Below are 57,671 nucleotides of genomic sequence, written 5' to 3'. Positions count from 1 at the left end.
GACTTGCTCGTCGGTCGCTACAGCCGGTGACGCTGCGGTCGTGGGTGTCGTATTCACGTCGACGATGTTGAGCTTCGGGCCATGTTCGACGAACGGTATGAGCTTGTCGCGAATTAAGTCCACCAGTCTGTTCAGGTTCGACGGAGCGGTCAGGTCGAGCGGGCGACTGGTAAATGCCAACGGCACGAAGGCTTTTGCTGCGGCATCGGCGGAGGTGAACAGTGGTGTCAACCATTCCAAGGAGTGTGCGACCGTTCCCAGTGCGCCGAACAGATCAAGGGTCGCGACGAGGGAGTTCATCGAGTTGACCGCCTGTGCTGCCCCCTCGTCGGTGAGTAGTTGGCTCAGCGCAGGTCCGTTGTCCGAAACGACTGCGGCGTCCGCGGTCATTCCGTCCAACAGTGCATCGACTTGGTTCAGGTTTTCCGACACGTCGATGAAGTTTGCGCCGAGGACACTCGAAATTCGCGCGGTATCGTTCGGATCTTGTGGGAGAACGGAATTCATCCGGTTGATGATGTCTTGGGCTTGGTCGAAGGCGCCGCCGCCGACGAAGGTCGCGATCCCTGCCATGGCGTCTTCGATCTGTAGTGCGGGTTGGGATTGCGCAAGACCAATCGTGCCGTCGGGTGGAATGGGCGTGTCGTAGCCGTCCGATGGAGTGACCAGAGCAATGTAGATATCGCCGAGAACCGTGGCTTGCCGAAGCTGTGCGGATGTGTTGGTCGGCAGTTTCACCGACTCGGAGATGTCGACGTCGGCGACGACGTAACCCTCTCGACTTTCGGACGGATCGACGAGTCGCACGGATCGCAGCGACCCGATCTGGATACCGTTCGATGCGACTTTCGCTCGCGCCGGAAGGTTGAGCGCGTTCGCGAACTCGATGTGGATTCGATACGTCTGCCCTGACACGGTGGTGCCTGGCAGCGGAACCGACGACGGATCGAACGCGCACCCGCCGACCGACAGCACTGCCGCGAGCAGCACGGCGGCCACGATGTGTCCTCGACTTCGTCTCATGGCGTACCCGCCGATCCGAGCACGACGGAAAGCAGGTCCACGGTTGCCAGACCGTCGTCGGCCGAGGCGCACCGGCCAGGTGAGATCACATTCACGGCCGCGCAGACTTCGTGCGCATTCGATTGTGGGATAGCAACTTTCGGCGGTGCGTAGGTCAGTGCTGGTGCACCGGTCTGCGGATTTGTCGACTGTGAGAAGGCGGTGACGATCGGTGGGATCATGGTGATGATCTCCTGTAGTGTCCCGACGTTGGCGCCGATGAATTTGACGACCGGCACGGTGGCGTCGAGCACCTGCAGGATCGGTTCGCCGAACATGGTGGTGATGTCGTTGAGAACGGGAATGAGCACTCGCAGCGAATCGATGATGCCTGCGATGGGCAACCACACCTGCTCGTTGACGTAGTCGAGCACGCCCGCGAACGGGACCAGCATTGTCTTGATGTCACCCCACCCGGTGGACACACTTGCCGACAACTCGTTCAGCACGTCTATCAGGTCCCCGATATGCCCGATTGCCGCATCGGGCGAATTCAGTGCGACCCCGAGCTTTTTGATCAGTTCGTTGATGCGCGGGCCGGTACCGGCGATGGCTTTGTCCACGGCGCTGATGCCGTCATTGATGCGGTCGGCGTCCACTGGGTTTTCGCCGCCGTTGAGTTGGTCGGCGAGGTTGCCGAGTGCGTTCAGTGTTTGGGTCATACTCTTCGGCGTGAGTGTTCGTGTGATGCACTCGTCCGGATTCCACTCGGTTGCTTCACCTTCCCCGAGCACGGCGAGATTGCGGTCGGCGACCAGGGTGTCCGAGACCGTGGTGGCAGAGACTGCGCCGCGCAGGGGGTAGTCGGCGTCGACGTCGAAATCGACTCGCACTGAATCCTTTTGCGGTTGGACATCGGTCACCGTGCCGACGGCCACGCCGAGCATCGTCACATGGTTGCCGGTGTAGAGGCCGATGGAGTCGGGCACTATTGCGCAGTAGCTCTGCATCTTCTTCGCGGGATCGAACGCGATGAAGTAGCCGACGAGGACCAGCGCGCCCATGACGAAGACGCCTGTGATCGACATAAATCCGCGCGAAGCGAGTATTCGATTCATCAGCACGCCTTGCCAGGGACGGGGACACATAGTGCCGGTGCGGTGATGGTCGAAGACGATTGGTCGACGACGAGGCCGTCGGGGGTAGCCAACGGTTGCAATCGACCGAGCAAATTTCGGACAGAATCCACTGCGCCGCTGAGCTTCTCGGTGAGGCGCTGCAGCTCGGGGATGGCGGCTGACAGCTTCTGGGCCATCGGTTTCAGCGTGGTTTCCCAGTGAGGCCCGAGCACTGCCAGTCGCGACAGAGCTTCGTCGGTGACGCGTAGAGCTTCCTGAATTTCGGCCCGCTTGTCGATTACGATTGTTTCTAGGATGCTGATCCGCCGGATCAGTTCTCCGAGTAGTGATTTCGAACCGTTGATAGCGCTCATATACTCGTCGGCGATCGCGAGTGTGCGCGAGACGTCGTCGTTCTGTTCGACGAGGATATCGACGAGAGAATCGATTGCGTTGCCCGCCCGGCGCAAACCGTCGGGACTTCCATCGAGGGACGTCTGCAACGCGGCGAAGTTCTGGCGCAGCGTGTTGCCGTCGACGTCGCGGATCGGTTGGGCCGCATCCTGGAATGCTCGCGCCAGGTTGTATGGCAGCCGGGTTCGGTCGGGCGGAATGACAGAGTCGTCGAGCGGTGACTCGCCAGCGGGAAAAAGGGCCACGTAATGGCCCCCCACGATGGTGAGCATCCGAATATCGAGAGTTGTTTCGTCGCCGACGAAGACGTCGTCGTCGACGGTGAACGACATTGTCACGCTGTTGGAGTGGAGGTCGATGGAGGTCACTGTTCCGACCGGGATGCCGGCGACCCGAATATCGTCACCGACCTTGACCGAGCCGGCCTCGGCCAGTTCGGCGGTGTACGTTGCTTTTCCAAGTGGCAGCGCATACAACACGCCGGCGCCGATCAGCGCGAGCACCACAAGTGCAGCACCTACGATCCCCAAGCGGAACTGCGCGCGTGCAGACTGTTTCTCGGTTGGTATCGGCCGATTTGCGGCGAGCTGAAACCAATTGCGCGCCTTTGTCTTCACTTGTTGCATAGCGAAATCCTCTGACCGGCGATGAGTACCTGCAGCGGTCCGGGAGCGGTCGCGTTCCCGTTCGAACAGGCGAGGTTCACCCCGGGGCCTGTGTCGGGGACCAGCGCATTCAGCGACTGCAGCAGCGAAGGTATCCGACCGAGAACTTCGACGGCGTGATCCGGATCTGGGAAGAGCAACCCGACTATGTTGTCGAGGTCGGGATTTGTGTCCGGGGTGAGTCCGACAGTGGCAAGCAGGCTGTTCAGCGGTGTGAGAACGGGTGGCGCAGTCATCGCAAAATCGACCACGCCGTCGAAATTCTCCTGCAGGGTGATGAAGACCTGGGTGATCCCGTTGATCAAAGTGATCAGCTGAGGCGAACGCCCGCCGATCTGCTCGGAGATCTGCTTCAGATTGGCAACGAAGGCCGAAATCACGCTTTGCCGATCGCTTACGTATTTGCTCAGTGTTTCGATCGCGTCCAACGCCGGACCGATGCCGCTACCGTTTCCGTCGATCACCGCCAGCAGGCTCTCGGCAAACTGGTTCAGTGCGCCAGGTGAGAATTCGGCGAGCACCGGCTCGAGGCCGTTGAACAGTGCGGTGATGTCGAAGGACGCGATGGTCGCGTCGGTGCCGATCGTCGTTCCTGCGCCGATCTCGGTGCCAGGTTGCTGCGGTTGTTGGATGTCGACATAGCGCTGGCCGGTCAGATTTTGATAGCGAATGGCGAGCGTACTCGTGTCGTAGACCGACCGATCGTCTTGCACGGTGAGTCCAACGCTGGCCTGGTTGTCGTCGAGACGGATCGTTTGGACCTTGCCGACCTGAACCCCGTACATCCGCACGTCGTCACCGGTCTTGAGTCCGTTCGCGTCGGTGAAAACTGCTGTATAGCTGTGGGTGTCGCCGGCCACGGGCCGCTTGATCGCGGCGATGATGAACGTGAGAAGTACAGCGATCACGGCGACGAATAACGTCAGTTTCCAGGTCACGGCGAACAGCGATTTCATCGTTCCCCTCCCAGTAGCGGGTTGGCCCCTAGCAAGGGGACCGACAGTGCCGGAACGCCTCTCAGGTCGAGCGCGAGGTCGAGCATCGGACCGTCGGGGGTATCGGTGAAAGAAGCGTCAAGCCGGTCGAGCAGTTCGCGCAGTTGCGTACTCGACAGCTGCGGGGTCGGCACCATCCGTGCGGCAGCGTCCAGGGCGGGCGGCAGCATGTCGGCGTATCCGGCGAAATAGTTCTCGGCAGTGAAGAGCAAGTCGGAAATACCGGGGAACAGCTGTTGAATGGTTATCTGCAGAACTTGGTCGAACTTCGCACGGTCGGTTTTCAGAATCTCGAGGTTGGTGAGCGTGTCGAGTAGTTGGATGGTGCCGCCGACCATCGGTGCAGCCCCGGTGAGGGCGGACCCGAACTGCCCCAACAGGAACGAGGCAGCGTAGCGCTGGGTGTCGGCGACGTTGCGTCCGGTGGTGACGATTGCCTCCAGTAGCGGAGTGAACGCTTCCAGATCACTGGCAAGTGATGTCAAGGTGTCGGTGAGTTCTGGGGTCAACACATCGGTGGCGGTGCGGGTGACCGCGCGGAGCAGGTTGCCCATGGTGACGTCCTGGACCCGTTCTGCGTTGGCTCCGGTCAGGTCGATCAGGTCAGCGTTTTGTAGGGGCGTGCCGCCGGATCCGCGTCGAAGTTCGATTTCGCTGATACCGAACAGGTTCGACGGCGCGTAGTCGACATCGAGGGTGTCGGTGACCCCGAACAGTTGAGCCTGGTTGAGCCGCAATGTGATCAGCTGCTGACCGTCGGCCGCATTTTCGATAGTCTCGATCTCGCCGACGGCTACTCCGTCGAGACGGACTTGGGTACCGTCGACGATGCCGTCACCGATTTGTTCGGTCCGTAAGACAACTTGCAATCGATCGTCGCCGCGGAGTCGGTCGACGACGAACAACGCGACCACCAGGAGCGCTACGAGGCAGGCTGCGGCGAGACCGATACGAGTGGAACGACGTTTGTCGACCGAGAGTCCAGGCAAGCCGTACTTGGGCATCGCGCTTATCCCGTGAAACTGATCGACGAGTTGAAGCCCCACAGTGCGATGCTGAGCAACATGTCGAGGGCGATGATGGCAACAAAGCTGGCTCGGACGGCGCGGCCGGACGCAATTCCCACACCTTCGGGACCACCTGTGGCTACAAACCCCTGGTAGCAGTGGATCAAGATGACTGCGATACCGAAGATCAGGATCTTGATCACCGCCGCGGTCACATCCCAACCGCTCACGAACTGGAAGAAATAGTGGTCGTAGACGCCGCCGGCTTGTCCATGAAACACAACGATCACCGCGCTGCAAGACGCATAGCTCAAGATCAAGGCGATCAGGAACGTCGGTACTATCGCGACCGCGCCGGCAATCACTTTCGTCGTGACGACGAACGGGATGGACCGCAGGCCAAGTGCTTCCAGCGCGTCGATTTCCTCCGAGATCCGCATAGACCCGATCTGGGCCGTCATTCGGCAGCCCGCCTGGGCGGCGAAGCCGATTCCGGCGGCAATCGGGGCGAGTTCGCGGGTGTTGGCGAATGCGGAGACGACACCGGTGACCGGTCCAAGCCCGATCATGTCGAGGGTGGCGAAGGATTCGATACCGACCGAAGCGCCCATCACCATGCCGAGCACGATCAGCATCGGTACAGTTCCGCCACCGACGATGAGCGAACCGCGACCCCACGTCATATCGGTTATCGTGCGCAGCGTTTCAGCGCGATACTTCCTGAGCGTCAACGGAATTGCCGAGATGGCCTGCCAGGCGAAGCTGAGCACGTAGCCGATGGTTTCGAACGGAGCGGTCAGCCGACCGCGCGATGCGGCAAAGCGGTACGCCCAGCCGAGGCCCTTCGGGGCGTAAGTCGATGCGCTCATCATGCCAACCTTGTGGGCAGGAACATTGTCGAGATCTGCGTGATCACAAGATTCACAACGACGATCGACACCACCGATAGGACAACAGCAGCATTCACGCTGTCGGCCACCCCGCGGGGACCGCCTTTGGCCTCTAGCCCACGCTGACAGGCGATGATCACGACCAGGAACCCGAAGATGATCGATTTCATCAGTGACAGCCACACGTCTGTGACCGTGGTGAAGGAACCGAAGGTCTGCCAGTAGCTACCGGCTGTCACGCCTTGGGCACCGATGGCCACGGCATATCCGGCGACGACCCCGACGAAAATGATCAGAACGTTCAACAACGGTGCGACGAATACCATCGCGACCATCCGCGGAATAACCAGCCGGTGTACCGGGCTGATACCCATCGTCTTCATGGCATCGATTTCTTCACGAATCGTCCGCGCACCCAGATCCGCGGCGATGGCTGCAGCGCCCGCGCCACCCAACAGCAATCCGGTCGCCATCGGCGCCCCCTGCTTGATGACCCCGAGGCCTCCTGCCGCGCCGAGCAGCGAATCTGCGCCGAGCTGGTGGATCAAGTTTCCGACCTGCAGCGTCACGATGACTCCAAAGGGGATCGCCATCAGGATCGCAGGGATGGCAGTGACGGTGATGAGGTACCAGCACTGATGCAACATCTCTCGGTATTGGAACCGGAGCCGGACGATGTCGCTGGCAGCGCCGCTCACCGACTCGAAACCGACACCGATGGTGCGACCGAATGTCTTCAGGCTCGAGGCGAAAGTCTCGGAGAAGTTCTTGCGGACGATCTGCACCGGCGACGGTGACTTCTCCTGTGCAATCGGGGGTGCGACGGACACCATGACTTGACCTTCTTCTCTGAAAACCTTCTGGCAGTTCGGATTACGCAGTTGCTGACGGCGGTTGCGCTGTCGCGAGTACGCATGCTTCGCACAACTTGGTTGTCGTGACCCGGGCGGCAAGCGCGAGTAGCGGCTCGATGGTTCGGGCGAATGCCTTGGCTGCAACCCCGCCCGACTCTGCGTAGCGCAGTTCGAAGTCGAGAGCGGTCCGATCGGGCGTCTCCTGGTCGAGTCGCATGGTTGCGATGAACTCGAAGCCGGACAACGAATCGAGCGAAATGCGGCGATCCTGTTCCCAATCACTGATGCGCGCCGTGGAACTGAGCGTCTTGGGGCCCAGGTCGACCGAGCCTTCGAAGATGGCGCCGAGGCCGTAATCGGATTGGCCGACAGGTTCGACAGTTGTGAGGCCGAAGACCCATTCGTGCATCCGCCGGTAGTCGGCGAGGTAGGCGAACACGTCTGCCGCCGGCCGCTGGATGATTCCGGTTGTCCGAATCTCCACCATTTCGTTTTCTCCACTCCGACCCGTGCGAATGTCGGGTTGTTGTCTGTGCCAGTGCGGCGATTGCGAGTGTGCGGCGATGTGAATCGGCCTGAGCTACGTGCGCTTGGACCTTTCGATCAACTTAGGCGCGTTGATCGCGTAAGTCAACAACGAGACGAATTAGTCCAGTTGTCTCTATAGAAATACCGAGTGGTGCTCGGGTGCTTGCATAAGAGACGGACCTGACTTCGGCGCGGTATTGCTGTCACGAGTCTCGAGCTGGATCGAGCAACGCTGTCGGTACGCGCTCACTGCGGGAGGTGCAGCCAAGGCAAGAGTCTTACGCGGTCGCGGGTATTTCCCGAACAACGAGGGGAACGAAGTATCGACGCGCGAACTCGGCCACTCCTGCGTCATCCCGAAACGGCATGAGTCCGCCGGGCATGAGCAACTGGGTAGTCGCCAGTCGAATCATGATCTCTGCCGCCATGGCCAAGTCGGCCTCTGGCAGGAGCCGGTCGCGATCGCGCAGCGACTGCAGGTATTGCACGATGAACATTCGGACGATAGGCAGTGAAGTATCTCCACTGGTCGCGCCATAGTTGTACAACTCTTCCGGCTCGGTCTCCAGCAGCTTGAGAAGGAGCGGGTTGCTGCGTAGTTCGCGGGCGCTGGCGACCGCAAGCTGCACCACGGTGCCGGCGGCATCGGGAGCGACCGATACCGTAGCCGCAACTCGCGCGAGTACCGCCAACATTTCGCGTCCGGCAACCGCCTTCACCAGGGAATCCTTGCCGGGATACCTGCGATAGACCGCGGCACGCGATATACCGGCCCGCCGCGCGACGTCACTCATGCTGCTGCGCCGAATCCCGACGAGCTCGAATTCCTTCTGGGCGGCTGCAAGGATTCGTGCGGTCACTTCTTCGGAGCTGTCTTGGGTCGATGGTGCGTCAGGTTTTTCGACCGGGTACGACGAAGCCACGACTCAAACCCCTCAACTGCCTCGAGCCGACACGGAATAGTCGGATCAGCACCGGGACCCTCCCGATGGTGGGACAATACCGTATCTTTGTCACGCGGGTCCGGATCGCCACCGCGGCGCGTCTCTGCGTCGTACCGAGAATGTCAGAGCGAGACCCGGTCGACCACGGGAAGGGGTCCTGCGCTGTCCGTAGTCACAGGGTCGTACCTCCCTGTCCGTGCAGCCGCTCGTGCCTGTCGCACCAGCGTGCGCACCGGCGCGCTCACTGAAAGAGGAATGGCGTCACGCAACCCGGGCGTGGCTGTCAAGGCCGCGAACAGCGGGCGGTGCGTGATCCTGATCGCGGTCTTGATCGCGGCCGGATACGGGACCATGCCGTAGAGCCGGACCAAGTAATTCGGTGTTATCGCGAGGCCGGTCGCCAGCACTATCCGCATCGGCAACGCCATCAGTGCGGGTACGACACCGGTGGTGGGCTTCGGAGCGAAAACGTTGTAGACATAGAGCCCGACCTCGGTCAACGCCAGGTTTGCCCGTTCCGTCTCCAGGTAGGCGTCGACTTCGGCTTGCGACTGCGGCATCAGCTCGCGCGGAATTCGATTGAGGTCACCGACGATCGTCGATTCCTCTCGCCAGTAGCGGTCGCGTTCTTCGGCGGTGAGTCGCCGCGGTCCATATGCGTCGTATGCGTCCAACGCGGCTTGGCCGTACGGAATCAACAACCACATAAGGTTCCGCGGCTCGGATGCGCAGTGCACCCGATCGCCGGTTGGACCCCAGGTGCCTTTGACATGGTCGTGCATCTGGTTGACGAGGTCGGCGGCGTGTTGCGCGGTGGCACGGTCGCCGAAGTAGATGGCGAACATGTACTCCGCGGTCAACACGATCCGCTTCCACGGGTCGGTAGCGCCTGTCGAGTTGGAAACACCGATGTTCGCGAGCCAGGGATTGAGGAAGAAGTACGCACCAGTGCCCACGACGCCGGGAAAGATCGTCGGGCCGCTGATGCGCCACGAGATGGAATCGGGGCCGAAGAATCCTTCGTCCTCGCAACGGATTGGTTCTCTGATCATTGGCATGTCGTCAACATAAGCCGGAATCGTCGTGGTGTCAACGAGACGAATATGTCGATTAGTCTCGCATGTGACTTCTGTCGTCAGTAGCGTCGTCCCTGTCCGCTAAGGGTTCGAAATGGAGAACGTGTGAGCACACAGCCGCTTGTCAGTACCGCGCCGAGTTTGCAATCGCAGGCAGTGCACGCCACCTTTCGGCTCGTCGTTCGTCCTGTGCTGCAACGTATTCCGGTCAATGGTTGGCCTGTTGTCCTCGCGGCCACGGTGGAGAGTGCGGCGAAAGTGCTGCCGCCGCCGTCTGGTGTGACCGTAGAGAAGGTATGCCTGGCGCGCTTCGATGCCGAGATCGTCCGGCCCTCGACCGGCCCGATGGATCTTCGACGAGGTGCCGTGCTGTATCTCCACGGAGGCGCATTTCTAGTCGGCGGGCTGAATTCGCACCGACCGGTCGTTGCCGCGATCGCTCGTCGAACCGGTTTGGCGGTGATGCACGTCGCCTACCGTCAGCTGCCGGATGCGCCGATCTCGGGCTCGGTAGAAGACTGCGTCATGGCCTACCGCTGGCTCGTGAACCGCGGGGTCGATCCGGCGCGAATTGTCATCGCGGGTGATTCAGCAGGGGGATTCCTCGCGTTCGCCACCGCACTGGCCGCTCCGGCGGCGGGGTTGGGGGGACCTGCAGCTTTGATCGGATTCTCGCCTTGGCTCGACCTCGACTGTGCGACGAAACTCGCGCATCCGAACAACGACTCCGATGCTTACCTTCCTGCGAAATTGCTTGCCGCGGTTGGCGGTAGCGGTGGAACCGGGCCCAATGGGGAGGCGTTGCCGTCTCCCGTGGACGGGGCCCTGTCCGGACTTCCTCCGGTCCTGTTGATCGCCGTCGACTCGGAGGTCTTGTTCGTCGATTCCGAACTGATGGCCGCACGTCTCGATGCCGCAGGAGTGCCATGCACGCTGCGCATCTGGAAAGGCCAGATCCACGCCTTCACGACATTGTTTCCTTGGCTGCCCGAGAGCCGTGCTGCGCTCGACGACGCGGCTAGCTTCATCATCTCTCGAATCGGCGCTGCGCCCGTGCCGAGCATCGAACATCCGGCTAATGGTTCGTAGGCAGTTCGGGCGGATCCGGCTGCAAGCGCTTGCGTAACTGATCGGAAAGTTGGACAACGGCCAAGGGGTCTGTGGCCGGACCTGCGAGCACGGCACCGTCGGTTGCAAACCTGGCTCCGTGCCGTGGGCACGCCCAGGCTCGAGACTCGACATCGAATTCGAGTTTCCAATCCAGGTGCGTGCAGATCGCGGTGACCGCCTGCAGGCGGCCGCCTGCATCGCAATACACACCCACCGGCTTGCCGTCGGACTCAACGACTTTCGCGTGGCCGGGCAGCAGTCCCGGACCTCGCTGCTTGGCAGCGGCTGATCGAGCACCTGGACGTAGGACCGAGCGAATCGCTCCATCGACGAGCCTTGTGATTTTCATTCGAAGGCCTCTTCGGCAATGAGCTGCATGGTGCGAATCTAGGTAACCGAGAGGGGAGTGTCAACGAGACTAATTAGTCGATTTGTATCGACAAGTCTGATATTTCGTTCTACTGTCATCCCGGACAGCGTCAGGACGGAGAGCTTGTGAGTGTGACGAACAGGGCCGATAAACCAGAGCGGCCCGATCACGAAGTGGTGATCATCGGTGCCGGACTCAGTGGCATCGGTGCCGCTATTGCATTGCGGCGGGCCGGGATTCACGATGTTGTGTTATTCGAGCGGGCGTCCGATATCGGCGGGACCTGGCGCGACAACACCTATCCGGGTGTCGGAGTAGATGTCCCGGCTCAGGGGTATCAGTTCTCGTACGCATTGAAGCCGGACTGGTCGCGCGTGTTCGCCAAGGGCGCCGAAGTCAAGTCGTATGTCGACGATTGCGCGGACCGGTACGACATTCGCCGGCTCGTCAGATTGAACAGCGAGGTCACCGCACGCGCCTGGGACGACGACCAGAGTCTCTGGCGGCTGACAGTCGCAGACCGACCAGTGACCGCCCGTTTCGTGATCAGTGCGATCGGACCCTTCATCGAGCCGAAGCCACCCACCATCGAGGGGATCGGCGACTTCGAGGGAACAATTCTGCGCTCGACATCCTGGGATCATCGAGTAGGACTCTTCGGGAAGCGGGTGGCGATCATCGGCACCGGCGCCAGCGCAGTGCAGATCATTCCCGAGATCGCCGACGCAGTCGCACATCTGGACGTATACCAACGCACGCCGATCTGGGTCACTCCCAAGCCGGACATGACAACTCCAGCCCTTGCGTCCGCGCTGTTCCGGACCGTTCCGCCCGTCCAGAGCCTGGTTCGTAACAGTGCGGCTCGCATGATGGAAATCCTCCTCATCGGCGTCGCGGTCAACCACGAAACTCTGGCGACGGTCAACCACGGCGCCACCCGTGTGCTCCGCGAATTCTGGTACCGCACGCAGGTGCGCGACGCGGACACCCGCCGAAAGCTCACCCCCGACTACGACTTCGGATGCAAACGACCGGCCACATCGAACACCTATCTGCGGACCTTCAACCGATCGAACGTGGAACTGGTTGCAGACCCCATCAAGCGCATCACAGCGCATGGTGTCGAAACGGTGTCAGGTATCGAACGCGAAGTCGATGTACTCATTCTCGCAACAGGTTTCAGGACAGCTACCGATCCGGCAGCCTATCGGCGAACCCCGGTGCGCGGCCGCGACGGATTCGACCTGGCCACGTTCTATGCCGAACACCGCGCCCGATCATACGAAAGTGTGTCCATGCCAGGGCTGCCGAATTACTTCACCATATTCGGACCCTACGGCTGGGTCGGTGGGACCTGGCACGACCTGGTGGAGACAGCGTCCAATCACATCGTCCGGGTACTCGAGGAGTTCCGTCGTAGGGGCGCGGACGTCGTCGAGGTACGCGAGGAGGCCGCGGATCGGTGGACGGAGTTCGCGCGGGAACGGATGTCGCACTCGGTATGGGCACTCGGTAGCTGCGCGACAGCCAACAGCTACTACTACGACCACCACGGCGATACCACCTACATCCGGCCGACATCAGCGCGAGAAGCGTGGCATGCGTCGCGCACGTTCGCACTGGACGACTACGAGTTTCGAGTCGTTTCGGCGGCACCCGCACCGGGCGAGGTTGCGAACGACTCCCTCGGCCAAACCGGTTCGTTTCACAGACTTCAGGGAGCATAGATGTCCAAGAGATACGACTACATCGTGGTAGGCGCGGGTTCGGGTGGCTGTGCGGTTGCTGCCCGGTTGAGTGAAGACCGGTCGATGCGGGTGTTGCTGATCGAGGCAGGTGGGTCCAACCGGAAGTTGGAAGTGAAGGCTCCCTTGGCTTTTGCCAAGCAGTTTCACACCAAGCTCGATTGGGACTATTGGACTGAACCCGAGTCCTCTCTCAACGGACGACGGATCTTCTCCCCGCGCGGCAAGATGCTCGGCGGTTGCAGCTCGATGAACGCGATGATCTACATCCGCGGCAATCGCCTCGACTACGACACGTGGGCCGCAAACGGCGCCGAGGGCTGGTCCTACGACGACGTCCTGCCCTATTTCACGCGGGCCGAACGCAACGAGCACATTCACGACGAGTATCACGGCAGCGCCGGACCGTTGAATGTGACGCGCATCCGTGACATCGACCCGGTGAGTTCGGCGCTGGTCGACGCCGCCGCGAACGCCCTGCACGTTCCCGTCAACGATGACTTCAACGGCTCGAGTCAGGACGGCGTCGGACAATTCCAGGTCACCCAGCGACGAGGCATACGGTTCAGCGCGCGGGAGGCGTACCTGCGGTCGCGACGCCGAAACCTGACGATCCGCACCAACACCCTCGTTCGCAAAATCGTCCTCGACGACGGGCGAGCAACGGGTGTCGAAGTCACCGATCGTAAAGGCAACGTCGAGCGAATCTCAGCGGCTCGCGAGGTGATTCTCGCTGCCGGCGCATTCAATACCCCTGCACTGCTGCAACATTCAGGAATCGGCCCGGCCGACCACCTGCGATCTGTTGGAGTCGCGCCGATCGTCGATCTACCGGCTGTCGGCGAGCATCTTATGGAGCACCCGCTCGTCTATCTGACCTACGAACTCCGCGAGGGTCAGATCGGGCTGTTCGACGCCGAAGATGCACGACATCTGAAGAATTGGTTGCTGCGTCGGCGCGGCAAACTTGCGAGCAACGTCGCCGAAGCGGGCGGTCATGTGCGCACGGATTCCTCTCTGGCGGCACCGAATTTTCAAGTCCTCTTCGCGCCCGCGTTCTTCTACAACCACGGCGCCATGGCCTGGGACGTCCCAGCAGCCACGATCGCCATGTCCTACATCGCGCCGCACAGTCGTGGTCGAGTCCGCATCCGCTCCAGCGACCCGACCCGCAAACCCACCGTCACGTACAACATGCTCGCAACGGACTCGGAGATGGAAGAAATGGTCGAAGCGGTCGAACTAGCGCGCCGCGTCGCCGCCGCGTCGCCTGCGCACAAAGTCTTGGGCGCCGAGATCACCCCGGGTGTCGAAGTCCAATCCCGTGCCGACATTGCCGCCTGGATCCGCAGTTCCGTCGAGCACACTTATCATCCGTCGTGCTCGGCCCGAATCGGCAGTCCCGCAGACGGTGTCGTCGATCCGCAGTTGCGAGTCCACGGTGTCGCCAATCTCCGTATTGCCGACGCCTCGGTCATGCCGACGATCATCCGCGGCAACACCAATGCGACCGCCATCATGATCGGTGAACGGTGCGCCGACTTCGTCCGGGCAGACCGCGCCGCACCGCCCACCACAGTTGGGCGCGTATCGGAAGTGGGTGCACGATGACCATTTCCACCGGCACACCCGCCGCAACTGGCCGGACGATCGATATCGACAACCCCGCGACTGGGAAAGTCATCGGCACCGTGGACAACATGACCGCCGAGGAGGTCGCCCAACTCGTCGACCGCGCGCGCGCAGCTCAACCACGTTGGGAGGCAATCGGGTTCGCGGATCGGGCACGACTCGTCCGCGCGCTACGCAAGTGGTTCGTCGCCGAACGTGCACGCATCGTCGACATCGTCGTCGCCGAAAACGGGAAGACCCGCGAGGACGCTCTCCTTGCCGAACTGTTCTATCTCGCCGATTCGATGGGGTTTTGGGCCAAGAATGCACGCAAGTACCTTGCCGACGAATCCCCGCGCACCCATTCTCCGCTGGTGTTCGGCAAGAAGGTAGTCGTACGACACCGTCCTCTCGGGGTTGTCGGTGTTATCGCACCGTGGAACTATCCGCTGACGTTGAGCATCGGCGATGCTTTGCCGGCTCTGATGGCCGGCAACACCGTCGTCATCAAGCCGAGCGAAATCGCCCCGCTTGCAGTCGAGTTCGTTGTGCGGGGTGCGCGCGAGGTCGGGTTCCCCGACGACGTCCTGCTTGTTGCGACAGGGGCGGGGGAAACTGGTGCGGCCCTTGTCGACACCGCGGACATGATCCAGTTCACCGGCTCCACCCGGACCGGCCGTCGGATCGCTGCGACGTGCGGCGAACGGCTGATTCCATGTTCGGTCGAACTCGGCGGCAAAGATCCGATGATCGTGCTTGCCGATGCCAATATCGATCGCGCCGTCAATGTCGCCGTCGAATGGTCGATGCGTAACGCTGGTCAAATTTGTATGGCGATCGAGCGGGTCTATGTCGAAGAACCGGTCTACGACGAGTTCGTCGCCAAAGTCGCCGACAAGGTCGCCGCGCTACGCCAAGGGGAACCAGCCGACTATGGATCGGTGGACGTCGGAGCAATCACTTTCCCGCCGCAGTTGGAGATCATCGAGGCTCACGTCGCCGATGCTCTGACGAAGGGAGCGCGCGCAGTCGTCGGCGGGCATCGTAGGCCGGGCGTGGGCCGCTTTTTCGAACCGACAGTGCTTGTCGATGTCGATCACACGATGGATTGCATGACCCAGGAAACTTTCGGGCCGTTGCTGCCGATCATGAAGGTGCGCAACGACGAAGAGGCAGTGCGTCTTGCGAACGACAGCCCCTACGGGCTCGGGTCGAGCATCTTCACTCGCGACATCGCCAAAGCGAACCGACTCGCTCGTCGTCTCGACGCAGGCAACACCTGGATCAACGACGCGATCATGAGCTACCTGGCACAGGAAGCCCCGTTCGCAGGCGCACGCGAATCCGGCCTCGGGGGACGCCACGGTAAGCAAGGCATCCGAAAGTACTGCGACACCCACACCATCCTGACCACACGGTTCGCTTTGACCCATGAACCGACCATGTTCCCCAATTCGGTGAAGCGGTCTCGCTTCTTCGAACGGCTGATGGTGTTGATGTTCGGACGCTGAATATCAAGACCGTCAGCCAGTCGAATGCGCAGTACAGCAATCGAACACGATTCCGGCACGGACCACAGCGAAGGATTTCCCGCCGATGACAACGACCAACACATCAACCGCCACCCTGCTGACCGACATCGTCAGTCGCTGGGCAACGACCATGCCTTATGCGACAGCACTGAAGTACGAAGATCGCGAATACACGTTCAGCCAACTCGGCGATCGTGCCCGTGCGGCGGCCGCGGCCCTGCAAGGTGCCGGTCTGTCGCGAGGGGACCGGGTTGCGTTCCTCGACAAGAATCATCCAGCGTGCCTCGAGATAATGCTCGGCGCCGCGTCGATCGGCGTTGCGACCGTCGTTTTGAATTGGCGGCTTGCGGCGGATGAACTGACCTACATGATCGACGACACCGCGGCAGCGGTCCTGGTCGTCGGTGCGGAGTTTCTGCCCTTGATCGATAGCATTCGCAACGACCTCCCGACCATACGGCGGACAATCGTGGTCGGCGGCGACCGCGACACCTACGAGCAAACCCTCGCCTCGGCACGCTGGCAAGCCCCCACAGATCAGGCTCAGTCCGAGGACGACTGCTTGATCATGTACAGCTCCGGCACCACCGGACGTCCGAAGGGAGTGACCCTCAGTCAACGGGCGCTCATCGCACATACGCTCGCAGCGTCCACTGTGATCACATTTGCCGACGGCGATTCGAACCTTGTCGCGATGCCGCTTTTCCATGTCGGGGGAGTGAGCTATGCCCTGCTGGGAATCCACGCCGGCGTGCAAACTGTGCTGTTGCGCGAACCAGACCCGCACTCGCTGCTCGGCGCGCTCGCAGGCGGCGCGACACACGCGTTCTTTGTTCCGCCGGTGATTACCGCGCTGCTCGGTGCAGGCGGCACGGCAACCGCCGCGATGGCTTCGATGAAAATCCTCGCCTACGGCGCTGCCCCGATGCCGCTGCCTATCCTGCAACGAGCTCTCGCGGCCTGGCCGACAATCGAGTTCATCCAGGTGTACGGGCAGACCGAAGTATCCGGCCTTGCCGCCGCACTATCTGCCGATGACCACCGCAACAGCGATCATCCGGAATGGCTGACCTCGGCCGGTATTCCTATCCCCGGGGTGGAGTTACGCGTCGTGGATCCCGAGTCGACAGTCGACGTGCCCCTCGGCGCGCAGGGCGAGATCTGGTTCCGCACAGCGCAAACCATGACCGGTTATCTCAATCGAGCCGACGCCACCGCCGAAACACTCACAGCGGAGGGGTGGCTGCGGACTGGCGATATCGGACGAATCGACGAGACCCGTCATCTATACGTCGAAGACCGGATCAAGGACATGATCATCACCGGTGGTGAGAATGTGTACGGCCCTGAAGTCGAACGCGTTCTGCTGGAGCATCCTGCCGTGCTCGATGCTGCCGTTATCGGCGTACCCGACGAGAAGTGGGGCGAGTCGGTCAAAGCGATTCTGGTCCTCGAGAATGCTGCCGATCGCACGCGCGACGAACTCGTGGCCCACATCCTCGCGCACGCTCATGGGCGTCTCGCGTCCTACAAGGTGCCTAAAAGCGTCGAACACATCGACGTCATCCCACGTAACGCCAGTGGAAAGATCCTGAAGAAAGACCTGCGCGCGTTCTACATCTAGGGCATGGCGAGTTGCACAAGTCTCGACAAGAAACTCTGTAAAAATGCAGATGGCCCCCCTCGCGTCGAACTGATGTACTGGCCGTCGGTCGGCTGACCGCAAGCGCACGGCGAGAAGAGGGCACATGTCGGGGGTTCGGAAACGGTTCGGGTTGGTTTCCAAATGGGCACTGTTGCCCATGGCAGTGGCAGTAGCTGTCGTGTTGTCGGGAGTCGGCGTCGCAGCCGCCGAGCCGTACCCACCTTTCCCGCCGGATCAGAATCAACTGCCGCAGCTGCCTACAGAGCCCGATCTCTACGATCTGCTGCCCATCCCGACGCCGTCCGAAGACCCCTGGTACGACACGCCTTCGGATATCGGGTCCTACGTTCCGGGGCAGATCATTCGCACGCGCAATGTGCAGACCCGCGTCCTCGGCATACCTTTCCCGGTCGACACGAAGCAGTTGCTCTACCGCAGCAACGACGTACGCGACAACCCCATTGCCACGGCGACGTCGGTGATCACTCCCGGCATTCCGTGGCAGGGGAGTCCGCGCCCGGTGGTGTCGTTCCAGGAAGCGATCGATGCGACGAATTCGGCGTGCAACCCGTCGTACACGTTGCAGACCGGCACGATGAAGGAAGCAGCGTTGGTCGTCGGGTGGCTGGCGCAGGGCTTCGCGATCAACATCCCCGACTTCGACGGTCAGTTCAACACGTTCAATACTCAGGACGAGGGCAAGATGGTGCTCGACAGCCTTCGCGCCATGAAAAACGATCCGACGCTTGGTCTGACGAACTCCGGAATCGCGCTCTACGGCTACTCGGGCGGTGGTTCGGGCTCGATTCGTGCGGCAGAGCAACGTGCAACCTATGCGCCGGACGTCAACTTGCTCGGCACCGCGTTCGGCGGAACTCCCGCCGATCTGCGAGCGCAAGCGCGGTATGCGGTGCTGCAGCAGCCAGGTTTGACCGGCATCAGCAACTTCACGATGTGGCTGGGTTTTGCGTCGTTGTCACGCGAGTTCCCCGACGTGTTCGATGCCGAGGAACTGCTGACTCCCGAAGGTCGGACGATCCTGCGGGACATGGAAAGTCGCTGCGTCTACACGATTGCCCTTTCCGGCATGTACCGACCGATATCCGACTACTTCCAGCCGGGTAAGACCCTCGAAACCGCACCTGGCGTCGTCGATGTTCTCGAAGCGCAGAGTCTCGGCAAGCACATTCCCGACACCCCGCTGTTCTGGTTCCACGGCATGTGGGACGAGTTGATTCCGCCGGCCGTGGTGTTGCCGACGGTCAACGACTACTGGAACCGCGGCGCCGACCTACGCTTCGTCACCATCCCGCTACCCGAACATGTCGTGAATGCGGTCGCGGGCTGGCCACCGGCGGTGGCATGGATCAGTGCGGTGCTGCGTGGACTCCCGCCCGGCCCGCGGATCAAGGCCGACTTCCAACTACCGGCGAGCTGGAACCTGCCTGGCAGTTAGACCGACCGTCGCAGTGTCGCGGCGAGGTGATGCTGCAGCGGCAGTCCGACGGCGCCGAGCCGCAACGTATAGGTCAACTCGTCTCCCGCGATGTGAAACGAACGACCAAGGGCAGTAACCGATTTGGCTGACGACGTGAGGCCGATCGTGGTTGCCGACAGTTCGATGTCGACAACGTCGTCGGCCACCGCGATCGTGCCTTCCGCAATCTCTGTGACGCCGGTTGGATGGGCGAGGACAAGTTCGATTCGACCGGGCTCGGGGACCCGGACGTAGCCCGTCTCAGCGTGTAGCGGCCGGCCGTCGTCGAGAGCCCGGGTCTTCTGGCTGTAGATCAGAAACGGCTTGCCGATGTGAGCGAAGGTGATCTCTTCGCGATAGCCGAACGAGTCGATCGTCGGATACTCGCCAGCGCCCTCACCGGCCCAGGTGCCGAGCAGGACTGCGACGGGAGCTAGGGACGGGTGTAGTTCGGGCATCGGATCAGGGTACGGGCTCGAACCGGGGTAGCTCAGTTCACCGGACCGTCGCCGGTCAGCTCCTCCGGCTTCAGCTGCGCAGGCTCGGCGCCGGTCTTCTTGTTGAGGTACCAGGTGATCGCCCACAGCACGACGCCGATGGCGAGCAGGATGCCTGCGACCTTGTATTCCTCGTTGGGGCGGTCGGTGAACGGCGTGGTCAAGAACCCGCAGCTCACGGCGCCGAGAATGGGGAGAAACGTCGGAGTCTTGAAGTGGCTGTGCTCGACAGGGTCTTTCCGCAGGACGAGTACGGCGATGTTGACCACCGTGAAAACGCCCAAAAGCAGCAGCGCGGTCGTACCGCCGAGCGCGGGCACCTCGCCGACGAACGTGATCAGGCCGAACGCGAGCAGCGTCGTGAAAACGATGGCGACGTAAGGGGTTCGGCGCGTCGGATGGACCTTGCCAAGTGCCTTCGGGATGACGCCCTGACGTGCCATACCGTACAGCAGGCGGCTTGCCATCAGCATGTTGATCAGGGCGGAGTTGGCGACCGCGAACATCGAGATGTAGGCGAAGATGTCGGTCGGGAAGCTGGGAGCGCCTGCCTCGACGACCTTGATCAGCGGTGTGTCGCCTTCGCCGAGTTGATCCGGCGGGACGAGTGCGACGGCGGTGATCGACACCAGGATGTAGATGATGCCGGTTGTGATCAGGCCGATCAGCAGAACTTTCGGGAAGATCTTCGACGGGTGCTTGCACTCTTCGGCCATGTTGACCGAATCCTCGAAGCCGACCATCGCAAAGAATGCCAGTGTCGTCGCAGCGATGACGCCGCCGAGTGCGGTGCGGTCGCCGGTGTCGAATTCCGTGACGCGGCCGAAGTCGCCGTCGCCGACACCGAGTGCCCACATGCCGATGAAGACGATGATCAGCAGACCGGACAACTCGACGCAGGTGAGCAGCACGTTGAGCTTGACGCTCTCGCCGACACCGCGGAAGTTGATGGCGGCAACCGCACTCATGAACAGCAGTCCGATGACGGTGATCCAGACGCCGGTCTTGAGATCCAGTTCGAATGCGCTGGAGAAGTTGGCAGCGAACGCGCGCGACGCCGTCGATGCCGAGGTGATGCCGGAACTCATGACCGCGAACGCCACCATGAAGGTGATGAACTGAATCCCGAACGCCTTGTGGGTGTAGAGCGCTGCACCGGCCGCCTGGGGGTACTTGGTGACCAGTTCCAGATAGCTGAAGGCCGTGATCAGCGCGACGGTGAAGGCAACTAGAAACGGCAACCACACCACGCCGCCGACTTCGTTGGCGACTTTGCCTGTCAACGAATAGATGCCGGTGCCGAGTATGTCGCCGACGATGAAGAGCAGGAGCAACCCGGGCCCCATCACTCTCTTCAGAGTCGGTTCTTCGGTTTTGGTGTGCTCGCTACCCGTATCCGTCATCGCGCGCCTCCGAGGAAGACTCTGTGGTCCGACCAATCGCCCGGCCATGTGATCTAGATCATATGCACGCTGTGCCAGGTTCGCGCGGTAGAAAATCCGTGCAACTCGCAACAAGAACGACGGATGTCCGGTGCGGAGCAAAGCACGGCAATCCGATGACAACTCGGGCTATTCGGAGCAAAGTTATCTTCCAACCGTGCGACGGTGACGGCATACCCGAGGGTGACCGAAAGAGCACCCTCGGGGTCGGAACCCTTACCGCGGGGTTGGTGTCGAAACAGGCCGGAGACGACGAGATTCGTTGACAACAGTGTCGACTGTCTCCGATCACCGCAACCATCGGCGGAGACCGGCGTGAAGTGTGAATGAGAGAAGAGATGCAGCAGCGATCGAGCCCGAGTCCCTCCGAGGCCGTTCCGGGTGTGCCGCCGGGCGCGTTTCCGTTGTCCGCAGCGCAACGTGGTATCTGGTTCGCGCAGCACCTCGCAGGCTCGGCGCCTATCTCGATCGCCCAGTACGTCGAGATCCGCGGTCACCTCGACGTCGACGCGCTCGGGCGTGCGTGTGTCGCGACGGGCCGAGAATTCGGGTCGGGCTTCCTGCGCCTGATCGAAGTAGACGGCATCCCGTTTCAGCTCATCGACGACTCCCTCGACGCCGCACCGGTTTTCGTCGATCTTCGCGACGAGCAGGACGCCGAGCAGGTCGCGCTCGCGTGGATGCGCACCGAGTTCAACGCCCCACTGCACATCCTGCGTGACCGGCTGGTGAACTCGACCGTCCTGCAGATCGCCGACGACCACTACCTCTGGTACACCCGCATCCACCACATTGCCCTGGACGGTTTCGCGGCGATGACGCTCGTGCAGCGCACCGCGGCTCTGTATTCGGCATTCGTCGCCGATGTCGAACCGCCGCAATCGAAAGCGGAGGATCTTGCTGCGATCGTCTCGTCGGATCTGCAGTATCGCGGGTCGGATCGCTTCACCAACGACCGCGAATACTGGGCGCAGCATCTGTCGGGCGCGCCGCAGGCGGTGAGCCTTGCCGGGCGTACCGCACCACCAAACGCGCACCCGCGGCTGTTCAGCGCACCGTTGCCCGAACGTACCGGGAGACTGCTCGATTCGGTCGCGACCGGTGGCGGCGCGAGTGTTGCGCCGGTCATCGTTGCGGCCTTCGGTGCCTTCCTCGCGCGGATGACCGGAACCGACGACGTGATGTTGAGCCTGCCGGTCTCGGCGCGGACGACGGCCGTCCTGCGGCGGTCGGGCGGCATGGTCGCAAACGTGGTGCCACTGCGCCTGACGATCGGCGCGCAATCGACTGTCGGCGAACTGATCCGAACCGCGCAGTTGGAACTGACCGGTGCCCTGCGACGCCAGCGCTACCGGCAGGAGGACATCTTCCGCGACCTCGGCTACGCGCCGGACGAAGCAGCGTCGTTCGGTCCGTCGGTGAACATCATGATGTTCGACTCGACCATCACCCTCGGCGATCAGGTCGGCCTGCTGCATGTGCTGACCTCGGGTCTGATGGAAGACCTCTTCGTCAATGTGTATCCGGCGGCGGGTGATTCGAGTACGCACATCGACTTCCAGGCGAATCCGAGCCTGTACACCGACGACGACCTGCGCCGCCACCACGGCCGCTTCCTCTCCTACCTGGAGCGGTTCCTCGCGGGTGGTCCCGACTGCCTGCTGTCGACTCTGGAACTTCTCGACGACGCCGAACGCGCCGCGCTTGCACCCGTGCGCGGCCCGGACCCGATAGCGGCTCGAACGCTGCCGGAGATATTCGCCGCTGGTGCGCAGACGAATCCGGATGCGGTCGCTTTGGTGCTCGGCGACCGCTCGCTCACCTACCGGGAGGTGGACGAGCGGTCTACCCAACTTGCTCGCGTGCTGATCGCGGGCGGCGCGGGGCCGGAACGTACTGTCGCGATAGCACTTCCACGCTCTATCGAATCCGTTGTATCGGTGTGGGCCGTTGCGAAGACCGGCGCCGCCTTCGTACCCGTCGATCCGACCTATCCGGCCGACCGCATCGCGCACATGGTGAACGATTCCGGCGTGCGCATCGGGGTCACCGACCAGGCCGCACGTAGCGCAGTCCCGGACGAGGTCGACTGGATCGTTCTGGACGATCCCGATGTCCAACAGCGCTGCGAGGCAGCAGGTGCCGAGCCGATCACCGACGCGGATCGCTCGGCTCCGATTCAGCTGCTCAACCCCGCCTACGTCATCTATACATCGGGTTCCACGGGACTACCCAAAGGTGTGTTCGTCGGTCATTCCGGTATCTCGAACCTGATCGACGACAGAAGCGCGGACCTGCGGGTGACCGCCGCTTCTCGGATCTCCTATGCGTATTCCCCGAGTTTCGATGCCTCCGTCGAGCAGTTGCTCGTCACGTTCGGCGTCGGCGCGACGCTGGTGATCATTCCACCCGGCATCATCGGCGGCGACGAACTGACAGCCGTACTCGATGCGGCCCGCGTGACGCACCTCGACGTCGCCCCGGCCATGTTGTCCTCGTTGGACCCGACGGCGCTGCCGAGCCTGGCAGCGGTTGTGGTCGGCGGCGACGTGTGTCCGCCGGAGTTGGTGGCGCGCTGGGCAACCAGGGTCCGGATGACCAACGGGTACGGTCCGACGGAGACGACGATCACCGCGACATCGGCTGTGCTGCTGCCGGATCGGCCGGTGACCATCGGCGGACCCCTGCGCGGTGCGACCGCAGTCGTTCTCGATCGATGGCTGCAACCCGTTCCGGTCGGCGCCTCGGGCGAGCTGTATCTTGCGGGCACCGGGGTGGCACGTGGATACGCAAACCTGTTCGGTACCACTGCCTCTCGCTTCGTTGCCGACCCCTACGGTGAGCCTGGGGCGAGAATGTATCGGACCGGCGACGTCGTTCGGTGGGTGCAGGCAGGGGAGAAGCTCGAGCTCGAATACCTCGGGCGGTCCGATTTCCAGGTCAAGATCCGCGGCTTCCGAATCGAACTCGGCGAAATCGATGCGGCGTTGACCAATCACGACTCCGTCGACTTCGCCGTCACCGTCGGTGCGTCGACGCCGGCCGGCGCGACGGTCCTCGTGTCCTACGTCAAGGCGGCTCAGGACGCGAAAATCGATGCTGCGGTGTTGAAGTCGTTCGTCGAAGAAATTCTGCCGTCGTACATGGTGCCGTCGGTGATCATGGTGCTCGATGCTGTTCCGTTGAGTGCGTCGGGCAAGGTGGATCGAAAAGCACTGCCGGAACCGGTGTTCGAATCCGCTGCGGGCCTCGGTCGCGCGCCGTCGACCCCGCGGGAACACACACTCGCCACGCTGTTCGCCGAGGTGCTCGGTCTGGAGTCGGTCGGCGTCGACGAGAGCTTCTTCGCACTCGGTGGCGACAGCATCGTCTCGATTCAGCTCGTCTCCCGCGCCAAGACGGCCGGCCTCGGTTTCACGGCGCGAGACGTGTTCGAGCGCAAGACCATTGCGGGCTTGGCTGCTGTTGCGACGGATCTCGGTGCTTCGGCGGGACTGTTGCGCGAACTGCCCGGCAGGGGAGTCGGGCGTATTCAGCTCACCCCCGTCGCGAATGCGCTGTTGGAACAGGACGCCTCGTTCGACGGAAATGCACAGGCCGTTCTTGTGCAACTGCCAGCAGGCATCGACGGTGCCGAACTGACCGCGTCGCTGCAGGCGGTGCTCGATCGGCACGACGTCCTTCGCGCTGTACTGCGGGTGGTTGTGCCGGACCTCGACGGTGGCGATCTCGAAAGTGCCACCGAGACAATGGAATCGGGTTGGGTGCTCGATGTCTCGCCGGCGGGGTCGGTTGTTGCCGACGACATTGTGCACCGAGTCGATGTCGCGGCCGACGAAGATCTCCGGGGCGCAGCGGATCGCGAACTTGCCATCGCTACGGCCCAACTCGATCCGACCGCCGGGCTTGTCGTTCGGGCCGTGTGGCTTGCGCCCGTCGACGACCGAAACGGTCTGCTGTGGCTCGTCGCACACCGTCTGGTCGTCGACGGCGAGTCGTGGCGCATCATCGTTCCCGACCTCGCCGCGGCGTGGCGGGCAGTGCACGCGGGCGAAGTGCCCGAACTCGCGCCGGTCGCTACCTCCCTGCGCGCGTGGTCCCATGCGGTTGGCGCCGCCGACGCTGTCGCACAGCGTTTCTCCGAGGTACCGACCTGGCAAGCCATCCTGGACACACCCGATCCGCTGCTCGGTTCACGTGCCTTGGATCCTGCGGTCGACCTCACCGAAACCGCTGGGCGAGTTCGGTTGCGGGTACCGGCTCGGCTTACGCAGGAGTTGCTGCACACCCTGCCCGAGCGGTTCCACAGCGACGCCGAACACGGTCTGCTCGTCGCGCTCGCGATGGCTGTGAGTCGGTGGCGACGTGAGCGCGGCGTCGTCTGCGACTCGATGCTCGTTTCCGTGGCAGGCAGCGGCCGTACCGCACTTGCCGAAGCCGACTTGCGGCGTACCGTAGGCGCTTTCGCGACGCCGCATCCACTTGCGATGGACGTTGCGGGTATCGATCTCGCCGACGCCTATGCGGGCGGACGTGGTGCCGGTCTTGTGCTCAAGACCGTCAAAGAGCAGTTGCGCGTCGTCGGCAACGATGGGGTCGGCTACGGTCTACTGCGGTATTCCGACGATGCTCGAGTCACCGCGATCGCGGACCGCGCGGAGCCACAGATCCGGTTCAGCTATCTCGCGCGCACGGGTATCGGCTCGACCGGCGAGTGGCGACCCGCCGCATTCGAGCGGACCCGTGATCGGACGCTGCCGCTGGAAGCCGTGTTGGACGTCGATGTCATCGTCGAGGACGGACCCGATGGCGCGGAGCTTGCCGTGTCCTGGACTTTCCCGAGCGGTGTATTCGACTCGATCGACATCGAAGAGCTATCACAACAATGGCTTTCGGCGCTCGAAGGGCTGGCTGCGCATGCGAGAACCCGCCATGCTGGCGGCCACACGCCGTCGGACTTCGAGTTGGTGTCGACCACCCAAGCCGAGATCGAACTGTGGGAGCGTGCCTATCCGTCGCTGACGGACGTCTGGCCGCTCTCGCCGCTGCAGTCCGGCATGTTGTTCCACGCCGTCTTCGCTGCGGAATCGACCGACGAGTACACCGATCAGTCCGTGTTGACCCTCGCCGGAACCGTCGACGACGAGCGTCTTCGCGAGGCAGCGCAGGCCCTCCTCGACCGCCACGAGAACTTGAGAGTCGCGTTCCTGGAAACCAATTCGGGTCCGCGGCAGATCGTGCTCGGCGACGTCGCCGTACTGTGGCGCTCGGTCGACCTCAGCGCCCTCGACGAGGCGGCGTCGACTGCCGAGGTCGACAGGTTGCTCGCTGCGGACCGACTCACCAAGTTCGATACGGCGAGCCCGCCACTGCTGCGGTTCCTGCTGATCCGCATCGCGGAGGACCGCTACAAGTTGGTGATGACCGGCCACCACATCCTGCTCGACGGTTGGTCGACACCGTTGCTGGTCCGCGAACTACTCGGCCTGTACGCGGCCTTCGACGGTCGCGGTCAGTTGGCACCGCCGCGGTCGTACAAGGCGTACCTGGCGTGGCTTGCCCAGCAGGACCGGGCGGCCTCGGTCGCGGCGTGGAAACAGGCACTCGCCGGAATAGATTCGGCCACCCGAGTCATGTCCACCGATCACCTCGTTGCCGAATCCGAAGCGGGCTCCACGAGTCTGACACTCGGACCCGACGCGACCGCAGCGCTGACCGCGACTGCGCGCGAGCACGGCTTCACCTTGAACACGGCCGTGCAGGCGGCATGGGCGATGGTGCTCGGCACGCTGACCGGCCGCACCGATGTCGTGTTCGGCGGCACTGTGTCGGGTCGCCCGCCGCAACTACCCGGCGTCGAGGAAATGCTCGGCTTGTTCATCAACACCCTGCCGGTGCGGGTCGAGCTTGATCCGGCGGAGTCGTTGGTGGCGTTGGTGACTCGGATCCAGGCGGAGCAGAGCGCGTTGCTCGATCATCAGCACGTCGGGCTGTCCGATATCCATTCGGCGGTCGGTCTGCACGAGTTGTTCGACACGCTGACCGTGTTCGAGTCCTACCCCGTCGACAGAAAGGCGCTCGCCGCATCTCTCGACATCGCGGGTATGCGGGTGCTCGATGCCGACGGCTCCGACGCGACGCCATATCCGTTGAGTCTTATGGTCATTCCGATCAAAAATGCGGCGGGCGCACAGTCGTTGCAGGTCACGTTGAAGTACTTGACCGACGCTATCGGTGATGCCGGCGCGAAAGAGCTTGTCGCGCGGTGCGTCCGCTATCTCCACGTGATGGCGTCGGCGCCTACGACCAGGGTCGCCGCTGTCGAGCCCTGCGACGAGAACACCCGATCGACGATGGTTGCGATCACGGGTCCCGATGCCCTCGAGGTTCGTTCGCTACCCGAGATCCTCACCAGCGCCGCAGCACTCGACCCGGACGCGGTCGCAATCCGCTTCGACGGTGAGTCGGTGACCTATCGCGACCTCGACGAGCGGTCGAATCGTCTTGCACGTGTGCTCATCAGGTCGGGTGCGCGTCCGGAAACGTTCGTCGCGGTCGCACTGACCCGGTCGATCGAATCGGTCTCGACGGTCTGGGCCGTCACGAAGACGGGTGCGGCGTTCGTGCCGATCGATCCGAAGCACCCCGAGGACCGAATTGTCCACATGCTCACCGACTCCGGTGCCATCGTCGGTGTGACGACGGCCGAGATTCGGGCCGGACTGCCCGGCGAGCTCGACTGGCTCGAACTCGACGATCCGTGGACGTCGCGGATCGTTGCCAACGCGGACAGCGGGCCGATCGAGCGTGCCGAGTTGCTCGCCGAGCCGATGATCGACAACACCGCCTACCTGATCTACACCTCCGGTTCGACGGGTGTCCCCAAAGGGGTGGCCGTCACCCATCGTGGCCTTGCGAATCTTGTTCGCGCACAACACGACGAGATGGCGGTGACAGCCGACTCGCGGTTCCTGCACTTCGCGTCGCCGAGTTTCGACGCGTCGGTGTCGGAGGCCCTGTTCGCGTTCGGGTCCGGCGCACGTCTTGTGGTCGTTCCGCCGACCGTGCTCGGTGGCGACGATCTGGCCGAGTTGATTGCCGCCGAAGAGGTGTCGCACATGGTGATCACACCTGCGGCGCTTGCGACGCTCAGTCCCGCCGAACTCGAGTGTGTTCGGGTGCTCGCCGTCGCAGGCGAGGCGGTAGGTCAGGAGGTGATCGAGCGGTGGAGCCCCGGTCGTACGATGCTCAACCACTACGGCCCGACCGAATTCACCATCTGGGCAACCGGTTCGGATGCGCTGGCCCCGGACAAGACGATCACCATCGGCGGTCCGATTCGTGGCGCCACCGCGCTGGTGCTCGATACCTGGTTACGGCCGGTGCCTGCGGGTGTCGTCGGTGAGTTGTATCTGTCCGGTCCCAGCCTCGCTCGCGGCTATCACCGGCGCTCGGAGCTGACCGGATCTCGTTTCGTCGCAAACCCGTTCGGCACCCCGGGCGCGCGGATGTATCGAACCGGCGACCTCGTCCGGTGGACCGCGGGTGCCGGGGGATCGACCGGCGACGCATCCGGTCACGCCCTCGAGTATCTCGGTCGCTCGGATTTCCAGGTGAAGGTCCGCGGCTTCCGAATCGAACTCGGCGAGATCGACGCCGCTCTGACAGCGGACCCTCGAATCGAGTTCGCGACGACGATCGGTGTCGAAGGGCCCACCGGGGCAACCGTTCTCGTGTCGTATGTGCTCGCGGGGACCGAGGCGAACGTCTCGGCAGAAGAATTGCAGGACGTGGTCGGTAAGTCGCTGCCGTCCTACATGGTGCCGACGGCTATCGAGTTTCTCGCGTCCATTCCGCTGACACCGGTCGGCAAGCTCGATCGAAAAGCGCTGCCCCGACCGACGTTCGGGCGTGGTAGCGGTCCGTCCCGCGCGCCGGACAACGAGATCGAAGAGCAGCTGTGCGAGCTGTTCGCACAGACCCTCGGCATCGACTCCGTTGGTGTCGACGATTCGTTCTTCGCGCTCGGCGGCGACAGCATCATGTCGATTCAGCTTGTTTCGCGTGCGAAGTCTGCGGGTGTGCACTTCACACCGCGCGACGTGTTCGAACGGAAAACCGTTGCCGGACTCGCCGAAATCGCAGGTGCACGCGGCGACGCGGACCACAGGATGGAGGTGGTCGAGGAACTGCCGGGTGGCGGTGTCGGTGCCGTGCCGCTGACGCCGATCGTGAAGTGGCTCGTCGAGCCCGGCGCCGAGTTCGGGCGATTCAGCCAAGCGATCATGTTGTCGTTGCCGGTCGGCAGCAAGCGACCGGACATCGCGGCGACGCTGCAAGCAGTGCTCGACCACCACGATGCGTTGCGCGCGAAGCTGGTTCGCGAATATGGCGAGTGGTCGCTCGAAGTGCTTGCACCGGGATCGATCACCGCGGACGGCATCATCCACCGCGTCAAGATCACCGACAGAACCGATTTCGACGCCGTCGCCGCGCGCGAACTGTCGGCTGCGGCCGACCAGCTCGAACCCGACCAGGGGCGGGTCGTCCAAGCGGTCTGGTTCGATCCAGCGGGTGATGCCTCCGTGGCACCGCGGCTCTGGTTGGTGATTCACCACCTTGCGGTCGACGGTGTGTCGTGGCGGACCATCGTTCCTGATCTTGTCGCTGCGGGTGCCCAGGTAGCGGCAGGTGCCAAGCCTGTTCTGCCGCCGGTGGGTACCTCCTTCCGGCGTTGGGCGCACGGGTTGGTCGACGCTGCGAACTCGGAATCGCTAGTGGCGGAACTGGAGCTGTGGCGGTCGGTGCTCGGTGGGTCGGATCCGCTGCTGGGAACCAGGGCGCTGGATCGAAAGATCGACACCGCCGACACCGTCGAGGAGGTCCGCGTCACCGTTCCGGTGGACGTCACCGACGCGATGTTGACTACCGTCTCCGAGAAGTTCCGTGGTGGAGTCAACGACGGCTTGCTCGCGGCACTCGCACTCGCGGTGAGCAAGTGGCGGCTGCAGTCGTCGGAAACGTCGGGTGCCGGTTCGGTGGTTGTGAATCTGGAGGGCCACGGCCGCCAGGAAGAGATTGTGGGAGCTGATCTTTCGCGTACGGTCGGCTGGTTCACCAGTGTGTTCCCGGTGCGTCTCGACGTAACCGGGCTCGATCTCGACGACGCTTTCGCCGGTGGTCCCGCGGCGGGTTCGGCGGTGAAGCGGGTCAAGGAACAACTGCTTGCGGTCCCCGATCACGGCATCGGGTTCGGGCTGCTGCGGTACGTCAACCGCGCAACCCGGCCGGTTCTTGCCGAACTGCCCTCGCCGCAAATCGGTTTCAACTATCTCGGGCGAACGGGTGGTGCGGTACCGGAGGGACCGTGGTTGCCGGTATCAGGAGGCAAAGCGCTCGGTGGTGCACACGACGACGACATGCCGGCGACAGCCGTGCTCGCCATCGACGCCGTCACCGAGGAGGGACCCGACGGACCGCAGTTGAGCGCATCGTTCGGATATCCGACCGGAGTCATCGCCGCTGCCGACGTCGAGGAATTGGCGTCGCTGTGGGTTGCCGCCCTTACTGCACTCGCTACGCACAGTGCCGCGTCGAATGCGGGTGGTTTCACGCCGTCCGATCTGCAGTTGATCGAGACGACACAGGACGAGATCGAAAGCTGGGAGCAGCGTTTCCCGGACTTCCAGGATGTGTGGTCCCTCGCGCCGTTGCAGGCCGGTCTGCTGTTCCATGCGATGCTCGCCCAGGAAACGGTGGACGTCTACACGGTCCAGATGACCCTCGACCTGGAAGGTGTCGTCGATGCGGGTCGGTTGCGGCGGGCCGGTCAGGCCCTGATCGATCGACACCCGAACCTTCGGACGTCGTTCCTGGATCGTGGTGGTCGACCCGTGCAGGTCGTCACAGCACACGCCGAGTTGCCGATGCAGGAAAACGATTGCACCGCAGCTCAACCCGATGTGGTCGACGATCTTGCGGTTGTGGATCGCACCGAGCGGTTCGACATGGCTGCGCCGCCGTTGCTGCGGTTCAGGTTGATCAAGACGGCGGAAGATCGCTACCGGTTGGTGATCACCTGCCATCACATCCTGGTCGACGGCTGGTCGATGCCGATTCTGATCCAGGAGTTGTTCGTCCTGTATGCGGCGAACGCGGATGTCTCGGTGCTCGCACCGGCCCGTTCCTACCGTGAGTTCCTGTCCTGGCTCGCGACGCAGGACCGGGCAGCGGCACGTGAGGCGTGGGCGGATGCGCTTGCAGGAGTGGCGGAACCGACTCTTCTCGCGCCAGCACTCGATCCACACGAGGCGCACACGCCCGACACGGTTGCGATCAACGTGGAGTTGTCCGCGGCGGCGTCGCAGGCTCTTGTCGGCCTGACCCGGGAGCGTGGCATCACCCTCAATACGGTCGTGCAGGCCGCGTGGGGGATGTTGCTGGCCAACCTGACCGGACGAACCGACGTCACTTTCGGCACGACGGTGTCCGGTCGGCCGCCACAGATCTTCGGTGTCCAGTCGATGATCGGACTGTTCATCAACACCCTCCCGATCAGGGTGCGGCTCGACCCGGCGGAGACGTTGGTGCAGCTGCTGGAGCGGATACAGGAGAGTCAGACCGCACTGCTCGATCATCAGTACGTCGGGCTCGCGGAGATTCAGCAGCTGGTCGGTGTCGGTGCACTTTTCGATACGGTGACGGTGTTCGAGTCGTACCCGATCGATCAGGACGAGCTGCTGCAGACCATGGACATCGCGGGTATGCGCGTTGCCGATGTGGCAGCGCACGACGATACGCACTACCCCCTGACACTGCTCGCGATGCCGGGCGAGACGTTGCACCTGGAATTGAAATCGCTTGCCGCGGTGTTCGATCGGGATGCGGTGGATGTCGTCGCGCAACGCCTGGTGCGGATACTCGAGGCGTTCACGGCGACGCCTGACCTGCCGTGCGCGCAATTGCAGATGCTGTCGCCGTCCGACTATCGACGAATTGTGGCGGCGCCGTCGGACGATGTGGAGTCGCCGACCACGTTGGCTGACGTCTTCGCCGCTGCTGTTGCCGTCGATCCGGCCGCCATCGCCCTGACAGCAGACGGTGTGCACGTCTCCTACGCCGACCTCGACGAGCGATCCAATCGGCTTGCCAGGACGCTGATCTCGGCAGGCGCCGGACCCGACACCGTCGTCGCGCTCGCACTGACCAGGTCGGTCGAGTCGATCGTCGCCATGTGGGCGGTCGCCAAGTCCGGTGCCGCGTTCGTTCCGGTCGATCCGAAGCATCCGCCCGAGCGAATCTCGCACATGCTGACCGATTCCCTTGCGGTGCTGGGCGTTACGGTCTCCACACATCGTGACCGGATGCCGGGTGACACCACCTGGCTCGTGCTCGACGACACGGATGTTGCGGCATCGATCTCGGCTGCCTCGGCTGCCGCGATCACGGATGCGGACCGACTCGAGGTACTTCGCATCGAGAACCCGGCATGGCTGATCTACACCTCGGGGTCGACCGGCGTTCCCAAGGGTGTCTCGGTGACCCAGGCCGGGATCGCGAACCTGCTTCGCGCGCAACGTGACTCACTCGAACTGTCGGCCGACTCGACGGTGCTGCATTTCGCGTCGCCGAGTTTCGATGCCTCGGCGTTCGAGGCGTTGATGGCGTTCGGGTCGGGCGCGCGCCTGGTCGCCGTGTCGCCGACAGTCCTCGGCGGTCGCGAACTGGCCGACCTGATCAGGTCCGAACAGGTCTCGCACATGGTGATCACCCCTGCTGCCCTCGCGACGATGGAACCGCTCGGGCTCGACTGTCTTCGGGTCCTCGCGGTCGCGGGTGAGGCGGTCGGCAGTGAACTCGTTGCCCGCTGGGCACCTGGCCGAAAGATGGTGAACCTCTACGGCCCAACGGAGTTCACGATCTGGGCGACCGGCTCGGATCGGCTGGAGCCCGGCGCGCCGATCACGATCGGCAGTGCGGTGCTCGGCGCGAGCCTGCTCGTACTCGATTCGTGGCTGCGTCCGGTACCGGTCGGTGTTGTCGGCGAGCTGTATCTTGCCGGTGCCGCGTTGGCGCGCGGATATCACAATCGACCCGATCTGACGTGTGGGCGTTTCGTCGCCAATCCGTTCGGCGGCAGCGCCGAACGGATGTACCGCACCGGTGATCTGGTGCGCTGGAGTGGTTCCGACGTCGCCGAGCTCGAATACCTCGGCCGCGACGACTACCAGGTCAAGATTCGTGGGTTCCGCATCGAACTCGGCGAGATCGACGCTGCGCTGACCGCTGCCGACGAGGTCGAGTTCGCGACGACAATCGGGACCGAAGGACCGACCGGTGCAACCGTGTTGGCGTCGTACGTATTGCCCGTAGCAGGTGCCGACATCGACGTCGACAGGTTGCGAGAGTCGGTCGCCGCAGTCCTACCCGGTTACATGGTGCCCGCTGCGATCGTTGTGCTCGAGTCGATCCCACTGACACCGGTCGGCAAGCTCGACACCAAAGCGCTTCCGGCGCCCGACTTCTCGAACCGGACCCGGATCATCCGCGCGCCGCGGACGCCGCTCGAAGAGGCGGTCGCCGCAGGTTTCGCAGAAGTACTCGGGCTCGACGAGGTCGGTATCGACGAATCGTTCTTCGACCTGGGCGGTACCTCGCTGATCGCTACTCGGGTCGTCGACGTACTCGGTTCGGCTCTCGGACTTGCGGTTCCCGTCATGTGGATCTTCAACGACCCGACGGTCGAAGCGCTTGCGCGCCGCATCGGTCGGCACGAACACGAACCGGCAGAGCCAGCGGGATCGCCGCTCGCAGTCCTGCTGCCGATCCGTGAGACCGGGACCGCCGCGCCGCTGTTCTGCATCCATCCTGCGTCCGGGCTCGGCTGGAGCTACGCCGGACTTGCCGCGCATCTCGATCCGCAACGACCGATCTACGCCTTGCAGTCACCGGAACTGGAAGGGACCGAACCCATTCCGCAGTCGATCGACGAGTTCGCTGATCGCTACGTCACGGCAATTCGTACCGTGCAACCTGTCGGTCCGTACAACATCCTCGGCTGGTCGCTCGGCGGCTTCATCGCGCATGCGGTGGCCACGCGGTTGCGTGCGGCAGGGGAGACCGTGGCGATACTCGCCCTGCTCGACGCAGACCTCGGCGTTCGGCACTTCGAGGCGCCGCCGCAGTTGAGCGTCGGTGAGTTCTTCGCCGAGTTCGGCAAGGTTTTCGGTTTCGATTCCGTCCCAACCGACCTGACGGCCGAGCATGCGGCAGAACTCGTTCGAACAGGCGTCGGTGGCGCGACGTTCGTCGACGCAGGCCATCTGGAACGAATGACAGCGTCCTACAACAGGTCCGCTCGGATAGTCGCTGCGTTCGAACCGAACGTTTTCGACGGCAATCTCGTTTTCTTCACTGCGGCTGCCGAAGCGGGCGATGACACACGGGCATTTTCGAGTTGGGCACCGTATGTCGGCGGGGCGACCGAAAACCATCCGATCGACGCGTTGCACGACGACATGACCGCACCGGAGGTGCTGCCTCAGTTGGCCGCGGTGCTCGAACGACATCTCAGCAGTTCCGGTGCGACGATCCTCGAAGCATCATGACCATCGCGCGACACACCAAGAACGAGTTGGAGAAGCCAATGCCGCAATCGGAATCCGCAGTAATCGTCGAGGGGATCGAGAAGTCCTTCGGCGGTGTGAAAGCGCTGCGCGGGATCAGCTTCGAGGTCGCACGTGGCGAAGTGCTCGGTGTGCTCGGGCCCAACGGCGCAGGCAAGACGACGACGGTGAACATCCTGTCCACCCTCGTCCGACCCGACAGCGGGCGGGCTGTCGTCGCCGGGCACGACGTCGTCACCGATCCCGCCGGGGTGCGCCGCTCGATCATGCTGACCGGTCAGCACGCCTCGCTCGACGACATGCTCACCGGCTACGAGAATCTGGTGATGTTCGGTCGTCTGCTCGGGCTGACGAAATCCGCGGCGCGGGCCCGGGCCAAGCAGCTGCTCGAAGAGTTCGACCTGGTCCGAGCCGAAGACCGGCGCGTCGGAACGTACTCCGGTGGTATGCGGCGCCGTATCGACATTGCCTGCGGCCTTGTCGTCCGTCCCGAAGTGGTTTTTCTCGACGAGCCGACCACCGGTCTCGATCCGCGAAGTCGGCAGGCGGTGTGGGATCTGGTGTCCAGCTTCAAGAGCAAAGGCATCACGACGTTGCTCACCACGCAGTACCTCGAAGAGGCGGATGCGCTGAGTGACCGCATTATCGTGATCGACCACGGCACCGTCATCGCCGAGGGCACCGCAGACGAGCTCAAGGCCCGGACCGGCGGAAGTTACTGCGAGATAGTGCCGCTCGATTTGAAGTCCATCCCGGCTGTCGTCGCAGCCCTCGGCCCGATGCTTCCCGACGACTACCGCCTGGCCCTGACACCGGAGTCGGATCGCATTGCGGTGCCCGCCCCTGACGGTGCGCGCACGCTTGCGGAAGCGTTGCGTCGATTGGATCAGGCGGACATCGATCTGGTCGACATCGCGCTGCGGCGGCCTTCGCTCGACGACGTGTTCCTTACCCTGACCGGGCACGCTGCGGAGACGGTCGAGGTCACCGACGACACCGAAGCGGCTGATGCGGTCTCGGTGGTGAAGTCGTGACGACAACTCTGGAGCAACGTAAGCAGCCGTCGGTGCTGCGGCAGTGGTGGGTGCTCACGCTGCGGCAGGTCGCACCGTCGTTGCGCAACGGTGAAATCGCGACTGCGATCCTGACGCCCGTCGTTTTCACCGTCGGTTTCTACATACCGCTCAACCTCGTGATGAGCACGTTCGGACACGGGTTGTCCAGCTACGCGCAGTTCCTCATGCCGATGATCGTGTTGCAGGCCTTGGCGTTTGCTGCGATCACGGCGGCGCTGCGAGCGGCGACCGATACCGTCGACGGCATCAACCGACGGTTCGGCTCGATGCCGATCGGTGTCGGAGTTCCACTCGCCGCGCGGATGTCGGCCAACATGTTCCGGTGTGTCATTTCGCTGTCCGCCGCGGTCGTCTGCGGGTACGTGATCGGATTCCGGTTCGCGCTCAGTGCGATTCACACGATCGGGTTCCTGCTGTTCGCACTGCTGGTCGGTGCGGCACTGTCCCTCGGTGCCGACGTGCTCGGGTCGCTGTCGAAAAGTCCAGAAGCGACGACACAGTCGTTGACGCTGCCGCAGCTCATCCTCGGCATGCTGTCGGCAGGGTTCGCTCCCGCAAGTCAGTTCCCGGGCTGGATTCAGGGATTCGTTCGCAATCAGCCGGTGTCACAGTTCGCGTACGCGCTGCGAGCGTTGGCTGGTGACTTGACAGGCGGTGCGGGCGTAGTGAATTGGTCGACAATGGGACCGCCTCTGGCGTGGGTCATCGGTCTGATCGTCGTGTTCGCGCCATTGTCGATCATCATCACGTCGAGGAGGCCATGATGGCTGCATCACGATCCGCCGCCGATCCAGCGGCCAAGGCTCTCGCCGACGACAGCTTCCCTGTGCAGGTCCGTCGGCGGTCGGAAAGCTCACTCGCGGTACTGGTTCCGCACAGTCTTATACAGACGCGGCGGCTGCTGGTCCGGTCGATGCGAGATCCGCTGACGTTGATGCAGGCCGTCGTGTTTCCAGCGCTGTTGCTGGTGATGCTCAATACGGTGCTCGGACGGCAGATTTCGGCGTATGCGGATTACAACGCGCTCTACGGCTCCGTTCCGATGACGACTCTGGTCGGCGTGATGTCCGGGTCGATGGCCGGTGCGATCTCGCTGGGCCGGGAGCGGGAAGCGGGTTTGCTCGCGCGATTCTGGGTGCTACCGGTCCATCGCGCATCAGGCCTGATCGCGCGGATCGCGACCGAAGGTGTGCGAATTCTGGCGACCACGGTCGTGCTGCTGGTCGCCGGTTACGCACTCGGATTCCGGTTCGATCAGGGTCTACTCGCCTCGCTGGCATTCCTGTTGGTTCCGATGCTTTTCGGGTTGGCGTTCTCGACGATGGTCACCGCAGTTGCGGTTTTCACGGCGAAAGCCACACTGGTCGAGGCGATCTCGTTGATCAGTTCGTTGATGATGTTCTTTTCCACCGGCTTCGTGCCGCTCTTCGCGTTCCCCGGCTGGATTCAACCCGTCGTCGAGCATCAGCCGTTGACGCTGGCGATCGAAGCGATGAAGGGACTGTCGCTGGGAGGTCCGGTCCAGGGTCCGTTGATCGGCACGCTGCTCTGGTCCGGTGGGGCGATAGCGCTGTTCGCGATCCCCGCCGCTCTCGGCTACAACAAGGCATCCAGGCGATAGGCGGCTCCGCCGCTCGTGCGTCTTTTCGGTGGGCCGGCCCTCCGAAAGGACTCACGAGGCCGTCAGGCCAACAGGCCCGATCTGCGTGCTTTTACAACGGCTTCGTGTCGGGAATGGGCATCCAGTTTGCGCATCGCGCTGCGTAGGTAGCTCTTGACGGATTCCGGGCCGACCGAAAGGCGCTGCGCTACCTCGTGGTTCGTGCACCCGAGGGCAATGTGGGACAGCACGTCGAGCTCTCGTGGCGACAACGCGACCGGCGTCTCGTCCTGCCCCGATTCGCCGGACAGTGTGCGTGCGAGCCGATCGGTCAGTGCGCGCAACTGCCGTTGCAGCTCCGGATCGCCTGCGGCGCGAGTGAGGCCTCGCAGGTCCGCGTGGATGTCTCGCAGTTCCTCCGTGAGCACCGCATCGACCTGTCCGGTCTGCAGCGTCGACCACATACGGGTCCGGCGGTCGACCTCGTCGCGGATTGCGATCTCGTTCGCCAAGCGTCGACTGGACTGCACCAGGCAATCCACGGTTCGCCCGCCGATCGGACCGACGCCGCGATCCGCCGCGTACAGCACCGCACGGGCCACACCGCCGACGACGACGGGCACACCGAGCACAGAGGTGATCCCTTCGCCACCCACCGGACCGTCGTAGTCGTGAGTGATGGACGAGGCACGCTTGTAGTCCGCGACCGACACGGGACGCTTCTGATCGACGACCCGGCCACCGAGTCCCGACCGCGGCGGAATGACGAGACCACGCAGACCGCTCGTCCACGTCCCGACGAATTCGGACAGCACAAGCGCCTGGCCGTGCACCTCGCCGCCGAAGAAAACCGGCGTGGTCGACGCCCCGGCAGCACGACGCAATTCGGCACGCAACGCGTCGCTGTCGCGTGGACGAAGGAGAGCCGGTACTTGCGTCACTGGGTGGGTCACCCCTTTCGGGGGTAGCGATGACTTCGGTGTGACCTACATCCTATTTGACACCAGCCGCGACATCCCGTCGCAGAGGAGGAGCAGCACCGATGACCGCCGACTTCGAGGTCCGAGTAGACGCATTACTCGACCGATACGACACACCTGACGCCTGCGCAGCCGCGCTGCTGTGCGACGACCATCCGGCCGATGCGGTGGCGTTCACGATCATCGAGAGTGACCTGACCTCGACCGATGTGACCTACGGCGAGCTGAGCGAGCAGTCGTCGCGTTTCGCCGCGGCGCTGGCTGCGGCAGGCGTCGAGCCAGGTGATCGAGTCGCGACGCTGATGGGCAAGTCTGCGGAACTGGTGATCGCATTGGTCGGGATCTGGCGTCGCGGCGCGGTTCACGTCCCGCTGTTCACAGCGTTCGCACCGCCGGCCATCGCGTTTCGGCTCGGTGCAAGTGCAGCGAAGGTGGTCGTTGCCGACGCAGATCAGGTCGGCAAGCTGGCACCCGGCGACGACATACCCGCCGACCCCGCGTGGCAGGTGATCGTCGTCGGGGACGGCGCAGGAGTGCGGTTCGACGATCTGCTCGCCGCGCATACCGCGGACGAGCCGGGCGCAGCAACAGCGTCGGTCGGCGGTCGCGGACTGCTCGTCGAGTTGTTCACAAGCGGTACGACCGGCTCGCCGAAAGGCGTCGGCGTTCCGGTTCGGGCGTTGGCCTCGTTTCACGCCTATCAGGAGTTCGGCCTCGACGTACGTGCCGATGACGTCTTCTGGAACGCCGCAGATCCGGGCTGGGCATACGGTCTCTACTACGGACTGCTGGCACCGCTCGCGTCCGGCACTCGGACCTTGCTGTTGCACGCAGGCTTCTCGGCCGAGCTGACGTGGCGGGTGATGGAACGCTTCGGCGTCACCAACTTCGCGGCGGCGCCGACGGTCTACCGCAGTTTGCGCGCGGCGGGCGAGGTGCCCGCAGGGGTCTCGTTGCGGAGAGCGTCGTCGGCGGGGGAGCCGCTGACCCCGGATGTGGTCGGATGGTCGACGCAGACGCTCGGCGTGGCGGTTCGCGATCACTACGGCCAGACCGAGCACGGCATGTTCGTCTCGAATGCCTGGCACGACGATCTGCGCAGCGACGTTCCTGCCGGGTCGATGGGTAAGCCGTTACCCGGTTGGTCCGCGGCGGTGCTCGCCGATGACTCCGACGATCCTGCGGCGGTCAGAACCATGGGTCGGGTCGCCATCGACACCGCTCACAGTCCGTTGCTCTGGTTCGCCGGCTATCTGGATGCCCCGGAGAAGACCGCGCAGCGCTACACCGACGACGGTCGTTTCTACCTCACCGGCGATGCCGGAATGATCGACGAGGACGGGTACTTCTACTTCTCCTCCCGCGACGACGACGTGATCATCATGGCGGGCTATCGAATCGGGCCGTTCGATGTGGAAAGTGTTCTCGTGCTGCACGAGTCGGTTCAGGAGGCAGCCGTCGTAGGGATGCCCGACGAACTGCGCGGTGAGGTCCTCGAAGCGTTCGTCGTACTGCGTGAGGGGTTCGTCGGGACCGCGGAATTGGAAGGTGAGCTGCAGCAGATCGTCAAGCAGAAGTACGCGGCGCATGCCTATCCGCGAACGGTTCACTTCGTCGATGCGCTGCCCAAGACGCCGAGCGGGAAGGTCCAGCGGTTCCTTCTGAGGCAGTAGGCGGCTACGCCGCTCGTGAGTCCTTTCGGAGGGCCGAACCTCCGAAAGGACTCACGAGGCGCGCAGCGCCCTAGCGCAGCGCTGCGCGGCCGCGGATGCGTCCCAGGACCAGGAGTGCGACCAAAGTGACCAACAGCAGCAGCGTTGTATTCGCGGCCGCCAAGAACACCTGGCCACGATCGGTCAGGCCGAAGATGCTGACCGGCAACGTCTTCCACGTCGCCGGATACACCATGACCGTTGCACCGAGTTCACCCATCGACAACGCGACCGCAAGACCGGCGGCTGCTCCGAGCGCAGGCAGCAGCAGCGGCAGGGTGACCTGAACGAGCACCCGCAGCGGTCCGGCACCGAGCGATTCGGCTGCCTGCCGGTAGGCCGGATCCAGCCTGTCGAGCGCCGCCGACACCGCACTGAAAGCGAAGGCGAGCACCAGGACCGAGTGGGCCAGAATGACGATCCACTTGGTACCGCCGAGCAACAGCGGGCGTGAGTTGAAGGCAATCAGCAAGCCGAGACCGATGGCGACCGACGGCACCGCGATCGGTAGATGGAATACCGCATCGGTTGTGCGCCGCAACCACATCGGTGCTTCACGAGCAGCCAATGCCGCCCACGTACCAAGCACCAATGCAAGCCCGCCGCCGATGATCGCGGTCTGCAGACTGACCGACAGACTCGCGACATTGTCGCCCGACAAAGCATCCCCGAGGTGTTGGAAGCCGAGATTCGACGGAAGTGGTCCCGTCCATGATCCGGCGACGGCTGCGGCGACGACTGTGGCTATCGGTGCGACGAAGACGACGAGAACCACTATTCCGAAGATAGTGAGGGCAGCGGCCCTACTTTGCCGGCTCCACAACAACATCGACTACTCCCTTCCCCTTGTTGGCCATGACGCGAGCGAAAATCAGTCGGTAGGCGCCGTAGAGCGCGAGCGACAGTAGGACTTGCACAGTCGCGATCACGGCTGCGCCCGGTAGGTCGAACGTGACGATGCCTCGCGTGTAGATCAGTACCGGGAGGGTGATGACATCCTTTGCCCCGGTGAACAACACGATGCCGAACTCGTTGAGGGTCAGCAGTAGGACCAGAGATCCGCCTGCCATCAGCGCCGGCCAGGCCTCCGGCATGACCACTTGCCGTAGCACTCGCCACGGCGACGCCCCCAAACTTGCTGCGACGTCGAGTTGTTCACGCGGCAGCTGAGCGAAGGATGCGAGCAGTGGACGAACGACGAAGGGTGTGAAGAACGTGATCTCGGCCGCGATGACGCCGGCCGGTGTGTTGAGAAAGTTGAGCAGAGGTTCTTCGGAGCCCGAGATGTCCTTGTACAGCGCATTGAACGCGCCGGCCGTGCCGTAGAGGAAGGTGAAAGCGAGCGTGATGAGAAACGACGGCAACGCAAGGACGGTGTCGATCAGCCTGCCGACGACGCGCGATCCTGGGAACGGAACGAACGCGAGCACGAGTGCGATGAACGTGCCGAGGACGAGGCAACCGAGTGTGGACAGCACCGCGATCTCTACGGTGCGCCACAGCGCGTTTCGGAACAGTGACGAACCGAGCACGCCGGACCAGCTGCTGGTGCCCGCACCGGTTGTCGACTGCTCCAGTACCCGTGCAACGGGGTAGACCGCTGCGCCGAGAACAAGCAGTAGTGGCGGCAAAGCCCACAGTCCGCCGGCCCACTTGATCGGTTCCTTCCGTACCTCGGGTGGTGCGGCTTCCGGCCGTTCGAGGAGAGCCGAGGTCATTGGGTACCGCCCGGCGTCTGCACCAGCACCCCGGCGGGCTCCGGGAGCTTCACTCCGACAACGGCATCCAGTTCGTACTGCGCATTACCCGGAACGTCGGCCTGCACCAGCAGGTCCGGAAGTCCATCCACCGCGAGGGTGAGCCGAGTCGACGAACCTCGCCAGACACTCGCTGTGACAGTCGCACGCAGTGCACCCTTGTCGCTTACGGACCCGACCGTGATGGCGTGCGGCCGGACACACAAGAGTGCGGGTGACGCAGGCGCCCAATCGATTTTGCCGACCTCCGGCTGTGGAGCCTCGGCATTGAGCGTCGAATCCGCGACGGTGATCAGAGCGGACGTACCGATCACGCGACCGACCGTGCACGGGATCAGATTCGCACCGCCGAGAAATGCCGCTGTGAAACTGGTCGGCGGCCGCTGCCACAGATTGGCAGCGGTATCGACGTCCACAAGACGTGCGTCCCGCATGACGACGATCCGATCGGCGAGTGCCAACGCCTCGGACTGATCGTGGGTGACGTACAGCATTGCTGTGTCCGGCAGCGCTTTTCGAAGCAACTGCAGTTCGGCAAGCATCGACTGGCGTAGTGCGGCGTCCAGTGCGGCAAGCGGTTCGTCGAGCAGCAGCACCTTGGGACGAATGGCGAGCGCCCTCGCGATGGCGACGCGCTGCTGCTGGCCACCCGACAACTCGCGCGGCAGCCGTTTGCCGTAGGCAGACATACCGACCATCGCGAGTGCGTCGGCAACGCGGCCGGCGATCTGCGACCTCGGCACCTTGTTGGCTTTCAGGCCGAATGCGACGTTCTCGCTGACCCGCATGTGCGGAAACAGCGCGTAGGACTGCACGACCACACCGATGCCGCGCTTGGCAGGCGGCAGATCGGTGACGTCGCGTCCACCGAGTTTCACCGATCCCGACGTGGGACGGGCGAAGCCGGCGAGCGCTTTGAGCGCCGTCGACTTGCCCGACCCGCTCGGACCGAGCAGGGCAACCGTCTCGCCCTGTGCGACACGTAGATTGAAGTCGACAAGAGCGTTGGTGACATTCTTGCCGCGGCCGTACGCGACCGAAACGCGGTCGAACACGATCGCTGGTTCCGAATACGCCACAGCTCCAGTGACATTGGTCGACTTTGCCGTGTTGACAGTTGCACCTGTCGTCCCGAGGTCGGACATGATCAGCTCCCGGTTGCTTTCTGGTACGCGGCGACGTCAGCATCTAGTTCGGTGATGACGGTGTTCCAGTCGGGGTGATACACCTCGACGTCCTTCAGCAACGCTGCGGGGGATCCCGGCGCGGTGTCGGCAGATGCGGCATCGGACCGGGCCGGTACCGCGAGGGCCTCTGTGCCCAAGGTCTTTTGGACGTCGGAACTCAGCATGAATTCCATCAGCTTCTTTGCGTTCTCGGTGTTCGGCGCGCCCTTGGCGAGGCCCATGACGTACGGCACTGCGATGGTGGTGCGCTTACCGTCCGCGGACGCGGGGAAGAAGACGTTGAACTTCGACCCGTCGTCCCTGATGGACGTCAGGTTCATCTGGATGTCCCCGTTGGCGACGAGGAGTTCGCCGTTGCTTACCTTCGGCTGCAGCTTGCCTGTCGACGACGACGGGCCGACGTTGTTGGCCTGCAACTTGCCGAGGTAGTCGAGCGCACCCTGCTTGCCGAGCAGGTTCTGCAGCAGCAGGAGTACTGCGGTGCCGTCACCGGCCTGGCCCGGCGTCGAGTACTGCAATTTGCCCTTGAACTGTTCGCTCAGCAAGTCGTCCCAGGTAACCGGAGCCGGGTTGGCGCTCGGATTTGCTATGAAGCACAGGAAGTTCGAGGCGAGTGTGACGTAATTGCCGTCTGGATCCTTGTCCGCCTCCGCGATCGCCGAGGTGTCGACACCGCTCGGCTGCAACAGGCCCTGCTGCTCGGCCCGCTGGATGAACGGGGGGAGTGTGACGACGACGTCTGCCTGCGCGTTCGACTGTTCCTTCTCGAGCCGCGAGACGACTTCACCCGATCCGGCTTCGACGAGGTTGACGGCGATGCCGGTGTCGGCTTCGAACTTGGCGAACTGCGTCTTGTACCAGCCCGCAAGGCCGTCGGCACTGTAGACGGTAAGGGTCTTGCCGTCGGAACTGCTTGTCCCGGTGCCACCGCAGGCTGCGGTGAACGAGATAGCGGTCGCGGCCACGGCAAGCATTGCGATCTTGCCTGCGCCGAGGCGGCGCCGATGTGTCGAATCTCTACGAATGCGCATGGAACTGTGCCCTTTCGGGGGTTGGGTCGGAGAGGAGTGCGTGCGACGTGCTTTGGGGGTGTTTGTCGGAAACGGATGGTGGTGTCGGAAAGCGGTCAGTAGGAAACCGTCAGTCGGAAAACGGTCAGTCGGAAAGCAGGAGGTCGGCGAAGTCGCCGACTGTCGCGACGACGTGCGTCGCACCCGCAGCGCGGAACTGTGCCTCGTCGTGTGCGCCGGTCAGGGTGCCCGCGACGATGGCCGACCCCGCAGCGCGTCCGCTTGCGATGTCACTCGTCGTATCACCCAGCACCGCAACGTTTTTGACGTCGTCGATGCCGAGGCGCAGCATCGCGGTGAGGATGAGGTCGGGGTAGGGCCGACCGCGGCCGGCGTCCGGCGGTGCGATCGCAAGATCGGCGATGTCGTCCCAGCCGAGAGCTGCAAGCAGTTTCGATTGTGTCGAGCTGCTGAAGCCGGTCGTCAGCGCAACCTTGATGCCCGCGCTGCGGAGCTTGTCGATCGCAAGTTCCGCGCCGGGCAGCGGTTCGGCATTACCGGCGTCGATCAACGCGTCGTATGCCCGCTCGAACGCGAGATTGGCTGCCTGAGCGCGCTCTTCGTCGTCGAGCAGTGCGCGGAACACGGCGATCTTCGACTGACCCATGGTGTCGACGACGTACTTGCGAGCGGTGTCCCGCTCGGTGCCGGATTCCGGTATTCCCGCTGACGTCGCGGCGATGTCGAAGGCCTGCAGTACGAGGCCGCCGTCGGCGACCGTTGTGCCGGCCATGTCGAGGACGGCGAGTCGAATCGACGTGGACTGGTTGTCGGACATTGGAACTCCTAGCTCGAGAGTGAAACCGAATCAGAGGTTGAAGAGATCGGCCGACTGCTCGCCGAGGAACGGGCTCAATGTCATCCCGCGTCCGCCGACACCGGTGACGACCCAGGTGTGGTCGTCGACCTGTTTGCGGTGCACGAGTTCGCTCGGGTCGAGTGACTGGCTGTAGACGCCAGCCCAACGGCGGACGACCTCGGGGAGCTTGCGACCGAGGAGTTCTTCGACGACGCCCGTCAGGTACTCGTACGGACTTTCGTCGACGTCGAACGCGAACGGCTCGGCATATTCGTGGGTGTCGCCGATAGTGAGGCCGCCATGCAGTCGCTGCACACACAGCAGTTGCATCTTGTGCTCGGCGGCAGTGAAGTCCTGAGCTTGATTGCCGGCCAGCGCATCCAGCGCGGTGCCTGCGAACGCCGGGTAGTACCGAAAGCTGTCGCCGTCGGCGACTGCCGTCGGGAACGGTTCGCCGAGTGGTGCGGTCTGCATCATCTGCAGCCGAACTCTGCGTACGGGAAGTTCGCCCGCGAGTTCACGCGTGAGGCCGGTGTGGTTGGCGCCGGGGCAGAAGACGACGAGGTCGGCGTCGTAGGTGTTGCCGAGGTCGTCGCGCACGGTCGCACCCGAGGTGCTGGAGGTGACCGAGCGTGCCTCGGTGCCTGCGTGGAAGTCGTAGCGTCCCGTCGCGGCAAGGTAGGCGCGAATCGCAGGTAGCGCGACTCGTGACTCGACCGCTGCGTCACGCGAACAATGCAGGCCGGCAAGATATTTGCCGCGGAGCGCCGGGTTGAGGACCCGTACGTCGGTTGGATCGAGCAGTTCGAAACCGCGATCGACGGCGTCGGCGCGGGCGAGCATCTCCTCGGCGACGGCTACCTCGTCGGGAGTGCGGAGCAGTGTGATCGATCCTGTCGGTCGGAATCCAACGCCGGCAATCCGTCCGCCGATCTCTTCCCATAGGTCTCTCGATTGCAACGCGGCGTCGAGTTCGTGACTCGCGCGGCCGGATACCCACACGAGTCCGAAATTGCGCACCGTCGCGCCGCGCGCTTCGGTCTCTCGTTCGAGGTGGACAACGTCGTGTCCGCGACGGATTGCTGCCAGGGCGTGTGCGGTTCCGAGGATTCCGCCACCGATGATTACCAAACGCATGCAGAGAAGCATGGCCCATTGGTCTAGACCAATGAGTGATCGCTGTGCGAACAACACGTTAACAATTGGTATAGACTAATCCGGGGGTACCATCACGGCCATGGATGTGCTGGACGAGGTGGGTCGTTTGTTGCGGTCACTGGAAGGTGTGTGGGACGAAGTGCTCGTCGACGAACTCGAGCACGCACTCCAAAGTGCGCGGCACGCCCTCGACGACGACGCCGACGACGAACTGGTTGTCGCCGCCGCGTTACACGACATCGGACACAGCCCGCTCGTCGACGGATCGCCGACCGCGAAGCACGATCACGTGGCACGCGAATGGTTGACGCCGCGCTTCGGTGACCGGGTCGGTTGGCTCGCAGGCGCGCACGTCGCTGCAAAGAAGTTTTTGGCCGAGACCGAACCCGGTTATGCGGCAATGCTTTCCGATGTATCTGTGCTGTCGATGCAGGCGCAGGGTGGGTCGGGGGTCGACCGCGCCTATATCGAGCATCCCTGGTGGCCCGACGCGCTACGGCTGCGACGCTACGACGATGCTGCCAAAGTCCCTGGCGCGCAAGGTGCGTCGATAGCAGAGGTGCTCGAGGTCGCAGCACGGCTGCTCGAACGCAGGACGACGGTGGTATGACGTCGCTCGATCGTGAGCCCAAGTCCTACGTCGTACGTCAGGGGCTCGACCGAATTCTCCTCGAGCTCGAGGTAGGCGACACTGTGCCCCCCGAGCGTGAACTAGCCGTGCGCTTCGAAGTGTCGAGGGAGACGGTTCGGCAAGCGCTGCACGAACTTCTGGTCGAAGGACGCATCGAGCGACGCGGCAGGGGGACCGTTGTAGCGCGGCCCAAGCTGACGCAGCCGCTGTCGCTTCGCTCCTACACCGAAGGAGCCCTGCTCTACGGCAGGGTACCGAGTCGCGTCGTCGTGACCTGGGAAGACCTAGTCGCCGACGACACACTTGCGACCGATCTCGCGTTACCTCCCGAGTCGACGGTCATGCATCTCGAGCGGGTTCTGCTCGCCGACGGTGAGCGGATCGGGCTGGAAAGCACGTACCTGCCGAAGTCCCGCTTCGGCGACTTCAGGCAGACGTTCGATCCGACAACCTCGCTCTATGCCGCGATCCGCGCATCGGGAGTCGAATTCGGCGAGGCGACCGAGCGAATCGAGACTGTGCTGGCGTCTCCGCGCGAGGCAGCGCTGCTCGAGTCGACCACGGCCATGCCGATGCTGCTGATGCATCGAAAAACGCTGGACACCAACGGTGTTCCGATCGAATCCATCAGGTCGCTCTACCGCGGTGATCGCATTGCATTCGTCGCAACGCTCACTCGCTGAGTCGGCCGTCGGCGCGTTCGGGCACGGCATCGATGCGGCGCCACGGCGTCGCCTGCTCGATCTCGTATGCCAATTCCAACAGCGTCGCCTCGTCGCCGTGATTGGCCGAAAGGTGCACTCCGATAGGCAAACCGCGGCTCGACTCGCCGAAAGGCAAGGAAATCGCGGGTCCACCGCTCGCGTTGTTCAACGGTGTGAACGACACGTAGTTGCGTAGCTTCTCGAACAGTTCGTCGAACGACTGCAACGGCGACAGGTAGCCGATCTCGGGTGTGGTGTGCGCGAGTACCGGTGACAACACGACGTCGTAGTTGTCGAAAAATCGGCTGTATTCCGCGGCAGCTCGCCGCAGGCGGTACAGGACGGCGGGGGTGCGAAACAGATTGGCGCGGTAGTGATCTCGCAATCCGATCGTGAGGTTGTCCAGCTTCGACGAATCGAAATCACGAGCGACGGACAACCGGCCCGTCGTCGCGACGAAGAAAGACAACAATCCCCAGTAGACCGCGAAATCCTTGGCGAACTGTTCGCCCGCCGGTGGCACGGACAGTTCCTCGACGTGGTGGCCCGACTCGGCGAGCAGTGCTGCCGCCGCAGTCACCGTGGCACGGGTTTCCGAGTCCGCAGGGTTGCCGACAACCGTGTCGGGCAGCACCCCGATACGAAGGCGTCGGGAACCCGGGGCGAGCACTCGGCCGATCGGGCGCAGCGCCGAATTACGAAAGTGCTCTTCGGCATTGGCGAAGAAGTTGGCAGTGTCACGGACGCTGCGGGTGAGCACACCCTCCATGACGAGTTTGATCGGCATGGTTTGGTTCAACTTCTCCTCGCGCAACCGTCCACGCGTTGCCTTCAGCCCGACCAGACCGCAGACCGCTGCCGGAATGCGGATGGATCCGCCGCCGTCGTTGCCGTGCGCGAGCGGAACGACACCCGAGGCAACCAACGCGGCAGCACCGCCCGACGATGCACCTGCGGAAAAGGCTGGGTTCCATGGATTTCGGGTCGGCACGCCCTCCCTGAATTCCGTGCTGGCGTTGAAGCCGAATTCCGGCAGTGCACTCTTTCCGAGATTGACGACACCCTGCGCGAGAAACTGTTTCGCGAAGACACCGTCGGCCTTGGCAGGTCGGGCGACGAATGCTCGGGTGCCGTGATTCGTCGGCAATCCGGCGATGTCGATGTTGTCCTTGACGAAGGTCGGTACGCCAGCGAAGCCGGTGCCGATCGGCGTTGCGGCGGCGGCCCTTCGAGCGTTCTCGAAGTCGCGAACCACGATTGCGTCCAGTACCGGTTCCACACGTTCGGCGCGGTCGATCGCCGCGTCGACGGCTTCGAGCGGGCTGATCTTGCGTGTCCGAATCAGTTCCGCGAGCGCCGTAGCGTCGTGGTCGCCCAGGGCATCGTCGCCGAACGTATGTACTCGAGTGCTCACATTCGCACGATACACACGCAGGCCCTCCGGGCTCGTGAGCACTTCAGGAGGCCGGGACCGCCGAAAGGACTCACGAGGCCGAAGGCCTTATGGCTCGTCCGAACAATCCAAGAAACGGGCGATGTTGGGGATCGCCATCACGACGAAAGGGCATCGAGTCGCGCGAGGCCTGAATCCATTCGGCTCTCCCGATACCCGTGAGGTCGAGTCTGCGGCCGCACCTGCGGGCGAGCAATCGCAGATACAGCGTCCCTGTGCGACCGTTGCCCTCGCGGAACGGATGTGTGTGGTTGTAGAGGGCGTACAGGCGTGCGAGCAGATACGCGAACTCGCTGTCCGACACGGCGTCGCACGTAGCAATCATCTCGGTGGTCATCGCAGCGATCAGCTCCATCCGTGCGTCGAGGGTGTCGACAGTTGCGAAAGCGGAGTCGCCGCGGCGGAGGTCGGTGATGCGGTTCTGCCCGGCCCAGGCGTACACATCGCCGAAGATCTGCTGGTGTAGCTCGTGTGGATCCGGAACCGAGAACGGGTTCGAGACATCGAGGCGAACGATCCGCGCTGCAGTGCACAGATATTCCAGCTGTTGCAGCGCGACGGCCTCTTCGATGCCGAAGTTGTTTCGCAGCACCGTTGTCCCCGGGATCAGATACGGCCTGCGACGTGCGACGATACGTCGCCTGACGAGGGTGTGCGGTGCTCGGATCGACGTCAGATATGTGCCGAGATATTCACCGAACGACATCCGTCCGTCGAAGACAGCGACGAGGTCGGCGATGTTCTCGTCGGTCGGTCGCCAGCCTTCGAGGGCTTCCGCGGCGATCGCCTGAGCAACGGCGTCCGGAAGATCGTCCGAAGAATTTTTGGTAGTCACCGTCCGGTGAAGGTCGACGTCGACGCCAGATAGGCCAGTTTTCGCCTGATTCCGCTGATCTCCCTACCGACGCCGCGCAGTAGCGCCCGGTCCTGCGGCGGCAGGTCGGACAGCGTCACCTCGTCGGTGACTCGGCTGTCGTTCGGCCCCGCATCCAGCCACAGCCGCGCGCGATGATGCCAGCGCATCCGCGTCGAGATCGTGTAGCACTCCCGCAGCACCTGCGCGTCGTCGGTGCTGAGAAACTTCGTACCCGACGCGTCACGAAGTCGATCGAGGGTGGCGAGCGTCGGCGATCCCGAACTCAGCGCAGCCCAGCGGGCGATCGATACAACAGGCTCGATCGCGGCAGCCTTGAGATCGACGACGTCGTCTCGCGTCGCGAAGAGCCGCAGCCGTGACGGCAGCGCTGCACGAACGAACAGCGAATCGCTGAGCATCGCAGCGAGAGCCCGCTCGCGCGTCTTGATCACCTCGGCCAGAGAATGTCGGAGGGCGTCGCTGTCGCCCGTGACCGATCGTGCGTCGGCAAGCAACCCTGCCATCACGACCCCGCGGTCGAGTTGCGGATCGTTGGTCCACGCATCGATACCCTCGGTCCACTGCACCGCCGTTCGGCAGAAGCGGGCCCGCGACGCGACCGCACCCTTGTCGTCACCGCGCAGCCCGCAACGGTCGAGGACCGAGTGGACGTAGCCGGCGCTGTCCATCGCAGCGCGTAGGTCGGCGCGGGGATCGTCGAGCACCAGTATCGATTCGACGTCCGAACCCGGCAGTGCCTCGTTGCGTGCCGTGCTCCCCGAGACGTACCAGGACCAGCCCGCGCTCGACGGAGGTATCCCGAACCGTGCTGCGGAGGCGACGGTGCTGCGGACCAGCGTCGACCACGATTCGGCGAGTTTCGTCGCAGGCATGCCGTCGCGCTGCGCCTCGGTGACGATGCGACGTGCGCCGCGAGCGGTCTGCACCAGCGCTGCTTCGTCGGTTGTGTCCTCGATGAGGTTGCACAACTCGACGACGTTGGCAGGCACGGTCATGTCCGAGATTCTGGCATCAGGTCGAGCGTTGGGTGTGCAGTGTCGTGAAGGAGGCTCGGCAAGGGGACCTCCAAGGGGACGGAATCGAACAAAAAAGAAACTCGTGCGTAACGCGGACGACATCGCGTCGGGCTTAACTGTCATCTGACAGGTAACAAGCGGCACCCCTTTCACGAGTAGGTCACGATGACATTGAAAACCGTCGAGGACAATGACGATCTGGCAGAGTTCGGCTACCAGCAACAGCTTCATCGTTCGCTCGGAAAGTTCGAATCCTTCGCCGCCGGTTTCTCGTTCGTATCGATCCTCACCACCATCTTCCAATTGTTCGGGCTCGGTTTCGGATTCGCCGGACCGGCCTTCTTCTGGACCTGGCCGCTGGTCTTCGCCGGTCAGTTCCTCGTAGCACTCTGCTTCGCCGAACTTGCTGCGCGGTATCCGATCTCGGGCGCGATCTATCAGTGGTCCCGTCGAATGGGCGGCGAGGTCGTCGGCTGGTTCGGTGGCTGGTTCATGATCCTCGCCCAGATCGTGACGGCCTCGGCAGCCGCGATCGCACTGCAGGTTGTCATGCCCGCCATCTGGACCGGATTCCAACTCGTCGGCGACGACCCCGACCTCACCTCGAGCAGTGGCGCAGCCAACGCCGTTGTACTCGGATCGATACTGCTCGCTGTGACCACGACCATCAACTGCATCGGCGTCAAATGGATGTCACGGGTCAACAGCATCGGCGTCGTATGCGAGATCGTCGGTGTGATCGCCGTTGTCGCAGTCTTTTTCACGCATGCACAGCGTGGCCCCGACGTCGTCCTCGATACCGGCGCGTCCGATCAGCCGGGTTATCTGTGGGCCTGGATCGTGTCCGGGTTGATGGCCGCATACGTGATGGTCGGCTTCGGATCGGCGGGCGAACTCGCAGAAGAGACCCGCAACCCGCGTCGGGTCGCACCTCGAACGATTCGGCTCGCACTGTCGGTGTCCGCACTGGGTGGCGGACTGATGATCATCGGCGCCCTGATGGCCGCGCCGAGCCTCACCGACGGCAGGCTCGCTGCCGAAGGACTCCCGTACGTGCTGGACACCGTGTTGTCCTCGCCATGGGGAACCGTCCTGCTGATCGACGTCTGCATCGCAATCACCATCTGCACCTTGGCAATTCAGACAGCTGCGTCTCGGTTGATGTTCTCGATGGCACGTGACGGTCGACTGCCCGCATCGTCGGTGCTCTCGCGAGTCAACCCGCGCACCGGTACTCCGATCTGGCCGTCCATCCTGATCGGGCTGCTGTGCATCGGCGTGCTGCTCGTCAACGTCGGCAACTCGGCGATCTTCGCGACGCTCGCCAGCGTGTGCATCATCCTGATCTACCTCGCCTACCTGCTTGTCACCGCGCCGCTGCTGTACCGACGCCTCCGCGGCTGGCCGTCACAGTCGACCACTGCCCGAAGCGTCGACGCCGAAGGTCGACCGCTGTTCACCCTCGGTAAATTCGGCATCGTCGTGAATGCGGCCGCAGTCGTCTACGGCGTCGTGATGATCGTCAACCTGGGGTGGCCGCGCGCTGAAATCTTCGATCCGACAGGCGAATACCCCTTGATGGTGTGGGCAGGACCGATCAGCATCGCGATCGCACTGCTGCTCGGTATCGCCTGCTTCCCGCACAAGAAAGCACATCCGAACCCTGTCAAGACTGGAGTTGGAGAATGAGTACCGCAACAACATCCGGCGCGCGGGAGCACGCTCGCTCGCAAGCCGGAATCACCACCGACGCAATGCCGGTCGTGCCTGCCACCGCATGGCCCGAACCTCCTGCCGGCGTCGACGCAGGACGACTGACCTGGGCGGAGACGATTCCCGGCGGGCGCTACGCGACCAAGGTGCTCGCGCGCGGTACCCGGTTGCGACTGCGAGACCTCGACGGAGCAGCCTGCGCACACCTGCTCCTGTGGCGTTCCGATGCACCGTGGGAGCGGCTCAATGTCGCCGACACGGTGAAGGTTCCGTGGCAGGCCTACCTGACCGACGGGCATCCGCTGCTCAGCGATCAAGGAAGAGTGCTTGCCACCATCGTCGCCGACTCGTCGCAGCACCACGACGCGCTCTGCGGCACAACGACCTTGGCGGGCAACGTCGAGAAGTACGGCTCGGGCGAGGTCGAGTCCGGTGCTCCTGCCGGTCGGGAACTGCTGACCCTCGCCGCACTCAAAAACGGACTGCGCCCACGTGACGTTGCACCGAACCTGTCGTTCTTCCACGGAATTCGGGTCGATGCCGACGGCGGGCTGCGATCGATCGGGTCGGCCGGAGCAGGCGCGGCCGTCGAACTGCTGCTTCATCTTCCGCTGATCGTCGCGATCGCCAACACCGCACACCCGCTCGACCCGGCGACGGAGTTCGCAACGACGGCATTGGAAGTCCTCGCCTGGGAAGCCGAGAGCGACCTCCGTGCGGTCGGATCGACGCTCGACGACAGAGACCCCGAGTACCAACGCGCCCACGCAAACACCGAAGACGCCTGGAACGCACTACATCCCGGCACCACGATCGGGGGAGTCCGATGAGTACGTCAATCGAAAATCCAGCTCTCGACCTCACCACCGCGCCCGCAACCACGCTCGCGTTGGCGCCGGGTGAGGTAGTCCTCGACGAGATCGCACCGGCCCGCGGTCCGTGGTCGGCGATCGTGCGCATAGGCGAGGTGCTGACCATCGTCGACCTGTTCGGCAACCAAGCCGTCGACACGCTGTTCTACGGTGCGAACGACCTCACCGTTCGCTACTCGGCGGCGACGACCGTTGCCGCACAACAGAATATCTACCTGTCGGTCGGCACGGTCCTACGCGACTCCGACGGCGCTCCGATGCTCACGATCGTTGCCGACGAGGTCGGCAATCACGACACGGTCGGCGGTGCGTGCTCGCAGGAATCGAACACCCTGCGGTACGGACACCACACCAAACATCAGCACGCGTGTGTCGAGAACTTCGTCCGCGAGGGTGCGCGGTGGGGACTCGGCAAAGCCGACATCGTCGGCAACATCAACTTCTTCATGAACGTGCCGGTGGACGCCGACGGGTCGCTCGGCATCGTCGACGGACTGTCCGCACCGGGCAAGAGGCTCGCGGTACGTGCCGAGATCGACACCCTCGTCCTGGTATCGAATTGCCCGCAGATCAACAACCCCTGCAACGGATTCGACCCGACGACGGTGCGCATGATCGTGACTCGCGACGACACGTTCGCAAGGACATGACCATCATGGAGGTCCTTCGTGCCGGCATGATGACGACCGTGCAGGACTGGCCGGGTCGGGTCGGCTACTGGCAGATCGGCGTTCCACCGTCCGGTCCGATGGACGACCTGTCGTTTCGGCTCGCCAACGTCGCCGTCGGTAACGCCGAGGGTGCGCCGGGACTCGAAATCACCATGGCAGGACCGTCGCTGCGCTTCGACACCGAGACCTGGGTGAGCGTCACCGGCGCACAAGTGCCGATCACCGTTGCGGGACAATCCGTTTCGCCATGGCAGCCAGTGCTGGTCGGTGCTGGTGAGGTACTCGATATCGGCATGGTGACGGGACCCGGAGTGCGGGCCTATCTTGCTGTCGCAGGTGGCATTTCGGCGCAGCCGTACCTCGGCAGCGCGTCGACGTTCACACTCGGACGTTTCGGTGGGCACAACGGCAGGGCCTTGACGGCCGGCGATGTGTTGAAGGTCGACGACGAGGCGACCGGATCCCGTCGTCGCATCCTCGCCGAAGAACAACCCGCGCTCGCTCGGCATTGGCAGATCGCCGTCACCGTCGGTCCGCATTCGGCTCCGGAGTTCTTCACCGACAACGACATCCAGACGCTCTACACCTTCGACTACGAGGTGCACTTCAACTCCGATCGCACAGGGGTCCGGCTGGTCGGTCCGCGTCCGGACTGGGCGCGACCGGACGGCGGCGAGGCGGGACTGCACCCGTCGAACATTCACGACAACGCCTATTCCGTCGGCTCCCTGGACTTCACCGGCGACACCCCGATCCTGCTCGGACCGGACGGGCCGAGCCTCGGTGGCTTCGTCTGCCCGGTGACGGTGACCAGCGCCGACCGCTGGAAGCTCGGGCAACTCGCACCGGGAAACACGGTCAGGTTCGTGCCCGTTCGCGCGTCGGAAGCGGCGTCGCACAGGGTGCTCGGACGCTCACGTCGCGCCTCGTCACCGGCGGTGTTCTCGCGCGGCGGCGATGCCGACCACGGCATACTCGGTCGATCGGTGACGTCGGATCAGTCGACGATCGTCACTTACCGACGCAGTGGCGACGACAACATTCTCGTCGAATACGGGACGATGCGACTCGATCTTGCGTTACGTGCCCGCGTGCACGCACTGCATACCGCAGTTGCGGAACAACAACTTTCGGGCATCGCCGATCTCACGCCCGGTATCAGGTCGCTGCAGGTCAAGCTGGATCCGTCCGTTCGCGGGCTGCCGTCAGCGCTCGCCGCACTGCAGGAGATCGAGCAGCAGTTGCCGTCGGCGTCGGAGCTCGTCGTTCCGAGCCGAACCGTTCGACTGCCGCTGTGCTGGGACGATCCGTCGACTCGCGAGGCAACGCTGCGCTACATGCACGGCGTTCGCGCCGACGCGCCGTGGTGCCCGTGGAACATCGAGTTCATTCGTCGGATGAACGGGCTCGACAGCGTCGACGACGTGTATCGCACCGTCTACGACGCCGAATATCTTGTGCTCGGACTCGGCGACGTATACCTCGGTGCTCCTGTTGCGACACCGTTGGATCCGCGGCATCGGTTGGTGACGACGAAGTACAACCCCGCCCGCACCTGGACACCGGAGAATGCAGTCGGGATCGGCGGCGCGTACCTCTGCATCTACGGCATGGAAGGCCCGGGCGGCTACCAATTCGTCGGCCGCACAACACAGATCTGGAATCACCGCCATCCGTTGGAGTCCGCCGGGTTCGAGCCGGACCATCCGTGGTTGCTCAGATTCTTCGACAGGATCAGTTGGTACCCGGTCTCGTCGGACGAGCTGTTGGACCTGCGTGCCGACATGGCGGCGGGACGAGGGCACGTCGAGGTAGTCGACGGAAGCTTCTCGCTCGCGCAACACCAGGCTTTTCTGTCGGAGAATGCTGCCGACATCGCGACCAAGCGCACACTGATGGAGGCCGCTAGAGCGGAAGAGCGGCAACGATGGGCTGCCGCGGGAGAGTTCGCGGCCACAGCCGAAGAATCACGAGGGGAAGAAATCGCATGAGTAGGGTGTCCGACATTTTCCGCCGGATCGCCGAATCCGATCGGCCGGAAGTCTTCGTGCACCTGCGGGACAGCGAATCGGTCGAGGCGGATTACGTTGCAGCGTTGGCTGCCGGTGGTCCGCTCGCGGGTCTCCTGTTGGCGGTCAAGGACAACGTCGATGTCGCAGGATTGCCGACGACGGCCGGATGCCCTGGATTCGCCTACACGCCGACCTGTGACGCACCGGCAGTTGCGAATCTGACCAAGGCCGGTGCAGTGGTCATCGGAAAGACCAACCTCGACCAGTTCGCGACCGGACTCGTCGGAACTCGCAGTCCCTATGGCGCGGTGCGTGATTCGCGTCGGCCAGGACACATATCGGGTGGTTCCAGTTCAGGCTCGGCCGTTGCGGTAGCCCTCGGCTTCGCCGATATCGCGATCGGGACGGACACAGCAGGGTCGGGTCGGGTTCCGGCCGGTCTGCAAGGCATCGTCGGAATCAAGCCGACGATCGGCATCGTGTCGACCGAGGGTGTCGTGCCCGCGTGCGCGTCCTACGATTGCGTTTCGATTCTCGCCAAAGATCTTGCGACTGCTCAGAAAGCGATGGCCGCGATGGTGGGTGAGCGTTCCGCGCGAGCCTGGCCGAACGACCTACCGCTGGCCGCGCCGCCGCGCGCGAAAGTCGCTGTGCCGAACGACTTGTCTGCGCTCGCCGACAACTGGCAAGCCGCATTCGCCGACGCCACCGACCGCGCTCGTGCTGCCGGCATCGAGATCGTGTCGATCGACCTGGCGTCGTTCCTAGAGGCTGCGCGGTTGCTCTACGACGGCGCCCTGGTCGCTGAGCGGTGGAATGCGTTCGGAGAGTTCGTGTCCGGGGCCGACGCTGCGGCGGGGGTCGATGCGACCGTCGCGTCGATCGCCGCGTCGGGCAGGGACGTGACCGCGTCGGAGCTGCTGCAGGACCGCGCGCGGGTGCAGGAACTGCGCGCGGCTGCGTTCGCCGAGTTGGCGGGCTGCGACGCGCTGATGGTGCCGACCGCGCCGATGCACCCGACCATCGACGAGGTCGCTGCCGATCCGATCGGCGTCAATTCCGCAATGGGTCGCTACACGAACTTCTGCAACCTCTTCGACATGTCGGCGATCGCGATTCCGGTTGGCGAGGTGGACGAAGGTGAGCGAGGTGTTGCTCAGTTCGGTATCACGTTGCTGTCGAAGAGCTTTCACGATGGCGTTGTTGCTGATCTAGCCGGTCGGATCCTCGGGGCCGGGTCGTCGACGCCCTCGTGGCTCGAACAGATCGCAGCACCCGTCCGCGAGCTCGCCGTGTTCGGCGCGCACCTGCGCGGTCAGCCGCTCGACCACGAACTGACCAGCCGCGGAGCGAGATGGGCTGGACCGATCGCCACCGCGGCGAACTACCGACTCACCGAACTCGACACGGTGCCACCGAAACCCGGACTGTTGCGAGTTGCCACGGGCGGGGTGTCGATCGTGGGGGAGAAGTGGGTGCTGTCCGCGAGCGCGCTGGGCGACTTCCTTGCCGAACTCCCCACCCCGATGCTGCTCGGGTCCGTCGAACTGCAGGACGGCTCGTGGATAACGGGCTTCGGCTGCGATTTCGAGGCCGCAACGGCAGCGCGCGATATCTCCGCATTCGGAGGCTGGGTCGCAGCGAGGAAGGCGGCTGTCGCCGCGTCGCAGTAATGGCCTTCGGCCTCGTGAGTCTTTTCGGAGGTTCCGCCCGCTGTTGAGTCCACATACATATGAGACACCTGATGTCTACATACATGTGGGACAGGTTGTTGGATAGATAGGTGATGGCACCTGAGACCGGGCTTGGATCGATCCATGCCCAGATCGGATGCCG

At 63.6% G+C, this 57,671-nt stretch carries 41 protein-coding genes (1 of these 41 running past the window's edge); 18 read left to right on the top strand and 23 right to left on the bottom strand.

Translation table 11 applies throughout. The features are described 5' to 3' along the window. The 10 genes from JGU71_RS24895 to JGU71_RS24850 form a co-directional block, all read right to left on the bottom strand. Nucleotides 1-999 carry the 5' portion of an MlaD family protein gene (locus JGU71_RS24895; protein WP_307829855.1) on the bottom strand. 45 nt of this gene lie to the left of the window's left edge, so only the first 999 of its 1,044 coding nucleotides appear in the window; the start codon lies at nucleotides 997-999; its stop codon lies off the left edge, out of view. A 20-nt stretch (nucleotides 1,000-1,019) separates the two neighbouring features. Continuing rightward, nucleotides 1,020-2,120: an MlaD family protein gene (locus JGU71_RS24890; RefSeq protein ID WP_233530066.1), complete on the bottom strand. Its 1,101-nt coding sequence runs from the start codon at nucleotides 2,118-2,120 to the stop codon at nucleotides 1,020-1,022. Beyond that, the gene (locus JGU71_RS24885; protein ID WP_199707464.1) at nucleotides 2,120-3,160 is read right to left on the bottom strand and encodes an MlaD family protein; all 1,041 of its coding nucleotides are present in this window, start codon (nucleotides 3,158-3,160) and stop codon (nucleotides 2,120-2,122) included. Before JGU71_RS24885 ends, JGU71_RS24890 begins: the two co-directional genes overlap by 1 nt. Next, nucleotides 3,148-4,155 carry an MlaD family protein gene (locus JGU71_RS24880; protein WP_199707462.1) on the bottom strand — a complete coding sequence of 336 codons (1,008 nt, stop codon included), beginning with the start codon at nucleotides 4,153-4,155 and terminating at the stop codon, nucleotides 3,148-3,150. The genes JGU71_RS24885 and JGU71_RS24880 overlap by 13 nt, the downstream gene beginning before the upstream one ends. Continuing rightward, nucleotides 4,152-5,240, bottom strand: a complete 1,089-nt coding sequence (locus JGU71_RS24875; RefSeq protein ID WP_199707460.1) for an MlaD family protein — start codon at nucleotides 5,238-5,240, stop codon at nucleotides 4,152-4,154. Before JGU71_RS24875 ends, JGU71_RS24880 begins: the two co-directional genes overlap by 4 nt. Further along, nucleotides 5,204-6,070: an MlaE family ABC transporter permease gene (locus JGU71_RS24870; RefSeq protein ID WP_199707458.1), complete on the bottom strand. Its 867-nt coding sequence runs from the start codon at nucleotides 6,068-6,070 to the stop codon at nucleotides 5,204-5,206. The genes JGU71_RS24875 and JGU71_RS24870 overlap by 37 nt, the downstream gene beginning before the upstream one ends. Then, on the bottom strand, nucleotides 6,070-6,924 hold the full coding sequence (locus JGU71_RS24865) for an MlaE family ABC transporter permease (RefSeq protein ID WP_199707456.1): 855 nt from the start codon (nucleotides 6,922-6,924) through the stop codon (nucleotides 6,070-6,072). Before JGU71_RS24865 ends, JGU71_RS24870 begins: the two co-directional genes overlap by 1 nt. A gap of 40 nt (nucleotides 6,925-6,964) precedes the next feature. Beyond that, complete coding sequence (locus JGU71_RS24860; protein WP_199707454.1) at nucleotides 6,965-7,432, bottom strand: SRPBCC family protein; 468 nt, start codon at nucleotides 7,430-7,432, stop codon at nucleotides 6,965-6,967. A 319-nt stretch (nucleotides 7,433-7,751) separates the two neighbouring features. Continuing rightward, entirely contained in the window at nucleotides 7,752-8,333 is a 582-nt protein-coding gene (locus JGU71_RS24855; RefSeq protein ID WP_199707452.1) for a TetR/AcrR family transcriptional regulator, read from the bottom strand. A gap of 206 nt (nucleotides 8,334-8,539) precedes the next feature. Beyond that, complete coding sequence (locus tag JGU71_RS24850; RefSeq protein ID WP_199707450.1) at nucleotides 8,540-9,469, bottom strand: oxygenase MpaB family protein; 930 nt, start codon at nucleotides 9,467-9,469, stop codon at nucleotides 8,540-8,542. A 129-nt stretch (nucleotides 9,470-9,598) separates the two neighbouring features. Here JGU71_RS24850 and JGU71_RS24845 point away from each other — a divergent pair, with 129 nt between their 5' ends. Further along, nucleotides 9,599-10,582, top strand: a complete 984-nt coding sequence (locus JGU71_RS24845; RefSeq protein ID WP_199707448.1) for an alpha/beta hydrolase — start codon at nucleotides 9,599-9,601, stop codon at nucleotides 10,580-10,582. On the opposite strand, the gene JGU71_RS24840 is transcribed toward JGU71_RS24845, so the two are convergent. Beyond that, complete coding sequence (locus JGU71_RS24840; protein WP_199707446.1) at nucleotides 10,569-10,952, bottom strand: Rieske 2Fe-2S domain-containing protein; 384 nt, start codon at nucleotides 10,950-10,952, stop codon at nucleotides 10,569-10,571. The genes JGU71_RS24845 and JGU71_RS24840 overlap by 14 nt on opposite strands. A gap of 146 nt (nucleotides 10,953-11,098) precedes the next feature. Between JGU71_RS24840 and JGU71_RS24835 the strand changes: the two genes are divergently transcribed. The 5 genes from JGU71_RS24835 to JGU71_RS24815 all read left to right on the top strand — a co-directional run bounded on the left by JGU71_RS24835 (nucleotide 11,099) and on the right by JGU71_RS24815 (nucleotide 18,962). Next, nucleotides 11,099-12,700: a flavin-containing monooxygenase gene (locus JGU71_RS24835; protein WP_307829852.1), complete on the top strand. Its 1,602-nt coding sequence runs from the start codon at nucleotides 11,099-11,101 to the stop codon at nucleotides 12,698-12,700. Then, entirely contained in the window at nucleotides 12,701-14,329 is a 1,629-nt protein-coding gene (locus tag JGU71_RS24830) for a GMC family oxidoreductase (protein WP_199707444.1), read from the top strand. Continuing rightward, the gene (locus JGU71_RS24825; RefSeq protein WP_199707442.1) at nucleotides 14,326-15,840 is read left to right on the top strand and encodes a succinic semialdehyde dehydrogenase; all 1,515 of its coding nucleotides are present in this window, start codon (nucleotides 14,326-14,328) and stop codon (nucleotides 15,838-15,840) included. The genes JGU71_RS24830 and JGU71_RS24825 overlap by 4 nt, the downstream gene beginning before the upstream one ends. 85 nt (nucleotides 15,841-15,925) lie before the next feature. Then, complete coding sequence (locus JGU71_RS24820) at nucleotides 15,926-17,485, top strand: long-chain-fatty-acid--CoA ligase (protein WP_199707440.1); 1,560 nt, start codon at nucleotides 15,926-15,928, stop codon at nucleotides 17,483-17,485. Nucleotides 17,486-17,663: 178 nt separating this feature from the next. Further along, nucleotides 17,664-18,962 carry a lipase family protein gene (locus JGU71_RS24815; RefSeq protein ID WP_199707438.1) on the top strand — a complete coding sequence of 433 codons (1,299 nt, stop codon included), beginning with the start codon at nucleotides 17,664-17,666 and terminating at the stop codon, nucleotides 18,960-18,962. Here the strand turns inward: JGU71_RS24815 and JGU71_RS24810 are convergent. Both JGU71_RS24810 and JGU71_RS24805 read right to left on the bottom strand, forming a co-directional pair. Continuing rightward, a complete protein-coding gene (locus JGU71_RS24810) occupies nucleotides 18,959-19,441 on the bottom strand; it encodes a peroxynitrite isomerase (protein ID WP_199707436.1) in 483 nt (160 codons plus the stop codon). The two genes, JGU71_RS24815 and JGU71_RS24810, sit on opposite strands and share 4 nt — an antisense overlap. A gap of 32 nt (nucleotides 19,442-19,473) precedes the next feature. Further along, a complete protein-coding gene (locus tag JGU71_RS24805) occupies nucleotides 19,474-20,883 on the bottom strand; it encodes an APC family permease (protein WP_199707434.1) in 1,410 nt (469 codons plus the stop codon). 377 nt (nucleotides 20,884-21,260) lie between these two features. Here JGU71_RS24805 and JGU71_RS24800 point away from each other — a divergent pair, with 377 nt between their 5' ends. From JGU71_RS24800 to JGU71_RS24785, 4 genes are read left to right on the top strand one after another with little or no spacing between them, the layout of a single operon-like run. Next, nucleotides 21,261-34,529 (top strand): non-ribosomal peptide synthetase, encoded by a 13,269-nt coding sequence (locus JGU71_RS24800; RefSeq protein WP_199707432.1) that lies wholly within the window; start codon nucleotides 21,261-21,263, stop codon nucleotides 34,527-34,529. 38 nt (nucleotides 34,530-34,567) lie between these two features. Next, a complete protein-coding gene (locus tag JGU71_RS24795; protein WP_199707659.1) occupies nucleotides 34,568-35,581 on the top strand; it encodes an ATP-binding cassette domain-containing protein in 1,014 nt (337 codons plus the stop codon). Beyond that, on the top strand, nucleotides 35,578-36,387 hold the full coding sequence (locus JGU71_RS24790; RefSeq protein WP_199707430.1) for an ABC transporter permease: 810 nt from the start codon (nucleotides 35,578-35,580) through the stop codon (nucleotides 36,385-36,387). Before JGU71_RS24795 ends, JGU71_RS24790 begins: the two co-directional genes overlap by 4 nt. Beyond that, a complete protein-coding gene (locus tag JGU71_RS24785; RefSeq protein WP_199707428.1) occupies nucleotides 36,387-37,244 on the top strand; it encodes an ABC transporter permease in 858 nt (285 codons plus the stop codon). Before JGU71_RS24790 ends, JGU71_RS24785 begins: the two co-directional genes overlap by 1 nt. Before the next feature lie 62 nt (nucleotides 37,245-37,306). Here the strand turns inward: JGU71_RS24785 and JGU71_RS24780 are convergent, their stop codons facing one another. After that, nucleotides 37,307-38,176, bottom strand: a complete 870-nt coding sequence (locus JGU71_RS24780) for a response regulator transcription factor (RefSeq protein ID WP_199707426.1) — start codon at nucleotides 38,174-38,176, stop codon at nucleotides 37,307-37,309. An 89-nt stretch (nucleotides 38,177-38,265) separates the two neighbouring features. On the opposite strand from JGU71_RS24780, the gene JGU71_RS24775 reads away from it, so the two are divergent. After that, nucleotides 38,266-39,876, top strand: a complete 1,611-nt coding sequence (locus JGU71_RS24775; protein ID WP_199707424.1) for an AMP-binding protein — start codon at nucleotides 38,266-38,268, stop codon at nucleotides 39,874-39,876. 70 nt (nucleotides 39,877-39,946) lie between these two features. Here JGU71_RS24775 and JGU71_RS24770 read toward each other — a convergent pair whose 3' ends face one another. The 6 genes from JGU71_RS24770 to JGU71_RS24745 all read right to left on the bottom strand — a co-directional run bounded on the left by JGU71_RS24770 (nucleotide 39,947) and on the right by JGU71_RS24745 (nucleotide 45,865). Beyond that, nucleotides 39,947-40,744, bottom strand: a complete 798-nt coding sequence (locus JGU71_RS24770) for an ABC transporter permease (protein WP_199707422.1) — start codon at nucleotides 40,742-40,744, stop codon at nucleotides 39,947-39,949. Then, on the bottom strand, nucleotides 40,719-41,633 hold the full coding sequence (locus JGU71_RS24765) for a 2-aminoethylphosphonate ABC transporter permease subunit (protein ID WP_199707420.1): 915 nt from the start codon (nucleotides 41,631-41,633) through the stop codon (nucleotides 40,719-40,721). The genes JGU71_RS24770 and JGU71_RS24765 overlap by 26 nt, the downstream gene beginning before the upstream one ends. Then, nucleotides 41,630-42,817, bottom strand: a complete 1,188-nt coding sequence (locus tag JGU71_RS24760) for an ABC transporter ATP-binding protein (protein ID WP_199707418.1) — start codon at nucleotides 42,815-42,817, stop codon at nucleotides 41,630-41,632. The genes JGU71_RS24765 and JGU71_RS24760 overlap by 4 nt, the downstream gene beginning before the upstream one ends. Nucleotides 42,818-42,819: 2 nt before the next feature. Next, nucleotides 42,820-43,890: a 2-aminoethylphosphonate ABC transporter substrate-binding protein gene (locus JGU71_RS24755; RefSeq protein ID WP_199707416.1), complete on the bottom strand. Its 1,071-nt coding sequence runs from the start codon at nucleotides 43,888-43,890 to the stop codon at nucleotides 42,820-42,822. A gap of 124 nt (nucleotides 43,891-44,014) precedes the next feature. Continuing rightward, nucleotides 44,015-44,707: a phosphonatase-like hydrolase gene (locus tag JGU71_RS24750; protein ID WP_199707414.1), complete on the bottom strand. Its 693-nt coding sequence runs from the start codon at nucleotides 44,705-44,707 to the stop codon at nucleotides 44,015-44,017. Between the two features lie 30 nt (nucleotides 44,708-44,737). Beyond that, nucleotides 44,738-45,865, bottom strand: a complete 1,128-nt coding sequence (locus JGU71_RS24745) for a TIGR03364 family FAD-dependent oxidoreductase (RefSeq protein ID WP_199707412.1) — start codon at nucleotides 45,863-45,865, stop codon at nucleotides 44,738-44,740. A gap of 100 nt (nucleotides 45,866-45,965) precedes the next feature. Here JGU71_RS24745 and JGU71_RS24740 point away from each other — a divergent pair, with 100 nt between their 5' ends. Then, the gene (locus tag JGU71_RS24740) at nucleotides 45,966-46,496 is read left to right on the top strand and encodes an HD domain-containing protein (protein WP_199707410.1); all 531 of its coding nucleotides are present in this window, start codon (nucleotides 45,966-45,968) and stop codon (nucleotides 46,494-46,496) included. Then, entirely contained in the window at nucleotides 46,493-47,200 is a 708-nt protein-coding gene (locus tag JGU71_RS24735; RefSeq protein WP_199707408.1) for a GntR family transcriptional regulator, read from the top strand. Before JGU71_RS24740 ends, JGU71_RS24735 begins: the two co-directional genes overlap by 4 nt. On the opposite strand, the gene JGU71_RS24730 is transcribed toward JGU71_RS24735, so the two are convergent. From JGU71_RS24730 to JGU71_RS24720, 3 genes are all read right to left on the bottom strand, one after another. Beyond that, nucleotides 47,190-48,635 carry an amidase gene (locus tag JGU71_RS24730; protein ID WP_199707406.1) on the bottom strand — a complete coding sequence of 482 codons (1,446 nt, stop codon included), beginning with the start codon at nucleotides 48,633-48,635 and terminating at the stop codon, nucleotides 47,190-47,192. The two genes, JGU71_RS24735 and JGU71_RS24730, sit on opposite strands and share 11 nt — an antisense overlap. Before the next feature lie 70 nt (nucleotides 48,636-48,705). Next, nucleotides 48,706-49,509, bottom strand: coding sequence for a Fic/DOC family protein (locus tag JGU71_RS24725; RefSeq protein WP_199707404.1), 804 nt, complete (start codon nucleotides 49,507-49,509; stop codon nucleotides 48,706-48,708). Beyond that, entirely contained in the window at nucleotides 49,506-50,546 is a 1,041-nt protein-coding gene (locus JGU71_RS24720) for a putative nucleotidyltransferase substrate binding domain-containing protein (protein WP_199707402.1), read from the bottom strand. Before JGU71_RS24720 ends, JGU71_RS24725 begins: the two co-directional genes overlap by 4 nt. Nucleotides 50,547-50,732: 186 nt before the next feature. On the opposite strand from JGU71_RS24720, the gene JGU71_RS24715 reads away from it, so the two are divergent. The 5 genes from JGU71_RS24715 to atzF are packed head-to-tail and all read left to right on the top strand — an operon-like array spanning nucleotide 50,733 to nucleotide 57,508. Beyond that, complete coding sequence (locus tag JGU71_RS24715; RefSeq protein WP_199707400.1) at nucleotides 50,733-52,256, top strand: amino acid permease; 1,524 nt, start codon at nucleotides 50,733-50,735, stop codon at nucleotides 52,254-52,256. After that, on the top strand, nucleotides 52,253-53,110 hold the full coding sequence (locus JGU71_RS24710) for an urea amidolyase associated protein UAAP1 (protein ID WP_199707398.1): 858 nt from the start codon (nucleotides 52,253-52,255) through the stop codon (nucleotides 53,108-53,110). The genes JGU71_RS24715 and JGU71_RS24710 overlap by 4 nt, the downstream gene beginning before the upstream one ends. Next, nucleotides 53,107-53,802 (top strand): urea amidolyase associated protein UAAP2, encoded by a 696-nt coding sequence (locus JGU71_RS24705; RefSeq protein WP_199707396.1) that lies wholly within the window; start codon nucleotides 53,107-53,109, stop codon nucleotides 53,800-53,802. The genes JGU71_RS24710 and JGU71_RS24705 overlap by 4 nt, the downstream gene beginning before the upstream one ends. Beyond that, complete coding sequence (locus tag JGU71_RS24700) at nucleotides 53,799-55,814, top strand: 5-oxoprolinase/urea amidolyase family protein (RefSeq protein WP_199707394.1); 2,016 nt, start codon at nucleotides 53,799-53,801, stop codon at nucleotides 55,812-55,814. Before JGU71_RS24705 ends, JGU71_RS24700 begins: the two co-directional genes overlap by 4 nt. Beyond that, nucleotides 55,811-57,508, top strand: a complete 1,698-nt coding sequence (atzF, locus tag JGU71_RS24695; RefSeq protein WP_199707392.1) for an allophanate hydrolase — start codon at nucleotides 55,811-55,813, stop codon at nucleotides 57,506-57,508. The genes JGU71_RS24700 and atzF overlap by 4 nt, the downstream gene beginning before the upstream one ends. Nucleotides 57,509-57,671: the final 163 nt, after the last annotated feature.

It is taken from the genome of Antrihabitans stalagmiti (genome assembly GCF_016482825.1).
Classification (GTDB): domain Bacteria; phylum Actinomycetota; class Actinomycetes; order Mycobacteriales; family Mycobacteriaceae; genus Antrihabitans; species Antrihabitans stalagmiti.
The sequence above is the reverse complement of the archived record's forward strand: the minus strand, read 5'-3'. Positions and strand labels throughout refer to the sequence as shown.

What these genes read in the sequence shown, in the direction of transcription:
- JGU71_RS24765 (WP_199707420.1), bottom strand. Translation starts at nt 41,633, where the DNA reads ATGACCTCGGCTCTCCTCGAACGGCCGGAAGCCGCACCACCCGAGGTA.
- JGU71_RS24880 (WP_199707462.1), bottom strand. Translation starts at nt 4,155, where the DNA reads ATGAAATCGCTGTTCGCCGTGACCTGGAAACTGACGTTATTCGTCGCC.
- JGU71_RS24885 (WP_199707464.1), bottom strand. Translation starts at nt 3,160, where the DNA reads ATGCAACAAGTGAAGACAAAGGCGCGCAATTGGTTTCAGCTCGCCGCA.
- JGU71_RS24740 (WP_199707410.1), top strand. Translation starts at nt 45,966, where the DNA reads ATGGATGTGCTGGACGAGGTGGGTCGTTTGTTGCGGTCACTGGAAGGT.
- JGU71_RS24815 (WP_199707438.1), top strand. Translation starts at nt 17,664, where the DNA reads ATGGCAGTGGCAGTAGCTGTCGTGTTGTCGGGAGTCGGCGTCGCAGCC.
- JGU71_RS24735 (WP_199707408.1), top strand. Translation starts at nt 46,493, where the DNA reads ATGACGTCGCTCGATCGTGAGCCCAAGTCCTACGTCGTACGTCAGGGG.
- JGU71_RS24825 (WP_199707442.1), top strand. Translation starts at nt 14,326, where the DNA reads ATGACCATTTCCACCGGCACACCCGCCGCAACTGGCCGGACGATCGAT.
- JGU71_RS24860 (WP_199707454.1), bottom strand. Translation starts at nt 7,432, where the DNA reads ATGGTGGAGATTCGGACAACCGGAATCATCCAGCGGCCGGCGGCAGAC.
- JGU71_RS24870 (WP_199707458.1), bottom strand. Translation starts at nt 6,070, where the DNA reads ATGAGCGCATCGACTTACGCCCCGAAGGGCCTCGGCTGGGCGTACCGC.
- JGU71_RS24810 (WP_199707436.1), bottom strand. Translation starts at nt 19,441, where the DNA reads ATGCCCGAACTACACCCGTCCCTAGCTCCCGTCGCAGTCCTGCTCGGC.
- JGU71_RS24820 (WP_199707440.1), top strand. Translation starts at nt 15,926, where the DNA reads ATGACAACGACCAACACATCAACCGCCACCCTGCTGACCGACATCGTC.
- JGU71_RS24750 (WP_199707414.1), bottom strand. Translation starts at nt 44,707, where the DNA reads ATGTCCGACAACCAGTCCACGTCGATTCGACTCGCCGTCCTCGACATG.
- JGU71_RS24700 (WP_199707394.1), top strand. Translation starts at nt 53,799, where the DNA reads ATGACCATCATGGAGGTCCTTCGTGCCGGCATGATGACGACCGTGCAG.
- JGU71_RS24710 (WP_199707398.1), top strand. Translation starts at nt 52,253, where the DNA reads ATGAGTACCGCAACAACATCCGGCGCGCGGGAGCACGCTCGCTCGCAA.
- JGU71_RS24800 (WP_199707432.1), top strand. Translation starts at nt 21,261, where the DNA reads ATGCAGCAGCGATCGAGCCCGAGTCCCTCCGAGGCCGTTCCGGGTGTG.
- JGU71_RS24775 (WP_199707424.1), top strand. Translation starts at nt 38,266, where the DNA reads ATGACCGCCGACTTCGAGGTCCGAGTAGACGCATTACTCGACCGATAC.
- JGU71_RS24755 (WP_199707416.1), bottom strand. Translation starts at nt 43,890, where the DNA reads ATGCGCATTCGTAGAGATTCGACACATCGGCGCCGCCTCGGCGCAGGC.
- JGU71_RS24715 (WP_199707400.1), top strand. Translation starts at nt 50,733, where the DNA reads ATGACATTGAAAACCGTCGAGGACAATGACGATCTGGCAGAGTTCGGC.
- JGU71_RS24705 (WP_199707396.1), top strand. Translation starts at nt 53,107, where the DNA reads ATGAGTACGTCAATCGAAAATCCAGCTCTCGACCTCACCACCGCGCCC.
- JGU71_RS24720 (WP_199707402.1), bottom strand. Translation starts at nt 50,546, where the DNA reads ATGACCGTGCCTGCCAACGTCGTCGAGTTGTGCAACCTCATCGAGGAC.
- JGU71_RS24770 (WP_199707422.1), bottom strand. Translation starts at nt 40,744, where the DNA reads ATGTTGTTGTGGAGCCGGCAAAGTAGGGCCGCTGCCCTCACTATCTTC.
- JGU71_RS24795 (WP_199707659.1), top strand. Translation starts at nt 34,568, where the DNA reads ATGCCGCAATCGGAATCCGCAGTAATCGTCGAGGGGATCGAGAAGTCC.
- JGU71_RS24850 (WP_199707450.1), bottom strand. Translation starts at nt 9,469, where the DNA reads ATGATCAGAGAACCAATCCGTTGCGAGGACGAAGGATTCTTCGGCCCC.
- JGU71_RS24760 (WP_199707418.1), bottom strand. Translation starts at nt 42,817, where the DNA reads ATGTCCGACCTCGGGACGACAGGTGCAACTGTCAACACGGCAAAGTCG.
- JGU71_RS24830 (WP_199707444.1), top strand. Translation starts at nt 12,701, where the DNA reads ATGTCCAAGAGATACGACTACATCGTGGTAGGCGCGGGTTCGGGTGGC.
- JGU71_RS24745 (WP_199707412.1), bottom strand. Translation starts at nt 45,865, where the DNA reads ATGCGTTTGGTAATCATCGGTGGCGGAATCCTCGGAACCGCACACGCC.
- JGU71_RS24785 (WP_199707428.1), top strand. Translation starts at nt 36,387, where the DNA reads ATGGCTGCATCACGATCCGCCGCCGATCCAGCGGCCAAGGCTCTCGCC.
- JGU71_RS24805 (WP_199707434.1), bottom strand. Translation starts at nt 20,883, where the DNA reads ATGACGGATACGGGTAGCGAGCACACCAAAACCGAAGAACCGACTCTG.
- atzF (WP_199707392.1), top strand. Translation starts at nt 55,811, where the DNA reads ATGAGTAGGGTGTCCGACATTTTCCGCCGGATCGCCGAATCCGATCGG.
- JGU71_RS24865 (WP_199707456.1), bottom strand. Translation starts at nt 6,924, where the DNA reads ATGGTGTCCGTCGCACCCCCGATTGCACAGGAGAAGTCACCGTCGCCG.
- JGU71_RS24890 (WP_233530066.1), bottom strand. Translation starts at nt 2,120, where the DNA reads ATGAATCGAATACTCGCTTCGCGCGGATTTATGTCGATCACAGGCGTC.
- JGU71_RS24840 (WP_199707446.1), bottom strand. Translation starts at nt 10,952, where the DNA reads ATGAAAATCACAAGGCTCGTCGATGGAGCGATTCGCTCGGTCCTACGT.